This window comes from Roseovarius sp. D0-M9, from assembly GCF_037083805.1.
GTDB lineage: Bacteria > Pseudomonadota > Alphaproteobacteria > Rhodobacterales > Rhodobacteraceae > Roseovarius.
Genome location: NZ_JBAPKZ010000027.1, coordinates 1 through 57428, shown reverse-complemented (window position 1 = coordinate 57428; position 57428 = coordinate 1). Strand labels below are relative to the sequence as shown.

The window sequence follows — 57428 nt, the reverse complement described above, 5'->3', positions numbered from 1 at the left end:
TGAGAATCGCGTTTTTCAAAGGAAGTTCACCAGATTGAGGCGCGCTGTGCGCGCGGTCAGGGTATAGATCGTCTCAAGTCTCAGCTGAGCCTGCTCAAGAGCGCTCGCTGTTTCGAAGAGGTCCACCGCCAGCAAGTCGCTGCGCGCCATTTTCAGCGCGGAGTGTTCCGCAGCATTGCGCGAAATGGAATGACCTATGCGCTCCTCGGCAAAGCCGAGATTGGCGCGCAGACCGACGAGTTGATCCAGCCCCGCTCTCATCGCCGCTCCAGCATCGCGCATCAGTGACACACGCTCTGCGCCGTCCAGAGCAAGAGACTCGTCAGCAGCCAGCGCCGCCATGACAGTATCTTTCAGGATCGCCCTGACCTTGGGATCATCGGCGCGGATCGCCAGGGCGACTTCCTCGCCTTCGCCGAGACGAAAGGCCGTCAAATCCGCAGTGCCGCCCTGGTAGATCACCGTCTCGAAACCGCCGCCAGCCATGTCGAAAAAGGTGTCGAGCGCCGCACGCACGCCAGCGGCATCGACCGCACCTGACACCGCTGATAGCGCAGCTGCCATCGTGTCGGCGGCGCTGGCAAGGGGGGCGGCATTCAGGGAACTACCGGCAAAGACCGGACGCCCGGCAACGTCGACATTTAGCGCGGATATGATGGTGCCCAACGTCTGGTTGGCACTGCGACCCAAGGACGCGAACGCCGGACCCTCACTTGCCTGACTGACCACCATCGCGCGGTCAGAAAGGTCGGTCAGGCGGTTTTGAATCAACTCGAGCGCGCCCTGCATCGTCGCCGCCTGTGTCGCGGCCTCGGCCCCTGCCATCCGGCGCGCCTCGTTGACGGCCAGTCGGTTTTCCATATCGGCAAGCTGACCAAAACTGCCCTGGAGATGCTCGGACACATGCGCCACTTCACCCGATGACATCTCCTGGGTCAGGCGCATGACGTCGGATTGCGCAGATGCGCTCTGGCGGCGCTGGGACAAGGATTGGGCAAGATCGCCCACGGCATGAAACATCATCATCAAATCCTCAGCAAAGTTTTCATCATTTCATCTAGTGTCTGGATCATGCGCGCGTTGGCGGAATAGGCTTGCTCGATCAAAAGAAGCCGCGCCGTTTCATCGTCACTGTTGACACCCTCGGCAGACAGCCTTTCCTCGAGGCCCGATTGCCTGACGGCTGCAAAACTGTTGGCTCGGTCTTCCGCCAGTGCGCTCTGCGCCAATTGGGACACCATGCTGCCAACATGTGTGGAGAGTGACCCTGATGCGCCGCCAAGGTCACCAGATGACATCTGGCCACCCATCGACAAAGCATCCCCAAGAGCGTTCAGAAACGCAGCATCTCCCTCGGGGCCTGGCACAGCCGCGCCGAGACCATCGCGCAGCCTGCGAGGGTCGCCACCACTGGCCGCATCAACCGCGTCGTTCAGCGTGATCCGCCCCGCGATACCGACCTCGTCGGATGGATCGAACCGCATAGCTGCATCGGTGAATAGGCCTGGGTCCGTAGCGGTGAGCGTCGCATCAAGCGACGGTTGCTGAAAGCGTGCAATCATGTCCCGCGCAAGGGCATCAACCTGCTTTTGCGCATCGACGGCCAGAGAATCGCGCACTTCGAACATGGCCGACAGGCGACCACCGGCGATCGGGCTGCGCATGCCGGACGGCTCTACCTGCTCCCCGTTGATCTGAATGCCAGAGAGCAGGCCGCCCTCGATCGTCATGTGGGGCGCGATGACATTCGTCCGTGTAAAGGCGAAGGTTGCGCTCGAGCTATCCACGAGAAGCGCTCCGGCCGGGGTCATCAGAGCAACGGCGCCGTCATCTCGCGGCACCTCGCGCACCGGGATCATGTCGGCGACGCGGTCGATGACGACCTGCCGATGATCGAGCAATCCAGAAGGATCGGCGCCCTCGCGCTGCGCATCCTGTATCAGAATGTTCAGGCGGTGCACTTGCCCCAGATCGGCGTTCAGGCCGCGAACCGCGCTTTCGATCTGCTCTTCCGCGCGTGTGCGCTGGAACTGTATATCGTCCGAAATCGCGTTGAATGCAGCACTGACTTCGGCGGCGCGCAGGCTGACCTGCTGTAGGCGATCCACCGCTTCCGGGCGGCTCGCAGCCGTTACGAATGATGCCTCCAGCGCGGCAATACGCCCCGAAAGCGATCCGGGCATGTCAGGTGTGCCGATGCTGCTTTGCACCTCCTGAAGGAATCCCGCGCGGGTCTGCGTCTGTGCCAACTCACTGTCTGCAAGGCGCCGGTCCGACAGCACCCCCATGTCCACGTGACGTGTGATGCCGGTGACACGGACACCGCCATCGCCCACGTTGCCATTCTGCGAGAGCGCGATCTCGCGGCGACCATATCCATCCGTCTGGACATTGGCCAGGTTGGCCGCAACGACTCCGGCGGCGCGCGAATTTGCGGCAAGGCCGGAGAGTGCGCTCGACAGGGCGGAGGAAATGCTCATGAGGGCGTCTTTCGATTTTGTGGAAGGGGCGCCGGGCACCCTGAGGCACCCGGTTTGTCAGCCTATCAGCGCTTGATGTTGGTGGTTTCCTGTAACATCTCGTCCACGGTCTGGATCACCTTGGCATTCGATGAATAGGCGCGCTGGGTCTGAATCATATCTGTCAACTCGCCCGCAACGTCGGTCGCGCTCTCCTCACGGGCAAAGCCGACAATATCTCCGGTCGGGCCGTCACCGGCGTTCCACAGGAAGAACGACCCGCTATCCGGAGACGGCAGATAGGTCTGCTGGTCGAGCGAGACCATTCCATTGGGGTTGGGCAGATCGACCAGCGGCACCTGGTAGATGATGCGCGTGATACCGGTGTCATAGGACGCATGCACAAAGCCGTTCTCATCCACCTTGGCCGACGTCATGTTACCCACGGGCGAGCCGTCCTTGGAAATGGACAGCGGTGCAAAACTGTCGGAAAGCTGGGTCAGCCCGTCAGGTGCGCCGACCTTGCCGATATTGATCTCCATGGGGCCGCCGGCGACATTCACGATCAGGGAACCGGTGGCAGCGTCATAGGCACCACCAACCGCTCCCGACGCCACATTCAAAAGCGTGCCGCCCGAAGCGCGGGAATCGTCGAAGCTCAGGGTGTATTCACCAATCAATGCTCCGCCTTGAGCGGAGTCCCGCAATGCCATAGTCCATTCATTCGAATCGCCCGTTCCCGGTATCGTCGGCGTGAATTCGACCTGCACGCTTTCCGATTTTCCCAAGTTGTCGAAATATTCGACCGACAAGTTTTCAGGGATGCCGTCAGCACTTGCGTTCGTCGCCGTCGCGGGCAGGTTGAGGCCCAAGTTGATGGAGGTCGTCGGCTCCCCCGTCAGCTGGTTCACGTTGATGCGCACAGGCTCCAGCCCATCTGCCGTGTCACGCGGAAATTCCGGGACAGTGCCATCTGCGTTGGCCGGCCAGCCGAGCAGGACCAAGCCGCTTTGCGTCTTGAGAATACCGTCCGAGTCGGTGCGAAAGGATCCTGTCGACGTAAGCAGCATCTGCTGGCTGCCATTGCCAAGCGCTACTTCGCTGGAGCGGGCCACAGGCAGCATCCCGCGTCCACGAACGGCTAGATCCGTTGCGTTCGACGTCGTCGTCAATGACCCGCCCTGGTCGATCAGCCGCTGCGTCTGGGACCTTACACCGCCAGCAGAATAGCTGCCGCCCGCGCCACTGATGACCATGGACTGAAAATCCGTTTCCACCCGCCTGTACCCGTATGTCGCCGAATTGGCGATATTGTCCGAGATCGCTGCGAGGCGGTTTGCGTTGGCCGCAAGGGCCGCCACACCGGCATTTAGCGAAGAAGATATTGTCATGGATACGCCTTTCTGCTGCATCGACTTTCATCGAAGAACAGACTTACGCGCGCTCCTTTAACATCCGCCTAACAGATAAAATCCAATTCAATCGAACCCTCATCCCTGACGCGGCCATCGCTCAAGCATCAGTGCGCAGAAAGATCACCTCGATCCGATTGTTTCGCACCGCCATGGGATTGCGCACGGCCGGATCACGATCGGCATGGCCTGTCACCCGCGCCATGCGCTCGGGCGCAAGCCCGTGCGATTTCAACAGTTCGCGCATGATCTGCGCCCGCTGAGTGGAGATGTCCCAGACTGGATTATCTTTGAGCACGACAGGGTTGGCCCGGATATGCGCTTCGACCGCTACCGGATTTGTTACCATCGCGCCCACTTCCACCAGCAAGGCAGCCAGTTCGCCCAATATCGGCGTGGCCCCCGCTTCACCCTCGGCAAAGAGAGGCGCACCCGCAACGTCAATCAGCTCGACCACAAGCCCCTCGTCGCTGACACGCGTTATGATGTGCCGCTTGAGCCCTGACGACACCATGCTCTCGCCACTGCTCGCGGTCAGGGCATCTTCGATCTGCTTTTGCAATTCACGCAGCCCAGCGTCCGGGGCGGAATCCGTCCCGGTCTGGCCGCGGGCCATCCGCGATTCGGTTGCCCTCAGGTTCGAAGCGCCAACGCCCTCACTGGACAGAACGTCCTCTGCCCTGATGCTATGGCTCCCAAAATGGCCGTCCCCGCCACCCGACACACGGCTGATCGGCACGGTCGGACTGAAATAATCGGCCAACCCCTTGCGTTGCTTTTCCGTTGTCGCGTTCAACAGCCACATCAAAAGAAAGAACGCCATCATCGCCGTGACAAAGTCCGCATACGCGACCTTCCAGGCACCACCATGATGCCCGCCCCCAGCGATAATTTTCTTTCTCTTGATGATGACTGGCGCCGCATTGCCTTGCGCGCTCATCTCACCACCTCATAACTCACCCAAAATCAGCGATAGCAGCGCGGGTGTTACGGCGCCGTTAACACTTCAATTTGTATCGGTTATTCGGCTCGGCCGACCGCATTCGACGCAGCGCCCCGCACAAACTCAAGGGAGCGAGCGCCTCGCCCTTTGTTGAGGTCACAAGGTGTGTTGTCGCGCTTTGGAGAGAGGGATTGCCGGTGGGCCAAGTGTTAAAAACGATACTTTGGACTTGATCAAGGATCTGCCAATGCCCCAGATAACGCACTATATGCAGTTTGCATCAAATGTGCGGGGCGGCGCCGGCCACAGACTTCAATCGGTCTGACCAGATGCTCAGGCCTGCCGGCGCTCGTAATGCGCGCGGATCTGCTCGGTTTCCTGGCGCGCCTCGCGCAGGCCATCCATCGTCGCGGCCAGTTCGGCCTCGGTCTGGGTCAACTGATTGGTCAGTTCTGCTTCGCGCTGCTGCAAATAGGTGATCGCCTGATCGCGCGTCTCCTCCGCCTCGTGCAGCTCTTGCGCCATGCGGTCAAGCTCGCCCACATCGGAATGGGATACCCGAATAAAACGATGCACCAGCCAGTTGGCAAACCAGCCAAGCGCGAAGGCCACAAAAAGAATGATCGCCGTGGCGATGATGAATTCAGTTCTGTTCATCGCCCGAGCCTTCTTCCTCTTCCGGAGTTACACTCTCTTCCTGCCCCTCTTCTTCGAGGCTTTCAAGCCCCGAGTCTTCAAGATCAGGCGCAGGTTCGGCCTCGATCAGGGTAAATTCGATGCGCCGGTTCGCCTCGCGGCCCTCTTCGGTATCATTGCCCGCGATGGGCTGGCTCTCGCCATAACCAACGGCAGAATAGCTCGACGTCAGCACCCGGCGCGCGCGCAACGCGTCCAGAACGGCATTGGCGCGCGCCTCGCTCAACTCTTCGTTCATCTCTTCGCGGCCCTGGCTGTCGGTATGCCCGCCAATCTCGATCTGGATCTCACCGCATTTGCTCAAGATGTCCGCAATATCGTTCATGACCGAAGCGCCGTTCCCGTCGAGCGTGCCTGATCCGGGCTCAAAATTGATTTTCCGCTCTTCTTGGATCTGTGCGATCTGCGCCATGCATTCTTCGGGCGTCGGCAAACCGGCAACAGGGTCGAGCGCCTCTTGATACTGCACATCAATATCGAATTGCGCCGAAGCGCCCAGCTTCTCGGCCAAAAGTCCCGCAATCTGCGCATTGGCTTCCTTGCGGCCCGTCATGCCCGTGACCGTCACGTTGTCCGGCGTGACGACAACGGCTCCCTGTCCAAGGAAGCCCAGCGCCTCTAGGCCGGTCAGAACGCGCATCGGCCATTCAGCAGGCAGGCCCTCGGCAACCCGTGCCCGTGTATAGACGGCATCCGAGCGGAACCGCGCCTTGGCAAAGCTGTCGACCGTATCGCGCAGGCGCTGGCTACCGACCTTGCCGCGCAATTGCACAAGACCCTCGGGCGACAGAGTGGCCACAAAGTCGGGAATGACGGGGGCGCCTTCGGCTTCGGGTTGTGGCAGCACTGCGTGCAGCGCAAAGACGTCGGGCAAATCACTGTTCAACCCGCCAACGACATCGTCGAACTTTGCCTCGGCAGTGCCCTGCGCCGCGACCAGCGTGATATCGGCGTCGGCGAATGTCACGCTTCCCCCGCCGAGCTCACCGATTGCCTTGATGGCCAGCGCTCCGGCCTTGCCCCATTCGGGTGTCGGCACGCCAAGGCCGATGACGCACTCTGCATCGTCCTCAAGGCCAGCCGCGCGGGCCGCCTCCAGGAGGCGCTTCTGGGCCTGGGGCGTATCGGCCGAGCATGCATCGAACCGCGCCACGTCATCCTCGATCAGGAACCTGAGCGTAAAGGGCGTGATGACAGGCCGCGGCGCCGAGACATTGACGGCGACGCGCACGTTCGAGGGCACGCGCCGTTGCAGACTTTGTTCGAGCAAGACTTTTTTCTCGGGACTGTCGGCCATCGTCGTGATCGCAACCCGCCCCGCATCGACCGAAATCTTGGCGCGCGGCAATTGGCCCAGCGCGCGCACCGCATAGCTGATGGCCTCGTTCCAGCTGTCGGCCACAGGGTAATCGGCGGCTTCAAGGAGGTCCGTGACTTCGGCGTCGCCGGCCATTTCTTCCATTTCCGCGACGAAAGCGTCGCGGTCCATCTGCGCGGGAATCAGACCGATCAGCGAAATACCGTGATCATTGCGCAGGATCTCCATGGAAAAGCGCGGAGGCGCCATCTCGGCGGTGTCCTCGATCAGCATCTGGTCGATGACGCGCGCTGCGTCCACGATGCGGCCCGCCACGGTCAGCGCGGCAAAGCGCTTGGCCTCGCTGGGTGCGACCCCGGCCAGAAAGACCTGCAAACCGTCGGCATCGACCTCGGTCCAGGTCATGCCTTCCTTGTCCAGTTCGCTGCGCACGCTGTTGCGGGCGTTGTCCTCGATAACCCGCACCGAGAATCCCGCAGCCACAAGGCAAAGCACCCCGGCCAACAGAAATGTTCCGGCAATCGCGAAAATGGCTGACAGTCGCATGAACGGCCCGATCCTTGTGAACCTTTGGAACGTATTTACGGCCCCGCCCCCGGTTGTTCAATCACACGAGCAGCGCGACGGCGAAAAACGGCAGGGGCAGCAGGCCCGCATCGCGGTTGGATCGAAAGAGCCTCAGCAGTCCTTGCATGTCCTGCGTATCCAGCCGCGTCATCTGCCAGACCAGATGCAGGCCCAGCGCCCATGGCCCCAAAAGCGCGACCAGTAGCGCGATGGGGTCGCCGCCGCGCGCCGCAAGGATCACCGCCGCCGTCATCAGCACGACCGTGGCCACCAGAAACCACCGCAGCCAGAGGGGCGAGCGATCCCCAAAAAGGCGCGCGGTGGATTTCACCCCGATCAGCGCGTCATCCTCGGCATCCTGATGGGCATAGATCGTATCGTAAAAAAGCGTCCAGGCAATCCCCGCCAGATAGAGGATGAGGGCAGGCCACTCCAGCTGCCCGGTGTGCGCCGTCCATGCCAGAAGCGCGCCCCAATTGAACGCAATCCCCAGGAAAACCTGCGGCCACCATGTGAACCGCTTGGCAAACGGATAGACCGCCACCGGCGCCAGCGCGAGAATGCCGAGGCCGATCGCCATGATCGGGAACGTCAGCAAAATCAGGAACGCCACCAGCGCTTGGGCCACCAGCCACGCCAGCGCCCCCCTGACGCTGACCTGCCCCGAGGGAATGGGCCGCGACGCGGTGCGCGCCACGCTGCCGTCGATGTGCCGGTCGGTGATGTCGTTCCAGGTGCAGCCGGCACCGCGCATCAAAAAAGCGCCAATGCCGCAGCCAAGGAAAATCCACAGATCAAACCAACGCGCCTGCCCATCATGCAGCATCGCCAGAAGCAGACCCCACCAGCACGGCAGCAGCAACAGCCACGTTCCGATGGGACGATCCGCACGGCTCAGCCTCAGGTAGGGGCGCGCCTTGCGGGGCGCATAGCGATCCACCCAATTTCCACGCACAGAATCCGCGACGGAATCCTCTGCTGTGCCCTCTGGTCTAGGGTCGGCTTGGGTCATATGGTGCGCCTCATGAATACGGCCAAAATCAGATTACATGTAGAGCAGCCATTGGGGCCGGGGCAAACGGTTCGTCTGGATCGGGATCAGGCGCACTACCTTTTCGGCGTGATGCGGCAGGGCGTCGGTGCGCCCGTCGCGCTCTTTAATGGCGCGGATGGCGAATGGCTGGCCGAGGTGTCCGAGGCGGGCAAAAGGGCCGGGTTGCTGACTTGCGTGTCGCAAACCCGTCCCTTGCAGATGCCGCCCGACCTCTGGCTTCTCTTTGCGCCGATCAAGAAGGCGCGCACCGATTTCATCGTCGAAAAGGCGACTGAGATGGGCGCCGCGCGCATCTGTCCCGTGCAGACCGACTTCACCAATTCCGAGCGGATCCGGCAGGACCGCCTGCAAGCTCACGCAGTCGAGGCCGCCGAGCAATGCGGCGGCACCTACGTGCCGCCCGTAGATGACCTGGCCAAGCTGGGCAGCCTGCTGGACCACTGGGATCCCGCGCGCCGCATCCTCTTTTGCGACGAAGCACTTGCGACGGGCGGTGCGCTGTCGATGCCGGGCGGCGGCGGTCCCTGGGCCATCCTCATCGGCCCCGAGGGCGGTTTCTCAGGCCCCGAGCGGGCGCGCCTCAAGGGGCTGCCCCATGCCCATGCCGCACGCCTTGGCCCGCGCATCCTGCGCGCCGATACCGCCGCCGTCGCGGCGCTGACACTGTGGCAGATCACCTTGGGGGATTGGGCATGAGCCGCTTTCTGCGGCCCGAGGCGACGCAGACGCTCGCCCGCTGGCAGGGCGTTCTCGTCAGCCTCGGCATCATCGCCCTTGGGGCACTGATCCTTCTGACCAGCTATGGCCTTACCTTCTGGCTGGGCTGCGTCATCGCCGGTCTTGGCACCATATCGCTGGTTGCCGCCGCGCAGCGGATGCGCTTTGCCGGCGGCACGGGCGGGCCGGGTGTCGTGCAGATCGACGAGGGCGCGATCGGGTATTTCGGCCCGCTGGGCGGCGGTGTCATCGCGCGGTCGGAAATGACCGCGCTCGCGCTCGACCGCAACGGCAAACCTGCGCATTGGGTACTCAGCCAGCCCGAGCAGGACGACGTGATGATTCCGCTGACGGCGGCAGGGGCAGATGCGCTCTTTGATGTCTTTGCCGCGCTGCCGGGCATCAGGACCGAGCGTATGCTGGCCGAAATGCGCCGCAAGGATGCGGGGCGCAGCATCCTCTGGCAGCGGCCGGGCACCGCATCGCCCCATCTGCGCCTGACGTGAACTTGCGCGGGGCGGGTTGACACCCCCCGCGCCCCGCGCCACCTACTGAGGCCTGAAAATCAGCGGAGGCTCTGCCCATGTCCATTCCCCAGTCAGGCGGCGGCCCGATAGAACATCACGGCCAATTGGCCGAATATCTCGAGGCCGGTAACAAGCCCAAGGCGGACTGGCGCATCGGCACCGAGCACGAGAAATTTGGCTATTGCAAGGACACCCATAAGCCCATTCCCTACCATGGCACCTGCAGTGTCTCGGCCGTGCTCGAAGGGCTGCGCGATGTGCATGGCTGGTCTCCCGTGACCGAGGATGGCAACCTGATCGGCCTCGAAAAGGACGGCGCGAACGTCTCGCTTGAGCCCGGCGGCCAGCTTGAGCTGTCCGGCGCCCCGCTCGAGACGATCCACGGCACCTGCGACGAGGTCAACAGCCACCTGCGCGAGGTCAAGGATGTGGCCGACCGCGTAGGCGTCGGCTTCATCGGGCTTGGTGCGGCGCCCGAATGGAGGCATGAGGACATGCCCCTCATGCCCAAGGGCCGCTACAAGCTGATGGACAGCTACATGCAAAAGGTCGGCACGATGGGCCGGGTCATGATGCGCCGCACCTGCACGGTGCAGGTCAATCTGGACTTTGCCTCAGAGGCCGACATGGTCAAGAAGTTCCGCGTGGCGCTGGCGTTGCAGCCTGTGGCGACCGCGCTTTTCGCCAACTCGCCCTTCCTCGAAGGCAAGCCGAACGGCCACAAGTCATGGCGCAGCCGCGTCTGGCGCGATCTGGATGCGGACCGCACCGGCATGCTGCCCTTCGTCTTCGAGGACGGTATGGGGTTCGAGCGGTATGTCGACTACGCCCTCGATGTGCCCATGTATTTCGTCTATCGCGACGGCAAATACATCGACGCGCTGGGTCAATCCTTTCGCGATTTCATGCGCGGCGCGCTTCCGGCGTTGCCGGGGGAAAAGGCGACCCTCTCGGATTGGGCCGATCACCTGACGACGATCTTTCCCGAGGCCCGGATCAAGAAATTCATGGAAATGCGCGGCGCCGATGGTGGCCCGTGGCGCCGCCTTTGCGCACTGCCTGCGTTCTGGACCGGCATCATGTATGACAGCGCCAGCCTCGATGCCGCATGGGATCTGGTCAAGGGTTGGACACCCGAGCAGCGCGAGGCGCTGCGCGTTGCAGCCAGCGTCGATGCGCTTCAGGCAAAGGTCGATGGCATCGACATGCACGATCTGGCGCGGCGCACCCTCGATATCTCCGAGGCCGGGCTCAAGGCCCGCGCGCGTGCGGGTGCCGACGGTCTGATTCCTGACGAGACGCATTTCCTGAACGCCCTGCGTGAGAGCATCCAGTCAGGCCAGACGCCCGCGGACGAGCTGTTGGCGCGCTATGAAGGCGAATGGAACGGCGATCTGAGCCGGATCTACGACGAGTATTCCTACTGAGCGATCAGATGGTGATGAATTCGCCCTGATGATAGCCCAAGGCCGGGCCATCGCCGATCGCACTCTCCAGAACCTCGCCGATGAGGATGACGTGATCGCCCGCCCGAACCAGATCGTGCCGGGCGCAGATAAGCGTAGCCAATGCACCGGGCAGCAGCGGAAGGCCATGGGTGCCTGCGTGCCATTTGGCCTTGTCGAATTTCTCTTCACTGCGGGATGCAAAGAGCATCGCGGCATCCTTTTGCGCCGCGCCCAGAATATTGACCGCGAAATGCGGCGCAGCGTAAAAAGCCGGACCGCTATGGGCGTTGTCCCCGATGCACACCAGCACCAGAGGCGGGTCCAGCGATACCGAGCTGAAGGAATTGGCGGTAAAGCCGCGCGGCGTGCCATCGCCCTCGCGCGTTGTCAGAACGGTGACCCCGGTGGCAAAGCGGCCAAAGGCGTCACGCAGGGCGCGATTATCTGTAACGGTCATGAACGCTCCGGCGTTTGGGTCTCGGCGAGGAGATAGGGCGCGCGCCTCGATTGGCACGCGCCCTTTCTATAGGCAGCCGTCAGGTGATGCACCCCCCCGCGAAAGGGGGCCGTTGCCTTGGATCAATCGCTGCCGCGCACCGCGATCTGTGCATCCGGCGCCGGTGCGAACTGGCGCTGCACAAAGTAGAGCACCACGGCCAGCCCGATCCCGACAAGGTCAGTGACTAGCCCGCCCGCGATCATGCACAGCGCGGCCACGATCAGGCCAATCCGCATGAACCACGCAACACGCTGGCCCGCGAACCAGCCCTGCACGCCCGAGGACAGCAGGAACACGCCAAAGATGGCCGTCACGCCCGCGCGGATGACTTCGACCCACGTCCCATCCATCAGGATCGCGCCGTTGTAGAAGAACATGAAGGGCACGATGAAGGCCGAAATCCCGATCTTGAAGGAGGCCACCGATGTCTCCATCGGGTTTGCGCCCGATATGCCCGCCGCCGCATAACTGGCCAGCGCCACAGGGGGCGTGATGGCCGATACCACCGCAAAGTAGAAGACAAAGAAATGCGCCGTCAGCTGCGGAATGCCCAGCTGCACCAGCCCCGGCGCCACGACCGAGGCCGCCACCGCATAGGCCGCCGTCGTCGGCATCCCCATGCCCAGCAGGATCGAGATGCACATCGCAAAGAAGAGCGCGAGCAACTGACTGGTGTCAGCAAGACCCAAAAGCACCGACGAGAAGCGCGCGCCGACGCCCGTCAGGCTGATGACGCCCACGATGATGCCCGCGCAAGCGCAAACCGCGATGATCTGGATCGACATGATCCCGGCCAACTCAAAAGCCTTGAGGATGCTGCGAATGCCCATCCGGTAGGGCGTCAGCCACGACACCACGGCCGCCGCCGCAGTCGCCAGCGTGCCCGCCCGGATCACCGAATAGCCCATGAAGAGCGCGACGATCAGGATGATGATCGGCAGGAACAGGAACACCCGGCGGATCATGTCGCGGAATTTGGGCAGCTCGTCCTCTCTCATCCCGCGCATGCCCAGCTTGGCCGCCTCGAAATCGACCATGAAGAAGATCGACACGAAATAGAGGATCGCCGGGATGATCGCCGCCACGGCGATGTCCGTGTAGGGAATGCCCGTGATCTCGGCCATGATGAATGCGCCCGCCCCCATGATGGGGGGCATGATCTGACCGCCCGTGGATGCGGCGGCCTCGACCGCGCCGGCAGTCTTCTTGTGATAGCCGACCTTCTTCATCAGCGGGATCGTGAGCGAGCCTGTCGCCACCACGTTGCCCGCAGAGGTGCCGTTGATCATGCCCATCAGGCCAGAGGCGAAAATCGCCACCTTGGCCGGGCCACCCCGTGTGCGCCCGGCTGCGGCAAAGGCGAAATTGACGAAATAGTCGCCCACCTTTGATGCCTGAAGGAAAGCGGCAAAGATGATGAAGAGGATGATGTAGGTGGACGAAACCGCCGTCGTCGGCCCGAGGATGCCTGCATCTGTGTAGACCTGGCTGAAAAAGCGCGTCCATTGGATGTTCGGCGCATTGAGAAAGCCGGGCAGCATGTCACCGACAAAGACATAGACGAGGAAAATACCCGCGATCACGATGAGTGCGAGCCCCGCAACGCGCCGCGTCATTTCCATGATGAGGGCGGTGCCTGCCACAGCGGCCAGCGATATCCCGATGGGCGCGAAGGGCGTGCCCGTCGAATTGCGCATGAGCGTGCCATACATGGTGATGAGGTAAAGCGCGACGGAAACAGCGCAGACCGACAAGAGCAGATCGGCAACGGCAACCTGTCCGCGCTCGCGCCCGCGTATCCATCCAATAACGATCCCGGCGGCGGAGGCGACGATCAGGGGCAGGCCGTAGTGATAGATTTCCAAGGCCCTGATCTCAGCGTCCATACCGTTCCACATCACGCCACTGGCGATCTGGTTGGCGATGTCAAACGCGATCCAGACCGAATAAAGCGCCGGGAGCATGGCGAGCGCAGCGATGATATCAAGCGGATGACGGGCCTTGCCGCCCTGTCCATCCGCCAGAAAACCGCGCGCTGAATAGAGGGTAAATCCAAGGATCAGAGCGCCCGCGACGTGAACGATGCGAAAATTCCATGTCTCCATCGGGAAGGTCGGCAGGAAGGGGATTTCGACGCCCGTCCAATCTTCGATCGACCAACCGTTCAGCGCGGCCACGTGAAAGATCGCGTAAAGCGCGGACAGTGCGGCAACGATCAGGTAGCCCTGCCCAGCAAAGATGCGCCTGTTGCTTTCGATCGGCTCTTCATCGACGCCTTCGACGACGATCGGCTCCTGCGGGTCAATCGGCGCCTGCGGAGTGATGTCGTCCGCATCGCTCTTGGTTTGATCTGACATGGAAAACCCCCTCCCCGGAGTGTCGCGGCCAAGTGCCGGCGCGCGATGATAACATGCCGCCCCCTATATCCGGAGGGCGGCATGCAGAATGATCTGTCTGGCTCAGTTGCCGTAGATCATGTCATCAGGAATATCGGCGTCGGCATTTTCCTTGAACCATTCTGCCGCGCCGGGGTGCCACTTGAGGACTTTGTTCTTGTCCCAGTTCTCGGGAATGGTCGAGGCTGCGGCCTTGTGGATACCGACCATACGGTCGTTATCGGACATCACGACATCGACCGCCGCCTTGACGAAGGAGGCCGGCAGGTCGCAATTCGCGATGGTGAAGTTCCACATCGAGACCGAGCGCGCGTCCTCTTCGAGGGTGCTGTAGGTGCTGGCCGCGATCGAGAATTCCGAGACGGGGAACGCCTCGAGCAGTTGGGCCTGCTCTTCTTCGGTGAACTCGATAATGTTCACATCCGTCTGCACTTCCAACTGGCTGACGGCGGGCACGGGCACGCCTGCGGCAAAGGCCACAACGTCCAGCAGACCATCCTGAAGCTGGCCGCCCAAGTCGCTCCAACCACCGTTGCGGCGCTCATATTCGACGCCCAGCGTATCCATCATGCGCGGAAAATACGTGTCCGAGGTCGAGCCTGCGGGGCCAAAGCCGATGCGCGCACCTTCGGGGATGTCGCTGATGCTCTCGATGCCCGACGACGACAGCGCCGTCACCGAGAAAGGCGTCTGATACATCGGGAACATCGCGCAGGCCTCGGTCATCTCGAGGCCGGGGGCGATCGGGTTCGTGCCTTCCAGCGATTCCGCTGCGGGGCCCATCGTGGTCATGCCGAACGCGGCCTCGCCGGTGTGAACCAGCGCCATGTTCTGCATCGGACCGCCGGTGACTTCGCCGCCGCCGGTAAGGCCCAGTTCTTCGGCCACGAGGTTGGCCCAGCCCGACCCATAGGCGAAATACGTGCCGCCCTGGCTGGCGGTGCCGACGGTAAAGCTGCTCGGCCAGTCGGATTTGTCGACGTCCTGCGCAAAGGCGGCGCCAGCGGCGATAATCGTGGTGGATGCAAGAAGTGCAGTGAGTTTCATGTCTCTCTCCCTAGGGTCCATGAGAAATGCGCGGCACCCTCCCGGAGCCGCGATCGTATCGGAGGTAAACGAAGCATCGCCTGCAATGACAAGCGAAATGCTTGGCCAAATCGCCACAGGGCCGCCTTGAGGCGCTACTATGGGTCGAAAAGGGTACATCGGGCCGGATTGCTGTGTCGAAAACCGCACATCAGCGCGACTTCAGGCGAAACTGCCCCGATCTAGCCCATGCTTTTGCATCTTTTCATACAGCGCCTTGCGGCTGATCCCCAGCGCCTCGTAAGTCGGCTTGAGCGCGCCGCCATTGGCGCTGAGCGCGGCGGCGATCAGCGCACGCTCGTGCGCGGCAATCTGCGCAGGCAGCGGCCCGGCGGGCGCGGCACTCTCGGGTGGGGGCGCCTCGGCCGGCAGGCCAAGAACGAGGCGGTCGGCGGCATTGCGCAGCTCGCGCACATTGCCCGACCAATCGCGCCCTGCCGCCTCGGCCAGCGTGGCGGGGTCCACATCCGGCGCGGGTCGCTTGTAGCGCGCAGCCGCCTCCTGCACGAGATGCACCAGCAGCAGGGGAATATCAGAACGCCGCTCCGACAGGGGCGGCGCACGCAGCGTCACCACGTTGAGCCGGTAATAAAGATCGCTGCGAAAGCGCCCTTCTTCGACCGCCCGGTCCAGACGGTCCTTGGACGCGGCGATGAAACGCACATCCAGATCCACCGGATCGTTCGAGCCGAGGGGCGTGATCTGCCGGCTCTGGATCGCGTGCAGGAACTTGGCCTGCACGCCGGTATCGAGGCTGTCGATCTCATCGAGGAAAACCGTGCCGCCCCGCCCATGCTCCAGCTTGCCGTATCGGGTCCGATGCGCGCCAGCAAAGGCGCCAGCAACATGGCCGAACAGCTCGATCTCGACCAGATCACGCGGCAGTGCGGCGCAATTGATGTGAACAAAGGGCTTGCCCTGCCGCGCCGAGGCACGGTGAAGCGCGCGCGCGATCACCTCCTTGCCGGTGCCGGTCTCACCATTGATCAAGACATCTGCCTCGGTGGCCGCGACGGCGCGCACCTCTTCGCGCAGGCGCACCATCACGTCCGAGCGCCCGATCAGCCGCGCCTCGATCACATCGCGCCCGCCCACCTGATTGCGCAGCGCGCGGTTCTCCAGCGTCAGGCGCCGCTTGTCCAGCGCACGGCGCACGACCTGCACCAGATGCGCAGGATCATAGGGCTTTTCCAGAAAATCATACGCCCCGTCCCGCATCGCCTGCACCGCAAGCTCCACATCGCCATTGCCTGTCACGATGATGACCGGCAAGGCTGGATCAATCTCGAGCGCTCGGCGCATCAGGGTCATCCCGTCCATGCCGGGCATACGGATATCGGTGATCAGAACGCCGGGAAAATCGCGCGCCAGCCGCGCCAGCGCAACCTCGGCATCGCCTTCTGCCGCGGCGCTCAGCCCGGCCAGCTTGAGCGTTTGCGCGGCGGCGCAGCGCAATTCCTCCTCATCATCGACCAAGAGCACTTCGCAGCTCATTCCGCCGCCTCCCGGCCCGCAATCTGATCGGGCGCCTCGGCAGCGACCAGATCAATGCCAAAGATCGCGCCCCCCTCCGGATGATCTTCTCCCCAGAGCGTGCCACCGAAATCGCGCACGATGTTGTAGGAAATGCTCAGGCCCAGACCCAGGCCCTGCCCCATCGGCTTGGTTGTGAAAAAAGGATCGAACATTTGCTCGGCTGCCTCCGGCGGCAGGCCAGATCCGGTGTCGCGGATAGTCACCCGCCAGCCGCCTTCATGGCGCGTCGCCGCAATGGTCAGCCGCCCGCGTCCATCCATCGCATCAACAGCGTTCGAAATCAGATTGACGAGCACCTGTTGCAGCCGCACGTGCCCGCCGATGACCCAAGGTGCGCCGCCCACCGGGATATAATCCAGCGTCACATCACTGCCCTTCAGCTTGGGCGCACTGACCGCGAGCGCATCGTCGATGACAAGGCCAAGCGGCACAGGCCCAATCGCCTCGCCGGGGCGACGCGCAAAATTGCGCAAATGGCGCGAGATGGCCGCCATGCGGTCGGCCATGCGGCTGATCCGCCCGATATTGTCGCGCACCTCGCCCGTCTCGCCCCGCTCCAGAAAGGTCTGCGCGTTTTCGGCATAGGCTTTGACGGCCTGCAAAGGCTGGTTGAACTCGTGGCTCAGCGCCGCCGACATCTGGCCCAGCGCCGACAGCTTGCCAGCCTGCACCAGACCGGCCTGCGTGCGCCTCAGTTTCTCCTCGGTGCGGCGGCGCTCTTCGATTTCGTGGCGCAGCGCCTTGGTGCGCTGCTCGACGCGCTGTTCGAGCATCCTGTGGACTTGCACCCGCTGCGCCGCCCTGTGGCGCAGATAGGCCGCGATGCACAGCGCCAGCACCGCCAATAGCGCAATCGCGGCAAAGACCATGCCCGCCTGAACGCGCGCCGGCGCGGCGCGGCGCAAGGCCGTGACGGTCCAGCCCGCACTGGCCAGCGCAGCACTCGACGAGGCGATATACTCGGTGCCGTCGATCTCGGCAAAGTCCACACCATCGGCGCTGCGTCGCGCGATCTCCAAAAGCGCGAGGCGATCCGCCGGATACTGCTGATTGTCGCGGATGACCGACAACGCGCGCGGGGTCAGCGGCACGCTGGCACGCAGGCGCCAATCGGGTCGACTGGCCATGAAGACGATCCCAGCAGGATCGGTCACAAAGATGTTGGACGACGCGGCCTGCCAGCCCTCCTCAAACGCTTCGACCGTGAACTTGACGGCGACGACACCCAGGATGCGCGAGCCGTCCCGCACAGGGGCGGCAAAGAAATACCCGCGCTCACCCGATGTGGTCCCCAGAGCGAAATACCGGCCCAGACCGCCAGCCGCAGCTTGCGTGAAGTAGGGCCGAAAGCTGAAGTTGCGCCCGACGAATGAACGCTCTTTGCGGTAGGAACTCGCGGCCAGCGTCAGCCCGTCCATATCCATCAGGTAGACATCCGAGGCGGTGACGGAAATGGCCGTATTGAGCAGGATATCATTGACGCGTTCGCTCAGACGCGCGTCACCGGGCGCTTGCAACAGTTCGGCCAACTCGGGCCGGGCTGCGATCAGGTTGGGCAACGGCGCATAGCGATCCAGCGCAGCGCTCAGGCCATCGCTGACCAGTTGCAAGGTCACGCCGTTTTGCGCAGCGGCATCGGCCAGAAAATACCGCTCGACCCGAGGCCAGACCAACGTGGCCAGCACCAGCGCCAGAAGGCCCAGTTGCAAGGACAGCCGCGTGCCAGCGGACATGAGGGACAGACGGGCAAACATGGCAGCCAATCTAGCGCGCCGCGCGAAGGTTAGCCAGATGCCGTCGCGCCTGCGCTTGAGCGCTTAGCGTGCCGGGGTGTTCCCCGCGCCCACATCCCAAAAGACGCCCGCCATGACACGCAAGGCATCGCGGCTGAGCGATTTCAGCACATGCTCGTTCGGCGCATGTTGCGAGCAGCCGCGATAGGAGTGGGGCACCCAGACCGTCGGAAGCCCGAGGATGTCGGCAAAGCTGTCATTGGGCAGGGATCCGGCCAAATTCGGCAAAACATGGGGTGGCCGGCCCGCCGTCTGCTCGATCGAGGCGGTGACGAATTGCACCCAAGGATGCTTGGGATCGAGGCGTGTGGCGGCGAAAAAGCCGCGATCATGCGGCACGATCTCGATCGCCTCGAAGCCGTGCGCGTCCAGATGGCGGCGCAGCGCCGGGATGATGTCCTGCGGGTCGGTGCCGACGACATAGCGCAGCTGGCAGGTCGCGCGCGCACTGTCGGAAATGGCATTGACCGGCGCATCGGGCACGCCGCTGGTCATCGCCAGCACGGCAAAGCTGTTCCAGCCATAGACACGCTCGGCTGGCGTCAGGCTTTGCTCGCCCCAATCCTCATCGACGCTCGGCCCCTCGCCGCCCGTGACGGGCAGGCCATCCAGCGCGGCGCGCACGTCATCCGTCAGGCTATCGGGGCGCCACTCGGGGATCTGGATCTGGCCGCGCGCATCGGTGATCGAGGCCAGCGCATGCGCCATGATCATCGCCGGATCGGCCAAGAGGCCGCCCCAGTTGCCCGAATGATGGGCCCCTTCGCGCAGCGTCAGTTTCAAATCGAATGTGATGCCCCCGCGCGAGCCCATGAAGACGGTCGGCACATCGGGTTGCAGCCGTGGCCCATCAGAGGCAATCAGCACATCGGCGGTCAGCCGATCCTTGTGGCTGTGGAATACCTCCGCCAGCCCGCTTGATCCGACCTCCTCACTCATTTCCAGCACGATGCGGGTGTTGAAGCCCAAAGTGCCCCGCGCCTCCAGCACCGCCTCCAGAGCGGCGATGTTGATCAGATGCTGTGCCTTGTTGTCGGCGCTGCCGCGCCCATAAAGGCGGTCGCCCTCCTCGATCAACTCGAAAGGGGCCAGCCCGTCACGCCACATGCCCTCTTGCGCGCGGATGACATCGCCATGGCCGTAGGTCAGCACGGTCGGCAGGCCCTCGCCCTCGTGCCGCTCCCCGATCAGCAGGGGGCCGCCGCGCGGATCAGGGTTCGCGATGATCTCGCAAACAAATCCCATCTTTTCCAGCCGGGGCAGCATCGCCTCTTGCAGATAGCGCATCAGCTCGGGCGCGGCCTCGGGGTTCTGGCTCTCGCTGGGATAGGCAACGAGGGCCGCCAGCTCACTTTGGAAAACACCCTTGTCGAAATAGGCGGCAACGGTATCGATGGCGGTCTCGCGGCTCATGGTTCAGTCCTTTGTCTCAAGTGCGGCATCGCCCCAGGGCGACATGATTTCGGTGCATCCGGTGTTGGTATCGCCTGCGCGCATGACCCCTGCCGGGCAGCCAAAGGCAAAGGGAAAGACGGTGCGCGGCGCGGTCACGACGTCATGCCCCGCGCGCAGCCGGTCCAGCACTTCGGGCGTATGCGCCTCGTCCGCGACCACATGGGGCCCGCCCGACACGTCGATGCGCGGCTGGTGGAACGCGGCCTCGATATCCATGTCGAAATCGGTGACGAAGGACGCCATCTGGCACATCGCCGACACGATCTTGCGCCCTCCAGACGCCCCGAAGGCAAAGCGGCGGTCGCCCTGCTCGCCGATCACCGGGCAGACATTCATCAGGCAGCGCTTGTTCGGGCCCAGTGAATTGGGACGTCCCTGGACCGGATCGAACCACATGATGCCGTTGTTCATCAGAAACCCGGTCGAGGGCGATACGACACGGCTGCCAAAGATCGACAGCAGCGTTTGCGTCTGGCTAACCATGTTGCCGTCCCGGTCCACGACCGAGAAATGCGTGGTGCATCCGGGGGCCTCGGGGCTCTCGCCCGTGTCGCCCATGCTGCCCAGTCGCGCTGCATAGGCGCCGTTCAGGGCCTCTGCATAGGCGGCGAAGGCCTCGGGCATATCCTTCAAATCGCGGTTTTCCAGATCGCCCATCGCATGGGCAAACGTCGGCCCGGCGGTCAGGCCATCGACCAGATGAAAGCGTGCGCCCCGATAGGCCATGCTGAGCGGCTTTTGCATCTCGGCGCTGTAGCTGCGCAGATCGTCATGGCTGAGATATCCGCCCTTGTCCTGCACATCGCGCGCCATGGCTGCGCCCAAGTCGCCCTCATAGAGCGCACGGGCGCCATCCTGCGCAATTATACCAAGGCTGTCGGCCATGCGGCTCTGATCCAGTCGCTTTTCGGCCAGCGCGGTCCAGCCCGAAATGGTTGGCCACTGCCCGTCCTCAAGGAAAAGCGCTGCGGCATCCGCATCGGCGGCCAATGCGCGGGTGGTCGAGGCGATGACGAGGGCCGCATACCAATCCACCAGCATCCCCGCACGCGCATGGGCAATCGCGGGCGCCAGCAGGTCGGCCCATGGCATCCGCCCATAGTGCCCATGCACCTGCCCGAGACCATCGACAACGCCCGGCACGGCAATCGCCTTGGCCCCTTGGACATTGACGTCGCCCGTCACATGCTCCCACGGAAAGAGGTCGCTGGCGACGCCCCGGCCCGAAAGGGGAAAATCCTCGATGCGCAGGCCGGACGGCGAGCGCATGCCATGGTTCACCGCCACGGCCTTTTCCTCGCCCGCGCGCCACAGCATCATCGCGCCGCCGCCCGCAGGCCCGCTCATCCATGGCTCGAGCACGCCCATGACAAAGGATGTGGCGACCGCGGCGTCCACCGCGTCACCACCCGCGCGCAGCACTTCGGCCCCCGCCTCGGCGGCGAGCCGATGCTGGGCTGCAACGACGCCGCCTTTGGTCTCGATGACGGTCTTGGTAGTATGCGCGGTGCGCGAAAGGGACGACGCCATGTGGTGCTCCTCAGCAGTTAGACGGTGAAATCAGGCCGATACATCTTGCTCGCGGGATCATGCAGATGGCACTCGACCAGCCCATCATCGCGCGCGCCCGGCCGCAGCACGGGTTGCGGCGCCGCCACCTTGCACTGATCCTCGGCAAAGGGACAACGGGGATGAAAATGGCATCCCGGCGGCGGTGCAATCGGGTTGGGATAGGCCGCGCCCAGCTGCGTATCGGGCACGCCCAGCGATGGATCGGGCGTCAGCACCGAATTGAGCAGCGCGCGCGCATAGGGATGGCGCGGTGCATCAAAGAGCGCGCCCACCTCGGCCTCCTCGACGATGCGGCCCAGATACATGACCGCCACGCGGGTCGCGAGATGCTCGACCACCGCCAGATCGTGGCTGATGAAGAGATAGGTCAGCCCGAATTCCGCCCGTAGATCATTGAGCAGGTTCAGGATCTGGCTCTGCACCGACACATCCAGCGCCGATGTCGGCTCATCGCAGATCACGATCTCGGGGCGCATGATGAGCGCGCGGGCAATCGCGACGCGCTGGCGCTGGCCGCCCGACATCTGGCTGGGATAGGTGTTCAGCACGCGCGCGGGCAGACCGACGAGGTCCAGCGTCTCGCGCACGGATTTCTCGCGGCTGGCCGCATCCCCGATGCCATGCACGCGCAGTGGCAGCGAGACGATGTCCATGATCGTCTTGCGCGGATTGAGCGACGAATAGGGGTCCTGAAAGATCGGCTGGATGCGCCGCGCAAGGGCAAGGCGGTCCTGACCGCCGATCTCCTCGCCATCGACCAGAACCTTGCCCGATGTCGGCATCTCCAGCCCCAGAAGGATCTTGGCCAGTGTCGACTTGCCACAACCGGATTCGCCGACAAGGCCCAGCACCTCGCCCCGGCCCAGCGTCAGCGAGACATCGTTGACGGCTGTCAGGGGTTTGGCCTTGCCCAGAAGGCCCTGCTTGACGCGATAGGTCTTGGCGACGTTTTGCAGCTCTAGAACAGGGGCGTTCATGCGGTTTCTCCTTCAGCGGCGCGCGCGCCATCGGGGTGGACGCATCGGAATTTATGAAGCGCCTCGCCTCGCTTGGGGATGGCATCGCGGCAGGCATCCACCGCATGGGGGCAGCGGGTGCGAAAGGCGCAGCCCTGCACCTCGCCGACGAGGGAGGGCACGATGCCAGGGATCGTGCCCAGCTGCGCACCGCGCGCCGTCTTGCCGGGCTGCGGGATGCAATGGATCAGGCCGCGCGTGTAGGGATGCAGGGGCGTGACAAAGACGTCGCTGGCAGGGCCGCTCTCGACCAGCTCGCCCGCATACATGACGCCCACCTTGTCCGCGACGCGGGCCACGACACCCAGATCATGGGTGATCAGGATCATGGCGACATTCATCTCCTTGGTCAGATCCACCAGAAGGCGCAGGATCTGGGCCTGGATCGTCACGTCCAGCGCGGTCGTCGGCTCATCCGCGATGATGAGTTCGGGCTCGCACATCAGCGCCATCGCAATGACGACGCGCTGGCGCAGACCGCCAGATAGCTGGTGGGGGTATTGGCCCAATCGACTGGCGGCGGCGGTGATGCCGACTTTTTCCAGCAGCTCGATCGCACGTTTGCGCGCGACATCGCGGCTGACGTTGCGGTGCAGTTGCAGCGCCTCGATCAACTGGTCGCCGATGGTATAGGCAGGGTTGAGCGATGTCATCGGCTCTTGAAAGATCATCGCGATCCGGTCGCCGCGCAGGGCGCGCATCTGGCTCCTTGACGCAGTTGTCAGCTCGGTCCCGTCAAAGTCCATGCGCTCGGCACTGCGGCGGATGTTCTTCTCAAGCAGGCCCATGATCGCAAGCGAGGTCAGGGACTTGCCCGACCCGGATTCCCCGACGATGCAGAGCGTCTCGCCCCGGTGCAGATCGAAATCAAGTCCGCGGACGGCATGGAGCACACCATTGGACATCGGGATGTCCAGCGTCAGGCCCCGCACCGAAAGCAGCGGTTTGGCATTGGCGTCACTCATGGCTTCAGCTCCGGTTTTCGGGGGCGGTGACGTCGCGCAGTCCGTCGCCCATAAGATTGATCGCCAGCACCAGCACGAAGAGGACGACGCCGGGGATCAGCACCAGCCACGGCTCGAACAGCATCATGTTCTTGCCCTCAGAAACCATCAGGCCCCAGCTGGGCGTTGGCGGTTGCACCCCGAGGCCGAGAAACGACAGCGCCGCTTCCAGCAAGATCGCATGCGCCATTTCCAGCGTGACGATCACGATCAGGTTGTTGGCGATATTGGGCATGATCTCGGACAGGATCACGCGCGGGGTCGAGGCGCCGATGGCCTGCGCCGCGTGCACATACTCGCGCCGGCGCACCTGCAATGTCGAGGCGCGCATGACGACGGCAAAGCGATCCCAGAGCAAGAGGCCCAGCACGCCGATCACCACCTGAAGCGAGCCGCCAAGGATGGCAACCACCGCCAGCGCGACCAGAACGACAGGCATGGCAAGGCGCACGTTGATCAGGAAAGTGACGACTGCATCCACCTTGCCGCCGAAATAGCCGGCGGCAACGCCCATCGCAGTGCCGATCACGCCCGAAATCAGCGCAGCAATCGCGCCGATCAGCAGCGACACCCGCGCACCATAGATGAGGCGCGACAGGTAATCGCGGCCCAGATGGTCAGTGCCCAGCGGATGCTCCCACGTGCCGCCCATGAACACAGGTTCGATCATGCGCTTGGTCAGAGTTTGGGCATAGGGATCATGCGGTGCCAGCACGGGCGCCAGAATCGCAACGACCACCAATGCAAGGACAACACCGACACCAAAGAGCAGACCGGTATGGCCCCTCACCCGCTTGCGCAGGATCTGGCGGGGCGTCGGCCCCTGAATTTCCTCCAGCAGAGGATCGACTGTCTTGTGAGCCGCCATGTTACGAACTCCTCATGCGCGGATCGAGCCATGCGTTCAGCACGTCGGCCAGAAAGGTGAAGATGATGTAGAACATCGAGAAGATGAGGATCAGCGCCTGCACCGTGGGCAGATCGTTGCGCGCGATGCTCTCCCAGGCGAGGTATCCGGCGCCGTGCAGGGCAAAGACCGACTCGACCACGATCGAGCCACCCAGCATGAAGCCCATCTGAACGGCCGCAAGGCTGACCACCGGGATAATCGCATTACGCAGCGCATGTTTGAACAATACGCGCCCCTCGCCAGCGCCCTTGGCCCGCGCGGTGCGGATGTAGTCCGAATTCAGCACCTCAAGCATCCCGGCGCGCGTCAGGCGCATGATGGCAGGCATCGCGTAATATCCCAGCACGATGGTCGGCATGATGAAATGCCGCCAAGAGTCCGCGCCCGAAGGCGGCAGCCACCCCAGCGTGATCCCGAAAAGCACGATCAGGATCAGACCGAACCAGAAGCTGGGCATCGCCTGACCGGCCACCGACAAAAACAGCGCGACACGGTCGATGATCGAATTGGGCCGGATCGCGGCAGCCACGCCCAGTGGCACGGCGGTCAGCAGCGCAAAGGTGATGCCGCAGACACCCAGCGTCATGGTGACCGACAGGCGGTCACCGATCAGCGTCGATACCGGCAATTTGAAGTAATAGCTCTCGCCGAAATCGCCCTGCAACGCCTGCCACAGCCATTCGCCGTATTGCACCAGCATGGGCCGGTCGAAGCCGTAAAGGCGGCGCAGCGATTCGATATCCTCGCCGCTGGCCGTTTCCCCCGCGAGGGCCGCCGCCGGATCCCCCGACAGGAACAGCAAGGAGAAACTGATGAAGCTGACCGTGAAGGCCACAAGGAGGGCGAGGCCCAGCCTTTTGAGTATGAATGGCAGCATGTGCCGCTATCTCCCTGCCGGATTTGCAATTGGCTTGGCGCGCAAAAGAAAGGCCCGGAGGATCCGCAGATCCTCCGGGCCCAAAAGCGTGCTTTAGTTCCAGGTCATATCGGTAAAGCGCAGCACCTCGTCCGCCGTCGGGGTGTAGTCCACCTCTTCGGTCATGACGTAGTTGGTGTTGTAGCTGAACATCGGCGCCCAATAGGCCTCATCCGCGATGCGCTGCAGCGCCTTGCGATAGAACTCCTTGCGCTCTTCAGGGTCCGTCGAGCTGTCAGCAACGTCCAGCCATTCCTTGGTCTGGTCGTCCTGCGCGTCGTCGAGGCTGCCGTGCTTGAAGAACTGGCTGACCATCGCAGAGGCGTCATTGACCGAAAAGCTGCCCCAAGTCAGGAAGGCCAGCGGCACTTCGCCCTTCATGTTCAGCTCCCGCAGGGCCGAATATTGCAGCAGCTTGAACTCGGTGTCGATGCCGACGGCGTTCAGATAGCTGGTGATCGCCTCGGCATACTCGCGGTCGCGATAGGCATAGAATTCGGTGCTGAAACCATCCTCATAGCCTGCCTCGGCCAGCAGCTCGCGTGCCTTTTCGGGATCATACTCATAGCTGGTCACATCCTGCGCGCAGCCGAACTGGCTGGGGAAGCACGCGGTCGAGACGACCTTGGACTTGCCCTTGAGCAGGTTGTCGACAAGCGCCTGACGGTCGATGGCGTGGTTAACCGCTTGGCGCACCTTCAGATCCGTAAAGGGGTTCGGGTCCATGCCGGACCGGCCCGCCGCATCCATCGACAGATAGCCGACACGCATCGTCGACTCGTTCAGCACGGTAAAGCGATCATCCATCTCGGCCATTTTTTCGGCCTGATCCGCCGGCACCTGCCAGATCAGATCCAGCGAGCCTGAAAAGAGCTCGGCCAGCTGGGTGTTGACGTCCGGAATGGTGCGGATGTCGATTTTTTCGATCGAGGGCTGGCCCTTGGGGCTGTCATGGTAGTTCTCGTTCTTTTCCAGAACGAAATGCTGGCCCGGAACCACTTCGACGGCCTTGTAGGGGCCGGTGCCCACGGGCTTCAGGCCCATGCCCGACGGCCCGACTTCGGCATAATATTCGGCCGGATACATCGACACAGGGCCGGACAGGAATTCGATCGCCGCCGGGAACACATCCTTGGTGGTGATGCGCACGGTATAATCGTCGATCTTCTCGGCGGCCTCCATCCAGTTCACGTTGCGCTGTGTCTTGACGCCATTCTCTTCCTTGGCGACGAAATTGACGGTAGCGACGACATCATCTGCCGTGAAGTCGGAGCCGTCATGGAAAGTGACGCCCTCGCGCAGCTTCAATTCCAGCGTCTTGTCGTCGATCCACTCCCAGCTGGTGGCCAGATTGCCCTCATACTCGTTGGTGATGGGATCGCGGTAGATCAGACCATCCCAGATTGCGCGCTGCAGCACGACACCCTCGCGCGACGAGTTGAAGAAGCTGTCGACATTCTCCAGCTCCTTGGTGAAGGCGACACTCAACGTGCCGCTGGCCTTGTCGGCCATTGCGGCGCCGCTGGCCCCGACGCTCAGCGCCATTGCAAGCGCGGTGGATTTCAAAAACGTGGCTCTCATATAGTGTTCTCCCTGCCGCAGAGGCGCTGCGGTGCCGTATTTTGGATTGCGCTCCAAGATATATCATATAATGATATGCTAGATCACAATGTAGTTAACTACAAACCTGCCCCAAGCGATAAATCAAGAGCGAATTTCCGGCATTTTAGTTAAACCGTTACAATCGATAGGGATTTGATGAGTAAACCAAAGCAGAACACTCTGTTCGTCGGCTCATTGGCCAAGGGCCTGCGCCTGCTTCAAGCCTTTGATGAGACGCATACAGAGCTGTCGCTGGCCGGGTTGGCAGAGATCACGGGCCTCGACAAGAGCGCCGTGCAACGGCTGGCCAACACCCTGCATGTCGAGGGTATGCTGGAAAAGGATCCGGTGACGCGGCGCTATCGGCCCTCGCACGCATGGCTGCGGCTGGCCTATGCCTATTACTGGTCCGACCCCCTCATCGCCCGCGCCATGCCCAAGCTGATCGACCTCGCCCAGCGGCTGGGCGAGACGGTCAATTTAGGGCAATTGTCCGATGAATACATCATTTACGCCGTGCGCCTGCCCTGCACTCGCACGCATTTCGCTGCCTCGGTGCCCGGCCGCCGGGTTCCGGCGCTGAGCACGTCAGCGGGGCAAGCGATCTTGGCAACGCATTCCCCCGCCGACTGCGCAGCGGCGATCCGCGATTGGCACCTGCACGCCCACACCCCCCAGACGACAGTGGACCGCGCGGCCATCGCCGAGCAGATCGAGACGGCACGCGCAGAGGGTTATGCCATCACCCATAACCAGATGATTCTCAATGAAATCGGCATCGCCTGCGCTGTGCGTGGCCCCGATGGGCGCGCTTGGGCGGCTGTGCACTGCTCGGTCTCGTCGCACCACTGGGACGACGCGCGCATCCGGCAGGACATCCTGCCCTGGCTGCAAGATACGGCGAACGCCATCTCGCCCCAGATGCGCGTCTGACTGGCCCGGTGCCCTAGACGACGCCCGCGCGCAGCAGATCATGCAGGTGCAACACGCCCACCGGGCGGTTGCCGGCATCCGCAACGATCAAAACCGTCAGCGCGCGCGCATTCAGCAGCGCCAGCGCCTCGGGGGCCGAGCAGTCGGGCGGAACGCTTGCTGGCTTTTTCGTGGCCACGTCAAGCGCACGGCGCTCCATCAACCCGTCCATGTTGCGGCGCAAGTCACCATCGGTGATGACGCCGCTGATGATGCCGTCGCGCACCAATATGCACACGCCGAACCCCTTGGAGGTCATCGCCAGCAGCACATCGGCCATCGGCGCATCATCGTCCAGCACCGGCAGGGCATCGCCCGAATGCATCAGGTCGGCAACGCTGCGCATCTGTGCGCCCAGCTTGCCGCCCGGATGGTAGACGCCGAAATCCTTGGGGGCAAATCCGCGCCGCTCCATCAGCGCCACGGCCAGCGCGTCACCCAGCGCCAGCGTCAGCGTCGTCGAGGTGGTCGGCGCCAGTCCGATCGGGCACGCCTCGGGGCACGCGGGAAGGGTCAGGCGATGATCCGCCGCTTTCATCAGCGTGCTGCCGGATTTGGACGAAATCCCGATCATCGGAATGCTGAAGCGCTGTGTGTGGTAAACGATGTCGCGCAGCTCTGCCGTCTCGCCGGAATTGGAGATCAAGAGGCACACGTCATCCGGGCCGATCATGCCCAGATCACCGTGGCTGGCTTCGGTCGCATGAACGAAATAGGCGGGCGTTCCCGTCGAGGCCAGCGTCGCTGCGATCTTGCGCCCGATATGGCCCGACTTGCCAATGCCCGACACGATCACACGGCCCTTGCAGGCCATCACCGTCTCGACCGCGCCCGCGAAATCTTCGGGCAGGTTTTCGGACATATGGCGCAGCGCGTCCGCTTCGATTTCCAACACCTTGCGCGCGGCCGCAACGCTGTTGTCGCGGTCCTGGGCCTNTTCGGACATATGGCGCAGCGCGTCCGCTTCGATTTCCAACACCTTGCGCGCGGCCGCAACGCTGTTGTCGCGGTCCTGGGCCTTGGGATGGGGCACGGGCATGGGATGCATTTGAAACCTTCGGGCATAGCGAAATCTACGATGCGCGCACCATAGCCGTTCGGCTGCGGTCAAGCCAGACCCGGCGGGGGGCTTGGGCAGGCGGCTGCCCAAGCCCCCCCCCCCGCCGGTGGCCCCTTCCTTAGCGGTCCTAGAACGCTTTGAGGTGGGTTATGGCGTCTTCTATGGGGTAGTGGTGGTTTCCGACGAAGAGGCCGCGGGTGTCGAGGTAGTCGGCGTTTGGCAGCTCGCCGTGGATGTCGAAGTTGAAGTGCTTCACGATTTCCTTGCGCGCGAAGTTGCCGGCCACGATGGGGCGGCATTCAAATCCTGCCGCTTCGAGGCCGCGCACCACATCGGCGCGGCTGTCTGCCAGCTCGGGGCGCAGGATCAGGCTGAAGCCGAACCAGCTGCTCTGGCCGATCTCGCGCTGGATGCGGAATTTCGGGTGGTCCTGCATGGCGGCCACGAAGGCTTCCGCGTTGCGCCGCCGCCCGGCGACCAGCCCGTCCAGCTTGGCCAGCTGCTCGATCCCCACCGCGCCCGACATCTCCAGCGGGCGCAGGTTGTAGCCGGGCAGGACAAAGCGAAAGCTCTCCTCGAAGGGATCATCGCTTTTCTCGCCGGTGACGTGGTTCTGCTTGGGCAGGTTGCGCGTCCAGCCATGGGCGCGCAAGGACAGCATGACGTGATACAGCTCCTCGTCGTCGGTCACGACGACGCCGCCCTCCATGGTCGAGATGTGATGCGAGAAGAACGTCGAGAATGTCCCCATGACGCCGAAGGTGCCGCAGTGCCTGCCGCCCAGTTTTGCGCCCATGGACTCGCAGTTATCCTCGATCATGACGATGCCGCGCCCCTCGGTGATGCGGGCGATGGCGTCGAAATCATTGGGGTTGCCCAAGAGGTTGACCACCATCAGCGCACGGGTGCGGTCCGTCACCGCATCGGCCAGCGCATCCAGATCGTAATTCAGCGTCTCGGCGTCGACGTCCACGAACTTCAGCTTCAGCCCGTATTGGTGCAGCGGATAGTAGGTCGTCGACCAGCTGACGGCGGGCACGATCACCTCGTCGCCGGGCTTGAGCCGCAGATCGGGGTTGGACGTATAGGCCAGCGCGGCCACCATCAGCAGGTTGGCCGAGGAACCGGAATTGACCATCACCGCGAAATTGGCGCCGAAATGCGCGGCAAAGCGGCGCTCGAACTCGGCCACCTCGGCGCCCATGGTAAAGCGGTCCGAGGCGATGACGCGTTGCAGCGCGTCCTGTTCGGCCTGATCCCAGGAAGAGGTGGCAAGGGGAAAACGCGCGCTCATGAGGACAGCCTTTCGAGGTAGAATTGATAGGTGGCGGCCATTCCGGCCTGCAGATCCGTTTGCGGGGTCCAGCCCCATGCGGTCTGGCGCGACGTATCGCACAGCTTTTGCTTCATGCCGACCGGCTTGCTCAGGTCATGGGTGAACTGGCCGTTCCAGCCGATCACGGCGGCGGCGGCGGCGTAATACGCGTTGATCGAATGATCCGTGCCCACGCCGACATTCATCAGGTCCGGCAGCGCATCGACATCGCCCGCCGCGCGCAGCACGGCCTCGGCCAGATCGCCCGCATACATGAACTCGCGCCGCGCGGTGCCGTCGCCCCAGATCTCGACCGTGTCGCGGCCCGCCGTGCGCGCCTCGTGGATCTTGGCGATGACGGCGGGGAGCATATGCGACGCGGCGGCATCGAAGGTGTCGTGGCGGCCATAGAGATTGCAGGGGATCAGCGTCTTGTACTGCAAGTCGGGCGTCTCTGTGCGGATGTATTGGCACAGGCGCAGCGCCATGATCTTGGCCAGCGCATAGCCCTCGTTCGTCGGCTCGAGCGGGCCGGTCAGCACCATCTCCTCGGCCAGCGGACTCGGCGCGGTGCGCGGATAGATGCAGGTGGAGGCCAGATTGATGAGGCGCGGCACCCCGGCGGCCCGCGCGCCCATGATGACATTGCGCCCGATCGCGGTGTTGACGTCCAGAAAGGCGACGGGATTGGCGATATTGGCCTGAATGCCACCCACCCGGCCTGCCGCATGCACGATGATGTCGGGGGCCTCATGGGCGATATAGGCGGCGGTGGCGGCCGCATCGGTCAGGTCCAGCTCGGCGCTGGTGGGCGCGAGGATGTCCCACTCGGCCGCCCGCGCATGTTCGCGGATGTTGCACCCGACCATGCCGCGCCCGCCGGTCAGCAGCATCCGGCCGCGATGTCCGGTATCGCTCATTCGCTGTGTCCCTGGCTGCTGTCATAGCCGTGCGCCGCCAGCAGCGCATGGCGGCGCGCGCTCTTGAGATCCTCGGCGACCATCTCGGCGCACATCTCGCGCGCGGTGATCTCGGGCACCCAGCCCAGCTTGGCCTTGGCCTTGGACGGATCGCCCAGCAGGGTCTCGACCTCGGCGGGGCGGAAGTACCGCGGATCGATGCGCAGGATGACCTGCCCCGGTTTGACGTGCGGCGCGCTATCGCCCTCGACCTGCCGGACCACGGCGACCTCGTCGATGCCCGTGCCCTGAAAGTCCAGCGTGATGCCCAGATCGGCGGCGGCCCAGGTGATGAAATCGCGCACCGAGTGCTGCACCCCGGTGGCGATGACGAAATCCTCGGGCGTGTCCTGTTGCAGCATCATCCACTGCATGCGCACGTAATCCTTGGCATGGCCCCAGTCCCGCAGGGCGTCGATGTTGCCCATGTAGAGCATGTCATCGAGACCTTGCGCGATATTGGCCAGACCGCGCGTGATCTTGCGCGTCACGAAGGTCTCGCCCCGGCGCGGGCTTTCGTGGTTGAACAGGATACCGTTGCACGCATACATGCCATAGGCTTCGCGGTAGTTGACCGCGATCCAATAGGCATAAAGCTTGGCCACGCCGTAGGGCGAGCGAGGGTGGAACGGCGTCGTCTCGGTCTGCGGTGTTTCCTGAACCAGCCCGTATAGCTCGGAAGTGGAGGCCTGGTAGAAACGGCAGCTCTTCTCCATCCCCAGAAAGCGCATCGCCTCGAGCAGGCGCAGCGTGCCGATGGCATCGACATCCGCCGTATACTCCGGCGCCTCGAAGCTGACGGCGACATGGCTTTGCGCGCCAAGGTTATAGATCTCGTCGGGCTGGATCTCGGACAGAAGGCGCGTGAGGTTGGAGGTATCGGTCAGATCGCCGTAATGCAGGCGAAACCGCGGCTCTTCATGGATGTCCTTGAACAGGTGGTCGATACGCTGGGTGTTGAACGATGATGCACGGCGCTTGAGCCCATGCACCTCATACCCCTTTTCCAGCAAGAGCTCGACCAGATACGAGCCATCCTGCCCCGTGGTACCGGTCACAAAGGCCTTTTTCATCGTCATCTCCGATCAGTCAGCGCGCGCGCGCCCCGCAACGAGGCCGTCGCCGGATACAACACTGCGTGTCGTCACACAAGGTAAGCCCGTTTACTCGCAGGCCAGTCTACTCGCAGGCCAGTCTACTCGGGGCCAGTCTACTCGGGGCCAGTCTACTCGCGGGCATAGATGTCCTCGTAGCGGATGATGTCATCCTCGCCCAGATAGCTGCCGGTCTGCACCTCGATCAGGACCATCGGCAGCTTGCCGGGGTTTTCCATGCGATGCACCGCGCCCAAGGGGATATAGACGGATTGGTTCTCGCTCAGCAGATGCACCTGGTCGCCGACGGTGACGCGCGCGGTGCCCTCGACCACCACCCAATGCTCGGACCGGTGATGATGGCTTTGCAGGCTCAGGCTCGCGCCCGGGTTGACGACGATCCGCTTGACCTGGAACCGTCCGCCGATCGCGAGGCTCTCGTACCAGCCCCAGGGGCGATAATCGCGCGGCAGTTGCACCGCTTGTGATGCGCCCCGCGCCTTGAGCGCGCTGACCGCCTCCTTGACGCGCTGCGCCTCGGATTTATGCGCCACCAGCACCGCGTCGTTCATCGCGATGGCAACGATGTCCTTCAACCCGATCCCGACCAGCTCGACATCGGCGGACTCCGAGCGCAAGAGCGTATCCTCGCAGGAAATCGCCGTGGCGTGATCCGAGCAGACATTGCCCTCGGCATCGGGCCCCGACTCCAGCCAGACAGCATCCCAGCCGCCAAGGTCGGACCAGCCCGCAGTATAGGGCATGACGGCCAGATTCTGCGCCTTCTCCATGATGGCATAATCGATCGAGATATCCTCGGCCGCGGCCCATGGCCCCGCGGCGAGCCGGGTAAAGCCCAGATCACGGCTCGCCGCATCATGCGCGGCCTGCACCGCCTCCAGCATGGCGGGCGCATGGTCGCGGTAGGCGGCAATCACGGCCTCGGCAGAGCACAGGAATATCCCCGCATTCCACAGGAAGTTGCCAGCCGCCAGCATTTGCTGCGCGCGCGCCTCATCCGGCTTCTCGACAAAGCGGGCGAGTGATTGGGGCGCGCCTGCGCCTGCATCGGTGCCAGATGCCAGCTCCAGATAGCCATACCCCGTCTCGGGGCGTGTGGGTGCGATGCCGAAGGTGACCAGATCGCCGTCCCGCGCGCGCGGCGCGGCAGCCTCGACAGCGGCGCGAAACGCGCCTGCATCGGGGATGACATGATCCGAGGGCGCGATCAGCATCAACGCGCCCGCGTCCCCTTCGGCCAGCCACAGCGCAGCAGCCAGCACCGCAGGCGCGGTATTGCGCCCCTCGGGCTCGATCAGGATGCCCTGGGGCGCCTGGCTGATCTGGGCCAATTGCTCGGTCACGATAAAGCGGAAGGGATCACCCGTCACGACCAGCGGCGCGGCAAACCCCTCGCCCGAAAGACGGCGCGCGGAGGCCTGAAAAAGGCTCTCATCGCCCATGAGCCGCGCGAACTGCTTGGGGTAGGACTTGCGCGACAGCGGCCAAAGCCGCGTCCCGGATCCGCCGCATAGAAGAACAGGAGTAATCATTTAATATCCCATGCGGTTTTCTGCCAAATACTCCGAAACAGCAGGTCATTCAGCCAGCAACCTGCCCGCTTTCCAAAAAGGTTTCAACTTGCAATGGATGGATGTGGCCATCGGGGCTTTCGGGCAAGGCGGCCCCCGAAGGCACGTCAGAGACTGTAGCTGGGCAACAGCTGAAACGCATCGCGCAGCGCATCGCTCCAGCCGGTCGCAATCTGCTGGTAGATGGCATCATCCGCATTCACCCGCTTGGTGCGGTCGCACGCGAAGGAATCGTTCTCATAAACCAGCAGGTCAAAGGGCAGGCCCACCGAGAGGTTCGATTTTACCGTCGAATCGAACGAGACCAGCAGCAGCTTGATCGCTTCGGCGAAATCCATTTTGCCATCATAGGCGCGCACGAGGATCGGCTTGCCATATTTCGTCTCACCAATCTGAAAGAAAGGCGTGTCATCGGTGATCTCGATGAAATTCCCCTCGGGATAGATCATGAAGACCGTGGGCTTGCCGCCCTTGATCTGACCGCCGACGATGATCGATGCGCCAAACTGGTCGTCCGACGTCTGACCCGACGGGGACGAATTGGTGATGACTTCTTTCAACGTCGCACCAACCAGTCGCGCGACCTGAAACATCGTGGGCTGGCGCAGGATGCCGGGATTGCGCTCCTCCTCCGAGACGGAGCGCTCTTCAAGCAGGCTGATCAATGCCTGCGTCGTGGCCAGATTGCCCGCGGTCAGGATGGTTATCATGCGCTCGCCCGGAACGCTCCACGAGAACATCTTCTTGCTGACGGCGAAATTGTCGACACCCGCACTGGTGCGGGTATCGGACATGAAGAGCAGTCCGCGATCCAGTCGCATGCCGATGCAGTAGGTCATTTTCTTTGTCCAAATGGGTTCGCTGAAATCTCTTTACTGCTGAACTTGTAAAGACACCATCAACGACTCGTCAGCAGACCCCATGCGCAACCCCTCGATCGGCGACGCATCGCGCGCGTCGCGCCCGATGGCAATCCTGACATAGCGCTCGTCCGGCGACACCCCGTTCGAGATGTCAAAGCCGACCCACCCCAAATCGTCCACATAGGCCTCGGCCCAGGCGTGGGTGGCGTCCTGATCGACGCGGTCGTTCATCATCAGATAGCCGCTGACATAGCGCGCCGGGATGCCCGACTGCCGCACCGCCGCGACGAACACCTGCGCGTGATCCTGGCAAACGCCATGACTGCCCCGAAGCGCCTCCTCGGCGGGGGTGTTCACATTCGTCCTGCCGAATTCATATGGCAACGCCTCCAGAATGGTGGCCGACAGCTCATGCAAACTGCCCAGCCGCGTTTCGGGATCGTTCGAGATGCGCGGAAGTGCCATGATCGCCTCGCCGGGCATGGTCAGAAGGGTGGGCTGCACGAAGTGCCACAGCGGCGCACGCCCAAAGACCGGCCCCAGAACGCCCGTGCCGTTCAGGGTCTGGACATTGCCTCTGGCAAGGATGCTCAGCTTCTGCGCTCCGCGCTCGATGCCGACCAGATCGACGTGATTGCCGTAGTGATCGACATAGCTGGTCTCGATCCGGCCACCCATCACCTCGACCGACCAGTCGCGTACCTCTTGCATGGATGACGGCAGGGGCCGCAGGCGCACCTTTTGCAGCGCGTAATCCACCGGGGCGCTGTAGTCGTATTCGGTCGTGTGGCTAATGCGAAGTTCCATCTATTTTATGAACCTGTAGTCTTGCTCGATCTGTCCGGCGATCCCCGCCGTTTCGGTCAAGAGGCCAGTGACGAACGTATGCAGCCCTTCCTCGAAAATCGTGTCGATATCGCGATTTTGCAGCCGCGCGTTCAGCGCGTCGGCCATGTCATGCGAGGTTTCGCGCCGCCCGTATTCCTCGGACAGGTTCGACAGCGACTCGACAATCTGGCTGGCGCAATAGGACAATGATCTGGGCATGCGCCGGTCAAGGATCAGAAACTCCGCGATCGCGGGCGCTGTAAAATCATCCTCGACAGCCCAGCGGAACGAGCGGTGCGCCGAAACCGAGCGCAGGATCGTTTCCCACTGAACATTGTCGAGGCGACTGCCGACGAAGGAGGGCGACGGCAAGAGCGAGTAATACTTGACGTCGATGATGCGCGCGGTGTTGTCCATCCGCTCGATATAGGTGCCGATGCGGCAGAAATCATAGGTATCATTGCGCAGCATCGTGCCATAGAGCGCGCCGCGCACCAGCCCCGATTGCTGCCGGATCGTGGCCAGAACGGCGGGCAATTCGGTCTCGGGGATCGGATCCTGTAGCAACTCGGTAAAGAGCATCCATGTCTCGTTTACGGCTGACCAGACCTCGGTCGTCAGCGCGGTGCGCACCAGCCGCGCGTTATCGCGCGCCGCGCGGATCACCGACAGGACCGAGCTGGGGTTGCTTGTCTCGCGCAGCAGGAAGTTGACGACCTGCGTGCTGTCATAGCCCGAATGCGCGGCCTCATAGGCGCTTTGCGCCGCCGAAGTCTCGATGACCGAGCGCCACTCGGCATCCGCATTCGTGGACCGCGTCAAAGCGATGCGAAATCCCGCCTCAATCAGGCGCGCGGTGTTCTCCGCCCGCTCGAGCGAGCGAAACATCCAGTAAAGGCCGCCTGCAGTTTTTCCCAGCATGTCAGTCTTCCAACACCCAGGTATCTTTGGTGCCGCCACCCTGACTGGAGTTCACCACTAGCGAGCCCTCTTGCAGCGCCACGCGCGTCAGCCCGCCGGGCGTGATGTTCATGCCCTTTGGCGACACCAGCGCGAAGGGCCGCAGATCGACATGACGCGGCGCAAGACCGCTCTCGCTGAAGATCGGCACGGTCGAGAGGGCAAGCGTGGGCTGCGCGATGTAATTGGCCGGCCGCGCGCGCAGCTTGGCCGCGAAATCCGACAGCTCCTGCTTGCTGGCGGCGGGGCCGACCAGCATGCCATACCCGCCCGAGCCGTGAACCTCCTTGACCACCAGATCCGCGAGATTGTCGAGCACGTATTGCAGGGCCTCCTGCTCCGAGCAGCGGTGCGTTTCGACATTCTTGAGTATCGCAGGCTCACCCGTATAGAACTTCACGATTTCGGGCACATAGCTATAGACGGCCTTGTCATCGGCCACGCCGGTGCCGGGGGCGTTGGCGATGGTAATGTTGCCCGCGCGATAGACATCCATAATGCCCGGCACGCCCAGCATCGAGGCGGGATTGAACGTCAGCGGATCGAGATATTCGTCATCCACCCGCCGGTAGAGCACGTCGATCGTCTTGTATCCGCGTGTCGTGCGCATCGCGATGCGGCCATCGACCACGCGCAAGTCATGCCCCTCGACCAGTTCGACCCCCATCTGATCGGCGAGAAAGCTGTGCTCGTAATAGGCCGAATTGTGGATGCCCGGCGTCAGAACGGCGACGCAGGGCCGCCCGTTGCACCCGTGGGGCGCGCAGGCCTCAAGCGAGCGGCGCAGGTTCTTGGGATAATCGCTGACCGGCTGAACCTTGATCGAACTGAAAAGCTCAGGAAACATTTGCAGCATCGTCTCGCGGTTCTCCAGCATGTAGCTGACCCCCGAGGGCGTGCGCGCATTGTCCTCAAGGACAAAGAAATCATCCTCTCCGGTGCGCACGATATCGGTGCCCACGATGTGGGTGTAGACGCCGCCCGGCGGGGTAAAGCCCATCATCTGCGGCAAGAACGCCTCGTTTCGCGCGATCAGGTCGACCGGCACCACGCCGGCACGCAAAATCTCCTGCCGATTGTAGATGTCATTCAGAAAGGCGTTGATCGCATAGACGCGCTGCTCGATCCCCTTCGACAGTTTGGTCCACTCGCGCCCGGACAGGATGCGCGGCACCAGATCAAAAGGGATCAGCCGCTCTTCGGCATCGCTCTGGCCATAGACGTTGAAGGTGATGCCCGTCCGGCGAAAGAATGCCTCGGCCTCGCGCGATTTCTTGGCCAGCCGCTCGTTGTTTTGTCCGGCAAACCATTTGTCATAAGCCGTGTAGGGTGCGCGGGTGGCGCCCGCACAATGCATTTCGCTGAAGTATGATCGGTCGCCATTCATGTATTTATCTTAGCCACTTACCTGTGCATGGCAACGTTCATGGCCAGTTGAACGGCGAAGACGCCGCGTCTGCCTAAATTTTACGCAACGGCTTGTTTCTTCCGCTCTGTTCCAGCACCGGCGCCGCCCACCGGTTCAGGCCACCTGCGACATCTGGCCGCGGGATGGCAATTTTGGCTCTTATTAGTATACGGCCCCCGTCACACCCGAACTTGAGGCCTAAATTGTCGGTTTCACTTGAGACTATGGGAAAATTTGACCACAGATAGGTCCGGCCCGAAAAAGCCAGCAACTCAGGAGCGCCCGTGTCCCTTTTTCTCGTTGTCGCCTTGCCGTTTCTCGGGGCCTTGCTGCCCGGATTGATGAACTCCGCCGGGCGTCAAGCCTGTGCAGGGGTTACATTCACGGTGTCGCTGGCCGCGCTGATCGGGCTTTTGACCAATGCGCCCACCGTTTTCGCCGGCGAGGTGGTGATGACAGGGTTCGACTGGCTGCCCGCCATCGGTCTGAACATGACGCTGATGCTGGATCCGCTCGGGTTCTTTTTTGCTTGCCTCATCCTCGGGATCGGCCTGCTGATCATCGCCTACGCGCGGTTTTATCTGTCGCGCGATGACAATATGGGCGAGTTCTTTACCTACCTGCTGCTCTTTCAGGGCGCGATGGTCGGCATTGTGCTCAGCGACAACATCCTGCTTTTGCTGATCTTCTGGGAGCTTACGTCGCTGTCGTCATTCCTCTTGATCGGCTATTGGAAGCATCTGCCCGAAGGGCGCCAAGGCGCCCGCATGGCACTGACCGTGACCGGCATGGGAGGCCTTGCGCTGATCGGGGGCATGCTGATCCTCGGCCAGATCGCGGGCAGCTACGATCTGAGCGTCATTCTGGAGCGGCGCGACCTGATTCAGGCCTCGCCCCTCTATGTGCCCGCGCTGATCCTGATCCTGCTGGGCTGCTTTACCAAATCGGCGCAGTTTCCATTCCATTTCTGGCTGCCGCACGCGATGGCGGCGCCGACCCCGGTCAGCGCCTATCTGCACTCGGCCACAATGGTGAAGGCGGGCATTTTCCTGATGGCGCGCCTCTGGCCGGTGCTGTCGGGCACGCCCGAATGGGTCGTGATCGTGACCACGGCGGGCCTCGTCACCATGGTCATTGGCGCCGTGATCGCCCTCTTCAAGCATGATCTGAAGGCGCTTCTGGCCTTCTCGACGGTCAGCCATCTCGGCCTCATAACCATGCTGCTGGGTACCGGGACGGCCTTTGGCGCGATGGCGGCGGTCTTTCACATCCTCAATCATGCGTCCTTCAAGGCCGCGCTTTTCATGTCTGCGGGCATCATCGACCACGAGGCGCATACCCGCGACATTCGCCGCCTTGGCGGATTGCGGCACCTCATGCCGATCACCTTCATAATCGCCACGCTGGCCGCCTTGTCGATGGCAGGCATTCCCCTGCTGAACGGTTTTCTCAGCAAGGAAATGATGCTGGAGGAGGCCTATCGCACCACGCTTTTTGGCATCCCGTGGCTTGTGCCTGCGCTGGCCGTCGTCGGCTCGCTCTTTTCCGCGGCCTATTGCTTCCGCCTGATCGGTCACACCTTTCTCGGCCCAAAGCGCGACGATTACCCGGCCAAGCCGCATGATCCGGGTGCGGGCATGTGGTTGCCGCCAGCCCTCTTGATGATCCCCGTGGTCGTGATCGGTGTCGCGCCATTTGTTGCCGAGCCCTTCGTCAAGCTGGTCACCTCCGCCGTTCTGGGCGGCGCCGCCGAGGTGCCCACCGCCTACTTCAAGATCTGGCACGGCTTGGTGCCCGCGCTCTACATGTCGATTGCGGCCGTTATCGGCGGTCTGATCCTGCTCGCGCTCTTTGCTCCACTACTGCGCGGGTGGGATGCGGCGCCCCGCCCCGAGGCCAAGGCGATCTTTGACCGGCTGATCGGCTGGGCCGTCGCCGCCGCGCGCGGGCTCATCGCGCCGCTGCATGATGGGGCATTCTCGCGCTATGCCGCGATCATGGCGACCACCGTCATCACGCTCAGCTTTCATGCCTGGATGACCGGCACGATTGGTGCGGCCGATTACGCGATGGCCCCCTTGGATACGATCGCGGTTGCCGGATGGCTGATGCTGATCGCCGCGGCGCTGGGGCTTGTCTTTTTGCATCGCAACCGCCTGCTCGCGCTTATCCTGCTGGGCATCGTGGGCCTTATGGTGTCGATCGGCTTCGTGCACTTCAGCGCGCCAGACCTTGCTATGACGCAGTTCACCGTCGAGGTCGTCACGATCATCCTGCTGCTGCTGGCGCTGAATTTCCTGCCCAACCGCACGCCGGCGGAATCGACCATCCTGCAACGCATGCGCGATGCGGGCATTGCAATCGCCGGCGGCCTCGCCACCATGGCGCTCTCCTGGCACTACCTTCTGCGCGATCCGGTGGCGGCACCGATCTCGGAATTCCACATAGCCAATTCCTACAAGGGCGGCGGCGGCACGAATATGGTCAACGTGATCCTTGTCGATTTCCGGGGGTTTGACACATTCGGCGAGATTATCGTTCTGGGTATCGCGGCCTTGCTGATCTATGCGCTGACCGAAGCCCTTCTGGCGGGTCCCACACGGGCTAAACTGTTGAACCGCAAGCCCGATCAGCCGCGTGCGGGCGACGTTCACCCGCTCATGATGGTCGTGCTGACGCGCGTCACCATGCCTGTGGTGCTGATGGTCGGCTTCTACATCTTCTTGCGCGGCCATAACGATCCGGGTGGTGGATTTATCGCCGGCCTCATCGTTTCGATCGCTGTCGTCATTCAGTATATGGCCAGCGGTTTTGGCTGGGCCACGACACGGCTGCGCTATTCCTATCACGGGGTGATCGGCTCGGGCGTCCTGATCGCGGGCCTCACCGGGATCGGAAGCTGGTTCTTTGGCAAACCATTCCTGACATCGGATTTCACCTATGTGCGGATCCCGCCCTTTCAGGAATTCGAACTCGCCACCGCCGCGCTTTTCGATCTGGGTGTGTTCCTCGCCGTGGTCGGTGCCGTGATGCTATCGCTCGAAAGCTTCTCGCGCCTTGCGCGCCGGGCGCACGACAAAGACAGCGAACATGCCATGGATATCGACCCCTCGTGCGATTCCGAAACCAACGCAAAGGAGGTGTAGGATGGAACTGCTCGTCGCCTCCGCCATCGGCATTCTCACGGCTTCCGGTCTCTATCTTGTCATGCGCCTGCGCACCTTTCCCGTGATCATGGGCGTGTCCCTTTTGACCTATGCGGTTAACGTGTTTCTCTTTGCCTCCGGTCGGCTCGCGGTCGGCGCGCCGCCCATTCTGACAGATGCCACACGCTATACGGATCCGCTGCCGCAGGCCCTTGTGCTGACGGCCATCGTGATTTCCTTCGGGATGACGGCTGTGGCAGTGGTCATTGCGCTGGGATCGTTCTTCGAAGCTGACGATGATCAAGTGAACGATCCGGACCTTGCGGATGAGCCTGAGCATGACGGGCCTGCTCAAAACCAGCCTGAGCAAAATCGGGAGGGCGCCGTATGACCCACTGGATCGTCCTGCCTATCGTGCTGCCCGCATTGCTGGCGCCCTTCATTGTCCTGACGGCACGATATCATATTGCTATTCAACGCGTTCTGTCCGTTGCCGGGTTGGCCGCATTGGTCGCCCTGGCTGCTGGACAGGCCTGGGTCGCCTCGGATGGCACCATCACGATCTACCAACTGGGCGATTGGGCCGCACCTTTCGGTATCGTGCTGGTCGCGGACCGGCTATCGACCCTTATGGTCCTGCTGACGACGGTCCTTGGTCTGTTCGTCCTGCTCTACGCCATCGGGTCCAGATGGGACGAGAGGGGGCGGCACTTCCACGCCCTCTTCCAGTTCCAGATGATGGGTATCATCGGCGCGTTGCTGACAGGCGATCTGTTTAACCTCTTCGTGTTCTTCGAGGTGCTTCTGATCGCGTCCTACGGGCTGATGATCCATTCGGGCGGGGCGGTGCGCCTGCGCGCGGGCGTGCAATACGTCCTCTTCAACCTGCTTGGATCGACCCTGTTTCTCTTTGCGCTTGGCGCGATCTATGCCGAGACGGGCACGCTGAACATGGCCGATCTTGCCGGACGCGTGCAGTTGATCGACGCCGCAGACAGCGTGGGCATCCGCGTGGCTGCCGTGCTTTTGATTCTGGTGTTCGCCATCAAGGCGGCGGTGGTGCCGCTGCATTTCTGGCTCCCGTCCAGCTATGCCGAAGCGCCCGGTCCGGTCGCCGCCCTCTTCGCCATCATGACCAAGGTGGGCGCCTACGCGATCATCCGCGTCTATACTCTGATCTTTCCACCCGAGCTGGAGGTGACAGCGGGCCTTCAGGGGCTTTGGCTGCTGCCTGCGGCGCTGATTTCTGTCGCCATCGGGATGATCGGCATCCTTGCCGCGCGGCATCTGGACAGGCTCGTGACCTATTCGGTAATCGGCTCGATGGGCATGGCGATGACCTCGATCGCGCTCTTTACCCCTGCGGGCATCGCCGCCGCGCTTTACTATATCATCCATTCGACGCTGGCCGCCGCCGCTTTGTTCCTTGTGACCGACATGGTGCGGAGCGGGCGTGCCAATCTGGCACTGACTGCGGCGCCCCCGGTGCCGGGCGCGCCCCTGATCTCGGCGATGTTCTTTGTTGCCGCAATCGCAATCGTCGGCCTGCCGCCCCTATCGGGTTTCATCGGCAAGCTCATGGTCCTCGACGCCGCCCTCGCCTCGCCCCTCGTGGTCTGGATCTGGGCGGTTGTCCTTGGCACCAGCCTCATCGGCATCATCGGGTTTTCCCGCGCGGGCAGCACCGTCTTCTGGAAGGCCAAGGCAACGTCCCACCCTGAAGACACGCAAGAAACAGAAGCACCGCCGCCCCCTTCCCCGCCCAGCGCGCTGGCCTACACCTCCGTTGGGGGGCTCTTGGCGCTCTTGATTACGCTCACCATCTTTGCAGGGCAGGCGCACGACTATACAATAGCCATCGCCGCACAGCTATTCGATGCGGGCGATTACATCACCGAAGTGATGGAGACTCCCGGCAAGCTGAGTGACGGGGCGGAGGGATACTGAAATGAAACGTGCGTTCCATTGGCTCTTTCCCCACCCCGTTCTGACGATCCTGCTCATCCTGGTCTGGCTGCTGCTGCAAGGGACGCTGTCGCCGGGCATGGCCGTCTTCGGCTTGATTCTGGGCGTTCTGATCCCTTGGATCACCTCTCCTTGGTGGCCCGACACGCCGCACGGGTTTCGGCCCGGACGCATGGTACTCTATGTGCTCATTGTGCTTTACGATATCATGGTGGCGAATGTGGAAGTCGCATGGATTGTCCTGACCAAACCAAACTCCAAACTGCGCCCCGCCTGGGTCGTCGTGCCGCTGGACTTGATCGAGCCCGAAGCGATCACGATCCTTGCCGGGACGGTCACACTGACGCCCGGCACAGTCTCGTCAGACCTTTCGGATCAGGGCCACAGCCTCCTGGTGCATGTGCTGCACACTGACGATCCGGACGCGGTACGCGACGAGATCAAGCACCGCTACGAGCGGCGATTGAAGGAGATTTTCACATGAGCCTCGCGTCCGACATCATGAACATCGCGCTCTGGATCGCCTTTGGGGCCGTTGCTCTCGCACAGATCATGGCCATGATCCGTCTGGTGATCGGGCCGGGCGTGGTCGATCGCATTCTTGCCCTCGATACGATGGCCATAAACGCCATCGGCCTCGTTGTGCTTTTGGGCATCGCGCAGGGAACGGCGATTTATTTCGAGGTGACGCTGATCATTGCCATGCTGGGATTTGTCAGCACAGTGGCTTACGCACGTTTTGTCCTCAGAGGGGATATCATCGAATGACCATGGAAATCATTGCCACTTATGTCGCTGCCGGCAGCCTGATCGTGGGCGCGATCTTTTCACTGGTCGGCTCGATCGGGCTGCTTAAGTTCAACGACACGATGACGCGGCTGCACGCACCGACCAAGGTGGGCACCGTCGGCGTCGGCGCGCTCTTGCTGGCTGCGATGATCCATTCCTTCACGATGGGCCAAGGCGCCTTGCACGAGGCGCTGATTATGGGGTTTCTTTTTGTCACAGCCCCGATTTCAGCGAATTTCATGGCCAAGGCCAGCCTGCACCGCCGCGATTGCGACACCCCGCCGCCGCCTGCCGAGGATGAAAAATGGGCGACATTGGACGTGCCCGAGTCCGACCGCGAACATGCACCGCACACGCAAAGCTGAGCGGTCTCAGTTCCCGCTCTTTGCAATGGCCTGACAGGCGAAGGGCCCAGACTGTGTTTTCCAAGCTCAGTATTTCCAGGCCAGCCCTTTTTGGCCAAGGCCAGACGGCGCGCCCGACGGCTGGTCTCTTCGCGGTGCGAGATGCGACCCGTTCACGGTCGCAACCAGCGCTGAGAGAATTCCGCGTGGGCCCTTGCCACCAATGTTCCCGGTCTAACCACCGCCCATGTCGCTTGCAAAGGCGATATGGCAACCGCGTCCGCGGTGCTTGGCCTCGTAAAGCGCGGCATCCGCCTGCTCCATCATCAAATCCGTGTTCTGCCGGCTATAATGGCACGACAGGATCGACCCGGCGCTTGCAGAGATCCGGTACGTCTGATTGCCGAATGTGATGGGCTTTTGCAGACGCCCGATCACCCGCGTTGCAATGTCATGCACCTTGGCGGGGTCCGTCAGACGTTTCAGCGCCAGCACGAATTCATCACCTCCGACCCGTGCCACGGTGTCATCGCTACGGGTTTCCTCGACCATGATCCGCGCAACTTCGCGCAGGACGTGATCCCCGGCAGGGTGCCCGCCGGTGTCATTCACTTCCTTGAAGAAATCCAGATCGATATGGATCAATGCAAAATCCTGCTCTATCTCGGTCAATCGCTCAAGCACGTAGTCCAGCGCGCGCCGGTTGCGCAATCCCGTCAGCGTGTCGGTGTAGGCTTGCTCTTCGGCGGCGATCATAGCGTCCTGAAGGCGCAGGTTGAGCATGCGCGACGCCTCCATCGCGGCATTCTTGGCCTCAACGAGGTAGAGCATCTCAACCGCAAGGTCCGTCGCTGCGAAATCACTGCCTGTGAGGCTATAGTCGCGCACCGCTGCGACGACCGAAATGCCGAATGACAGGTTGATCAGCGCACCGCCATCAGGGCCTGGACCACCGGGGAGAGGGACAAGGACACCTTTCAGGTCGGTGCGCTTTCCGCCGCGCAGACGCAGGTGCATCTTGGTTCCTGCCGCTGCCATCAGCGATTGCATCGAGCCGTCGCCGCGCGGCCGCTTGATTTCGAACAGCTCGCAGAATCGGACGCCGATCAAGGACTGGCCCTCAAAAAGCTTGAAGAGGGTCGGCCCCGCGTGGACAACATGGCCGGTGGCATCCACCACCGCATGCATGGGGCACAGCACGTCCATCATCGCCGAGTGCGAAGCCGCCTCCGCGGGCATCTCAGCCAAGGGTGCACCCATGTCCGGCAAAATGCCCTCGTTCTCGAATGCCGTCATGCCGTCCTCGCACTCAGGTCGAAACTGCGGCCACTGGCATGATCCGACGAGAGCAACCGAACCTCGACGATTTCGCAGCCATCGCGCATTCCATTATGCTCAAGAAGAACCAGCGCGCCATAATCATCTGCCAGTGCGCGCAGCAGCCCCACCAGCACATAGCCAAACCCGGGTGCGGCGCTACGGCACTCGATTGCGTAAAAATCATGCCCGTGCTCGCGCAGCTCCAATTCCGGCAGGTCCAGGTCCGACACGGCAAGCTTTGCACGCGCGGGCAGATCATCGAGTGAGTGCAGAAATTCAGTGAATGTCGGCCCACCAAAGCGCAGCAGGCGCCGCACCGCCTCGACCTTGGGATGCGAGACCAGATAGGTGCCCACATCCTCCAGAATATCGGGCAACGGCCGATCCAACTGGATGGCGAGCGCACCCAGAACCCGGTGCGTCATATCCTCCTCATAGCTGAGCATCGATTCGAATTCGGTGAATTCAAGCCCGGCGTTCCGCGTGACTGTGCCCCAAACCTCACGTCCGTAGGTGTCGCGCACAAATCGCTCGATGGCCCGATTTATTAGCCCGTGCATCATGGTCTCCAGTGCATCTTCCGCCGAAGATGCACCAGCGACCTTAACAAATGATGATCGCCGACAGGATCAGGGCGACAGCCGCATCCCGTCCACTTCCAGCACGTTGCGCGCGGCAGGGACGATGGCAAACCGTCCCTCAAGGATATCCGAGATGATCTGCGGCTCTGCCGTGGCAAACGCCCCGGATGCCAGATCGCGGGGAAATCCGCCCGGCTGAAGCGCTTCCTCGTGCATCTCGTAGGCCGCGATGTAGATGCGCGGGCCCGAGGTCATGAAAAAGCCGATCACATGCTCGGCGTCGCTTTCAGGCTCGAACGAGCCGATCACCATGACGCAGCCGGGATGCCCGCCGGGGGCACGCCGTTTGCACGCCGCCTCGATGGTCCTGCGCTCATCCTGGGGCAACGCGTCCAGCGCACCGGGCGGCAGGCTGCGCCCCTCGGGCCGCAAGGGCACCTCACCGTCAAGCGCCGTGATGCCGCCCGCCGCATCATAGGCCCATCTGCTATCGCTGCGCCGCGCCTGGTCGATCAGGGCCAAAAGCTCTGGATTGCCCTCCGCATCCGCCTCCAGCCGGGCCAACCCGCGCCGCCCAGCCTTGCCCCATTCGTGCGCCAGCTCCCACAAGGGGAGCGCATCCAGAGGGGCGCCCGCCTTGGCCCGCGCCAGTTGGCTGGCGGTCGACATGCGCTCGGCGTTCAAAAGGGGTGTCAGCCAGGCCGCGGCAACGATCAGCGTCACCACCGCCATGCCGCGATTGATCTGCCGCTGCTCGGACCGCCACGCATGACGTCGCACGACGGCCACGGCATAGGTCAGCGCATAAAGCGAGGCCACAACTGCCGCGACAAGTGCGGCCACCCTGTGAGGCGTCAGCCCGTATTGATCAATGCGCAGCCAGACCGCCCAAAGCGCCAGCAGCGCCGGCACCACCAGCATCACGCTCAGCGCCTGCGCTGCGCCGCGCATCAAAGGGCCCTGCACCGACATGGAATCGTCGCGATGGACCGCCGTTGTGATCAGCGTCAAACCAACCGCGGTAACGCCCAGAAGGATTGCAGCCGCGGATAACTGGCCAAAGAGGTTGCCCAGCCCCCTGAATGGCAGCGCGAGGACGAATACCGCCAAGACCACCAGAACGGCGGGCAGCATCACGCGCAGCAGCTGGATGACAAGAAAGGGCGCGACATAATCGCGCAGCTCGTAGACGATGGCAAGGCTCAGCCCCAGTGCCAGACCGCTGATGATGTATGGCATTGGGCCCAGCTCGAGCAGGTTCTCGATGATATCAATTCCCACCAACCCCAGCAGCTGATCGGACAGCATCAGCACCGTCCAGACCACTCCAACAAAGAGCAGGGCCGAGGCGATGCGCACCACCAGCTCCCACGCCGCATCAAAAAGCAGGCCGTAGTGACGCCAGCCTCCATGATGCTGCAAGCGCGCCACGGCGAACGGCACTGAAATGACCAGAAGGTATGTGAAGGCCGCAGCCCCATACCCACCCTCCAGAAAGGCATCGGGCGATGCATGCCGATAGCTGGCCCAGAGCAGCAGGAGGGCCGTAGGCAGTGCCATGCCCAGCGCAGCCGCCCCTGCCAGCACGAGCCGGACAGGGCCCATGAGGCTCAGCAGAACGCCCAGAAACCCGAGGCCGAATGCCATCAGAAACAGGACAATGCGCGCATTCTCGATCGCGTCCGGCACGATCTCGGCCAGCACATAGGTGCACAGCCCCGCCGCGCCCCCGATTAGGGCATAAAGAATGCGTGTCACGGCAGTCTGGCTTGCGGGGATCATACCAAGGCGCTCCGGCTGTTTGGCGCAGCCTAACGGCTTTGCCCGGCAAGCTGAACGGGCGATTTCACCTATGAGCGTGGATTGACCGGGCAGCCGACGCCCACCGGCGAGCGGGGAGCCGCCATCACGCCTTGCAACCGCTCAACACGGGCGTTAGGCTCTTCCACATCCGTTGGGGCGCTCCGCGATGCCGGGGCTGAGAGGCGATGATGCCGACCCATCGAACCTGATCCGGTCAGTACCGGCGGAGGGAACGGAGCCTTGCGATGCGCCTTACAATGCGCACGTCTGAATATCCGTAACATCTCTGCCGGCTTGGCCAAAATTCGCACCGCGTCCGTGCGGGCTCTGGCGGGGACTGACGGACCCCTTGGCGCTCGCAGGGATCGCATCGACATCGGAGCCGACATGAAGCCCTTCGCCCTTGCTGCCGCCCTCGCCGCCGCGATTCCCGCCTCAATTTCAGCCACCTCGCCCGCGCTTGCGCAGGACGAGATGACACTGGTTCTTGACTGGTTCGTGAACCCCAATCACGGGCCAATCATCATCGCGCAAGAACGCGGATATTTCGCCGACGCAGGGCTCGCGGTCGAGGTGATTGCCCCTGCCGATGCCTCCTCCCCGCCCAAGATGGTGGCAGCAGGTCAGGCAGATGTAGGCATTTCCTATCAGCCGCAACTGCACCTCCAGGTGGCCGAGGGCCTGCCCCTGATCCGCGTCGGCACGCTGATTGCCAGCCCGCTCAACTGCATTCTGGTGCTGGAGGATGGCCCGATCAGCGAGATCGCAGACCTGAAGGGCGCCAAGATCGGCTATTCCGTCGCAGGGGTCGAAGAGGCGCTGATGAAGGCCGTCCTTGCCACCGAAGACATCGCGCTGAGCGATGTCGAGATGATCAACGTCAACTGGTCGCTGGGTCCGTCGGTGATGTCCGGGCAGGTCGATGCCGTCATCGGCGCCTACCGCAACTTCGAGCTGAACCAGATGGAGATCGAGGGCGCCCCCGGCAAATGCTTTTTCGTCGAGGAAGAGGGCGTGCCGCCCTATGACGAGCTGATCTACGTCGCAAACCCCGAGACGATGGATCTGGACGTGATCGCACGGTTCCTGCGCGCGACCGAGATCGCGACACAGTATATCGTCAATCACCCCGAAGAGAGCTGGGAGATCTTCAAATCCACATCGACCGAGCTGGATGACGAGCTGAACGCCCGCGCATGGACCGATACATTGCCGCGCTTTGCCCTGCGCCCCGCCGCCGTCGATGTCACGCGCTATACCGAGTTCGAGCGGTTCCTCAACGAGGCGGGACTGATCGAGGGCACGCGCCCGGTCTCGGAACTGGCCATCGACCCCGGCACGCGCTGATGTACGGGGCCACTTTCACCGCATGGCGCGCCGAGGCCGCAGCGCCTTGGCATGCCTTCACGCATCATCCTTTTGTGGAGGGGCTGGGCGATGGGAGCCTGCCGCGCGACGCTTATCTGCGCTATCTCGTGCAGGATTACCTGTTTTTGATCCACTTCTCGCGCGCATGGGCCCTTGCGGTGACCAAGGCCGGCACAGTGGACGAGATGCGCTTTGCCGCGCGCACGCTACATGCGCTGCTGAACGAGGAAATCGCGCTGCATGTGGCCACCTGCGCCGCAGAGGGGCTGGACGAGGCCGCACTCTTTGAGGCCGAGGAACTGCCGCAGAATATCGCCTACACGCGCTACGTGCTGGATGCCGGTCACTCGGGCGATTTCCTTGACCTGATGGCCGCCCTCGCGCCCTGCGTGCTGGGATATGGCGAGATTGGCCGGCGCCTTGCCGCCCGCACGGGCGAGACGGGCGCGGGTGAGGCGCCATATGCCGAATGGATCGGCACCTACGCTGGCGCCGACTATCAGCGGGTCTGCCACGAGGTCGGCGCATTGATCGACAGCGCGGTCGCGCATCGCTTGGGCAGCGCGGCGCAAGACAGCCCGCGCTGGCAGCACCTGTCGCACCGCTTCGAGACGGCCACGCGGTTGGAAATCGGCTTTTGGGACATGGCCTTTTCGCAATGAGCGTGCCGGGCATCATCCTTGAGGGCCGCGTATCCGTCGCAGGCGTGCCCGTCGTCCCGCAGATCACACTCGAGGTCGCTCCGGGCGGCTGGACCTGCCTCTTGGGCCCCTCGGGCATCGGCAAATCGACGATTCTGCGCCTCATCGCGGGCATCGCGGAAGAGGCCGAGCTTACGGGCACCCTCCGCACCAGCGACGGCGTCCCGCTCAAGGGCCGCGTCGCGCTGATGTCGCAGAGCGATCTGCTGCTGCCGTGGCTCAGCGTGACCGAAAACGTCATGCTGGGCGCGCGCCTGCGCGGCGATGCCCCTCAGCCCTCCCGCGCGGCGGCACTGATCGACAAGGTTGGCCTCAACCAGCATGCGGGCAAACGCCCCGCGCAGCTCTCGGGCGGGCAACGCCAGCGCGCCGCCCTTGCCCGCACCCTGATGGAGGATCGGCCGGTCATCCTGCTGGACGAGCCATTCTCGGCGCTGGATGCACGCACCCGCGCGCAGATGCAGGATCTGACAGCCGAGGTGCTGAGCGATCATACCGTCCTCATGGTCACCCACGATCCGGCCGAGGCCGCGCGCCTTGGCACCACGATCCTTGTTCTCAGCGAGGATGCCCTGCGCAGCTGGCCCGCGCCCCCCGGCGCGCCGCCCCGGCCCGTGAACGACCCCAAGACGCTGGAGGCGCAAGGCGCGCTCTTGGCAGAACTGCGCAGCACGACATGAAACGCGCCGCCAACATCGCCGCCTCCGCGCTGGCAGCTATCGCCCTCTGGCAGGCGCTGGTCTTGGCAACAGGCGTGCCCCGGTTTATCCTGCCAGGGCCGCTTCTGGTGGCGGAAACGCTCTGGGACAGCCGTGCGCTGATCGCATATCACACCTCGATCACCGGCATCGAAGTGCTGGCTGGCCTCGCGCTCGGCGCGCTTCTCGGCGGGCTGACGGCCATTGGCCTCGCCGCCTCGCCCATCGCGCGCAGGCTGGTGCGGCCCATGCTGATCTTTTCCCAGGCGGTGCCGGTCTTCGCGCTCGCGCCGATCCTCACGCTCTGGTTCGGCTATGGCATCGGCTCCAAGGTGGTCATGACGCTTCTCGTCATCTATTTCCCGGTCACGTCGGCATTCTTCGACGCCCTGATGCGCACACCGCAAGCCTGGATCGACATGGCCCGCCTCATGGGCGCCAGCCCTGCCCGGATCATGCGCCACATCCGCATCCCCGCGGCCCTGCCCGGCTTTGCCTCGGGCCTGCGCCTCGCCGCAGTCTATGCCCCGATCGGCGCCATTATCGGGGAATGGGTCGGGGCCTCCAAAGGGCTTGGATACCTTATGCTGTTGGCCAATGGCCGCGCCAAGACCGACCTGATGTTCGCAGCCCTCATCGTTTTGGCGGTCTGCACCGTCCTGCTGCACGCTGCCGTCGACCGCGCCTGCCGCGCAACGCTCGATAAAAACGCGTGACAGCACATTTGGCCAATGCCGGGCTCGGATAATCATACCGAGAATAACATTGGGGGCGGCATCCCTGTCTTCATCTTGGCAAAAATACTTAAATCCCGCCGGCCACGCGCCACTCCGAAGGACCCTGTCGGCCCTGCTTGCAAGGGCTGAAGGCTCCATCACAATATCGCCGACAAGACGCTACCTTGCCGTTATGTGTTCCTGGCGCACCAACTGCCGTGCCTTGCGCCGCGCGTGCAGCAGGTAGACCGCAATGGCAAGGATCACGATCGCCCCGCCCAGCAGCATCCGGGGCGTCAGCGCCTCGCCAAGTGCCAGCCAGACCCAGGCCGGGCCGAGCACCGTTTCCAAAAGCAGCAGCAAGCTGACGTTCGAGGCCGCCGTGTAGCGCGAGGCGATGGAGAGCGACAGGAACGAGACCGGCAGGATGATGCACCCGGTGATGGCGATGGCCCAGACATTGCCATCGGTCATCTGCGCGGGGCCAGTCACCATCACACCCGCCGCCCCCGCGAAAAGCGCGCCCACACCGATCAGCAGCGGGATGGGCAGTGCAGGACGCGCGCGCAGAACGACAAAGTTCATCGCCAGCATCATCGCGACGCCGAGGCCCGCAAAAGCCCCGATAAGCACGGCGCCCGCCGTGCCTTCCATATCCTCGCCCCCTAGGACAGCGATGCCGATGCCAATCGCGACGACGATGATCGTGATCCATGTCGCCCGCGCCGTCCGCTCCCCCAGGAGCGCCCAGGCTAAGAGGGCTGCCCAGATCGGCGTCGTCGCAACGCCGAAGAGAACGATCGCTACCGGCGCGGTGGCGATGCCGAGCACAAAGAGCAATGCGTTGAAAAACTGACAAACGACGATGGTCATGCCTGCCCCGCTGACCAGCAGGGCCAGATCAGCACGGTGTGTCCGGCTGGTCAGCACCCACAGACCCGTCAGCGACAAGCCCATGAAGAAGCCGCGCCAGCCCATCATCTGAGATCCGGACATTTCCGCCAGGCGCAAAAACATCGCATCTGGCGACAGCACCAGCGCGCCAAAGGCAGCCAACGCAAGCCCGAAGAAGGGATGGCGCCTCACCTGTCGAGCCAAGCCGGGATATGCCCGATATCTGGCAAGACCTTATCCGACAGGGGCGACAGCTCGGCCGCATCGGCGATGCCGGTCAGAACACCCAGCGTCCACATGCCAGCCGCACGCCCGGCCCTCAGATCATGGGTGCTGTCACCCACCATGACGCAGCGCGCGGGATCGAGGCCGTGCTGCCGGGCAAAGGCCAGCAAAGGGCCCGGTGTCGGCTTGAACCCATGCCCCGTGTCGTAGCCCGCGACAAAATCGAAATGCTCGAGCACCCCCGCACTGGTCAGATGCGCGCGGGCACCGTGATCGCTATCGTTCGTGACCAGCCCGATCTTGAGCCCGCGCCCGGCCAGACCGGACAGGAAGGGCACCAGAGGGGTTGCAGGCTGCAATGGCGCCGCGGCCGAGGTGCGGCGCATGTGATCCTCGATTTCGTCCGAGCTGGCGCCCGGAAGCGCAGCAGCCAATGTCTTGGCGCCCTCGCGGTTCGACGCGCCGATCATCGGACTGGTGGGCAGGAACCGGCACGCGCGCAGGTCGAAGTCGATCGCGCGGGCCAGCACCGCGGCGTCGCCGCCATATACCCCGGCCAGATGCATCAGCAGATCATTCGTCCAATCGGCCCATGTCGTATGAAAGTCGAACAGCGTGCCATCCTTGTCGAAGACGATGCCGTCGATGGCTGCGCCAGCGCTCATGTCCAATGCTCCATCTGGCCGCCAGGCAGCATGACGCGCGCCTGCATGGGCGCCTCAGTGTCGAGGCCTTCGGCCTGGCAAAATTCAACGACCCACTCATCGTTCATCATTAAGAAATCCAGGACCGCCGCAAGGAACACAGGATCCGAGGCGCCCGTGCGCAGATCGTCCTCGCCCGCGCCGGTTGCACCCATGAAAACAGGCATCAACTCGTCATTTCCGATCAGCCACCCAAGGCATTTCAGAGCGATCGTCTCAGCGGATTGCCGCGTATGCGCCATAGTGATTAAATTCCCGGAAAGGTTTTCTTAACTTCTGGCATGGATACTCGGGGGAGAGAATAGGGCAAGTCAGAAAGGCCGACGCCCATGTCAGGGAAAATTTTGATCGTGGACGCCGTGGCGACCAACCGGATCGTGCTGAAGGTCAAGCTATCGGCAGCGCATTTCGACGTGCATCAGGCGTCATCCGGCGGGGCGGCCGTCACGCTGGCGCGTGACCTGCATCCCGATCTTGTCATCCTCGGGGCCGCGCCTTGCGACATGACCTGCGCCGATCTCATTGCGGCCCTGCGCGCCCGGCCCGATCTGGCCGTGGTGCCGATCGTTGCCCTTCTGTCCGAAGACACGAGCGCGGCACGCGTCGAAGCCCTGGGCGCAGGTGCCGACGACATTATCACGCAGCCCATAGACGAGCGGATCATGCTGGCGCGGCTGCGTTCGCTCTTGCGTCAGCATCTGGCGCTTCAGGATATGCGCCTGAACGCAGGCACGGATCGCGCTGCCGGTTTCGGGGAGGCGCAAGCCATCCCCTTGCGCCCGGGCCGCATCACCATCCTTGGGGTCCAGATGGCCGAGGCGATGGCGCTGCGCACGCGGCTGCGCAGCGCCTGCGGCCACCAGATCACCGCGCTGCTTGCGGGTGGTCCGATCACTACGGCCCCCGGCGCGCCCGGCGCGGATGTCTTCGTGCTGATGCTTCCGGCCATGGCCGAAGAGCGTGCGCTGGAGCTGATGGCCGAACTGCGCGCCTCACCCGAGGCGCGTCATGGCCGCATCATGTGCCTGCTGCCCTGCGAGGGGCGCAATCTGGCGGCCAGCCTGCTCGACATGGGCGCAAGCGATGTCATCGTCGGCCCTGCGGAGCTGAGCGAGCTGACCCTGCGCCTTGGTCGCCAGATCCAGCGCAAGCAATCCGTGGATCACCTGCGCACACGCCTGCATGACGGATTGCGCGCGGCGATGATCGACCCGCTGACCGGGCTCTACAATCGCCGCTTTGCGATGCCGTTTCTCAAAGGGCTGGCGATGGGGCAGAACGATACCACCGGCGGATTTGCGGTTATGCTCGCGGATCTTGACCACTTCAAGCAGATCAATGACCAGTTGGGGCACGCGGCGGGCGACCGCGTGCTGTGCCATGTTGCCGACCTTTTGGGCAACGGCGTGCGCGAGGTTGATCTGGTTGCCCGGATCGGCGGCGAGGAATTCCTGATCGTCATGCCGGGCGCCGACGGCGCCGAGGCACGGCGCGCGGCTGACGAGCTCTGCCGACGGATCGGCGAGGCGGGCATCGCGCTGCGCGGCAGGCCCGAGCCTACCCATGTTACCGTCAGCATCGGCGTCGCCATGGGTCAGGCCCAGCCGACCGAGCGGCGCGCATCCGAGCATGTGGAGACGCTTCTGGACGAGGCGGATCGCGCGCTCTACCGGGCCAAGGCACGCGGGCGCAACACGGTGACACTCAGCGCGCGGCCGGCCGCCTGACGCGCGGCAGCCAGCTACACTGGCCTGGCCCGGCGCTGCGGCGCGGCAAATCCGCGCTGTGGGTTGCCGCACCGCCTCTACCCTCTTTCATTTTCACAACCGCTGGACCAATGTGTGCACCTGAATCACGTGCCGGGGCATCATGACCGAAAATACGACCGCCATGGAAGAGCGCGCCCTTTGGCCGGCCCTGCGCAAGGGATTTCGGTGCAAATGTCCCAATTGCGGGTCTGGCCCACTGCTCAAGAGCTATCTCAAGGTGCGTGACACCTGCCCCGTCTGCCGCGAGGATCTGTCACAGCACAGGGCCGATGATGGCCCGGCCTACCTGACCATCCTGATTGTCGGACACATCATGGCACCCGCGCTGCATATCGCCTTCGTCCAGTTCCGCCCCGAGCCCATGGTGCTCTTCACCGTCTTTGCCGTGGGCTGCATCGGTCTGTCGCTATATCTGCTCCCACGGCTCAAGGGTGCGGTGGTCGCCTTCCAATGGGCGCGGCACATGCACGGCTTTGGCACAGGCGCATGACAATGGGCCGGGGCGTGTCATGACGGATCAGCCCGCACCAATCCGGGACGCGGCCACGGTCATCGTTCTGCGCCGTGACGGGCCAGCACCCAGCGTGCTGATGGGCCAGCGCGGCGCGACGGCGGCTTTCATGCCGTCAAAATTCGTCTTTCCGGGCGGCGCGGTCGATGCCGGGGATGCGGGCATACCGCTGGCCGCGCCCCTGCCTGATCTGTGCGCCGGACGGCTCTGCGAGGAGTGCGCGCCGGGCCTCGCACCCGCCCTCGCCGCTGCCGCCATTCGCGAGCTGTGGGAGGAGTCGGGCCTGATCGTCGGGCGCCCCGGCGCATGGCCCCGGCCCGCCCCCGCGGACTGGACCAATTTTGCGGCGCGGGGGCATATCCCTGATGCAAGCGCGCTTCAGTTCGTGTTTCGCGCGATCACCCCGCCGGGACGTCCGCGCCGCTTTGACGCGCGTTTTTTCCTGATTGATTCCGCACATGTCGCGGGCGATCTTGACGACTTCAGCGCCGCCACGGACGAGCTGAGCCATTTGCAGTGGGTGCCATTGCCCGAGGCGCGCAGCTTTGATCTGCCTTTCATCACCGAGGTTGTTCTGGCCGAGGTGGCCGCCCGTGCGCAGGATCCAAAACCGCCCGCATCCGTCCCGTTTTTTCGCAACGACGACGAGGAAAGCCTCTTTTTGCGCCTCAGCGGAAGAAGCCCACTGCAAGCACGGATGCCGTAACGAGGGCCACGCCCACACCCTCGCGCCGGGTGATCCGCTCGCCAAAGAACACCCGCGCCGCGATTAGCGAAAAGATCACCTCGACCTGACCAACCGCAAAGACATAGGCCGCGTTCTGGAGCGTGAAGGCGGTGAACCAGCACAGGCTCCCCCCGAGGCCGGCGAGGCCGATCCAGACGGCAGTGCGCCGCGCGGCAATGACGCGCCCGATCTCGCCCGCCTCGCGCCAGCGCAGCCATAGGGCCATCGCAAGCGCCTGCGATGTGGTGACCGCCGCAAGCGTGACGAGCGCGCGCGTGAGTGCATCGCTTGAGCCGACTTCCAGCGTCGCGCCTCGGTAGCCCACTGCCGAGACGGCGAAGAGCGCGCCCGCAACCAGCCCCAGCGCCGCCGCGCGGTTGAAGATACGCCAGCGATCCGTTCCCGCCCCGCCCGACAGGACGACGACGCCAACAAGTCCGATCAGAATCGCGCCCATGCCCCACGGGCTGACCCGGTCGCCCAAAAGGACAAAGCCGATCAGCGCGGTCTGGACCGTCTCGGTCTTCTTGAATGTGATCCCGACCGCAAAGTTGCGCGCAGCAAAAAGCGCAACCATGCACCATGTGGCGAGGATCTGCGCCAATCCACCCGTCAGCGCATAGACCCAGAATAGTGGCCCGAGGCGCGGCAGCGCAGCGCCCATCCACCCCAGATATACCGCCGCCATCACAAGAACGAACGGCATCGAATAGGCAAAGCGCGCGAAGGTCGCGCCGCCCACCGACAGCGCGCCCATGCTCAGATGCTTTTGCAGCACGAAGCGCAGCGTCTGAAACGCGGCGGCGAATATGGCGAGGAGAACCCATGCAGACATGCCTCCTCATGCCCTCATTTCATGGGCGCGGCCAGAGCGGATGCGCAACGCTGTCCTTGGCCCGCACGAAATGCGCGCGGAAGATCTGGCCATAGCTGCGATAGACGTAGCCGTCATTGCGTTTGAGGTAATGCGCGCGGTTCCGGGCATAGAGCCGCGGCAGGGCATACCACGGCGCTTTCGGGTGCATGTGATGGACCACATGATAATTGTTGTTGAGAAACAGCAGCGCCAGCAGGCCGCGATCCGGTAGTGCCCCGGGAAGTGGTGTAGGAACTGGCGTCCACCTGCTTCTTCATAGCCGGTGTTGCTCGTTCACTGAGCGGCGATCATCGCCGTCTCACCGTCATCGTTG

General features: G+C 63.3%; 52 protein-coding genes, 1 pseudogene and 1 riboswitch. Of the genes and pseudogenes, 17 read left to right on the top strand and 36 right to left on the bottom strand.

Annotated features, from left to right (window positions below):
• Window positions 1–15: 15 nt before the first annotated feature.
• From V8352_RS16165 to ubiA, 7 genes are all read right to left on the bottom strand, one after another.
• Window positions 16–1023, bottom strand: coding sequence for a flagellin (locus V8352_RS16165; protein ID WP_336425335.1), 1008 nt, complete (start codon window positions 1021–1023; stop codon window positions 16–18).
• Between the two features lie 2 nt (window positions 1024–1025).
• Window positions 1026–2480, bottom strand: a complete 1455-nt coding sequence (gene flgK / locus V8352_RS16160; protein ID WP_336425334.1) for a flagellar hook-associated protein FlgK — start codon at window positions 2478–2480, stop codon at window positions 1026–1028.
• 65 nt (window positions 2481–2545) lie between these two features.
• Window positions 2546–3850, bottom strand: coding sequence for a flagellar hook protein FlgE (locus V8352_RS16155; protein ID WP_336425333.1), 1305 nt, complete (start codon window positions 3848–3850; stop codon window positions 2546–2548).
• A 121-nt stretch (window positions 3851–3971) separates the two neighbouring features.
• Entirely contained in the window at window positions 3972–4811 is an 840-nt protein-coding gene (locus V8352_RS16150) for a flagellar motor protein MotB (protein ID WP_336425332.1), read from the bottom strand.
• 336 nt (window positions 4812–5147) lie between these two features.
• Entirely contained in the window at window positions 5148–5471 is a 324-nt protein-coding gene (locus tag V8352_RS16145; protein WP_336425331.1) for a hypothetical protein, read from the bottom strand.
• Entirely contained in the window at window positions 5458–7374 is a 1917-nt protein-coding gene (locus V8352_RS16140) for an OmpA family protein (RefSeq protein ID WP_336425330.1), read from the bottom strand. The genes V8352_RS16145 and V8352_RS16140 overlap by 14 nt, the downstream gene beginning before the upstream one ends.
• Before the next feature lie 61 nt (window positions 7375–7435).
• Complete coding sequence (ubiA, locus tag V8352_RS16135; protein ID WP_336425329.1) at window positions 7436–8407, bottom strand: 4-hydroxybenzoate octaprenyltransferase; 972 nt, start codon at window positions 8405–8407, stop codon at window positions 7436–7438.
• Window positions 8408–8419: 12 nt separating this feature from the next.
• Between ubiA and V8352_RS16130 the strand changes: the two genes are divergently transcribed.
• The 3 genes from V8352_RS16130 to V8352_RS16120 all read left to right on the top strand — a co-directional run bounded on the left by V8352_RS16130 (window position 8420) and on the right by V8352_RS16120 (window position 11120).
• Entirely contained in the window at window positions 8420–9145 is a 726-nt protein-coding gene (locus V8352_RS16130) for a 16S rRNA (uracil(1498)-N(3))-methyltransferase (protein ID WP_336425328.1), read from the top strand.
• On the top strand, window positions 9142–9672 hold the full coding sequence (locus V8352_RS16125) for a hypothetical protein (RefSeq protein WP_336425327.1): 531 nt from the start codon (window positions 9142–9144) through the stop codon (window positions 9670–9672). The genes V8352_RS16130 and V8352_RS16125 overlap by 4 nt, the downstream gene beginning before the upstream one ends.
• Before the next feature lie 77 nt (window positions 9673–9749).
• Window positions 9750–11120 (top strand): glutamate--cysteine ligase, encoded by a 1371-nt coding sequence (locus V8352_RS16120; RefSeq protein WP_336425326.1) that lies wholly within the window; start codon window positions 9750–9752, stop codon window positions 11118–11120.
• Between the two features lie 4 nt (window positions 11121–11124).
• Here V8352_RS16120 and V8352_RS16115 read toward each other — a convergent pair whose 3' ends face one another.
• The 12 genes from V8352_RS16115 to V8352_RS16060 all read right to left on the bottom strand — a co-directional run bounded on the left by V8352_RS16115 (window position 11125) and on the right by V8352_RS16060 (window position 26869).
• Entirely contained in the window at window positions 11125–11598 is a 474-nt protein-coding gene (locus tag V8352_RS16115; protein WP_336425325.1) for a flavin reductase family protein, read from the bottom strand.
• A 122-nt stretch (window positions 11599–11720) separates the two neighbouring features.
• A complete protein-coding gene (locus tag V8352_RS16110) occupies window positions 11721–13997 on the bottom strand; it encodes a TRAP transporter permease (protein WP_336425324.1) in 2277 nt (758 codons plus the stop codon).
• A gap of 102 nt (window positions 13998–14099) precedes the next feature.
• The gene (locus V8352_RS16105) at window positions 14100–15083 is read right to left on the bottom strand and encodes a TAXI family TRAP transporter solute-binding subunit (RefSeq protein ID WP_336425323.1); all 984 of its coding nucleotides are present in this window, start codon (window positions 15081–15083) and stop codon (window positions 14100–14102) included.
• 201 nt (window positions 15084–15284) lie between these two features.
• Complete coding sequence (locus V8352_RS16100) at window positions 15285–16616, bottom strand: sigma-54-dependent transcriptional regulator (protein ID WP_336425322.1); 1332 nt, start codon at window positions 16614–16616, stop codon at window positions 15285–15287.
• Window positions 16613–18391: an ATP-binding protein gene (locus V8352_RS16095; protein ID WP_336425321.1), complete on the bottom strand. Its 1779-nt coding sequence runs from the start codon at window positions 18389–18391 to the stop codon at window positions 16613–16615. The genes V8352_RS16100 and V8352_RS16095 overlap by 4 nt, the downstream gene beginning before the upstream one ends.
• A gap of 84 nt (window positions 18392–18475) precedes the next feature.
• Window positions 18476–19864 (bottom strand): M20 family metallopeptidase, encoded by a 1389-nt coding sequence (locus tag V8352_RS16090; RefSeq protein WP_336425320.1) that lies wholly within the window; start codon window positions 19862–19864, stop codon window positions 18476–18478.
• Between the two features lie 3 nt (window positions 19865–19867).
• Window positions 19868–21436 carry a gamma-glutamyltransferase family protein gene (locus V8352_RS16085; RefSeq protein WP_336425319.1) on the bottom strand — a complete coding sequence of 523 codons (1569 nt, stop codon included), beginning with the start codon at window positions 21434–21436 and terminating at the stop codon, window positions 19868–19870.
• A 17-nt stretch (window positions 21437–21453) separates the two neighbouring features.
• Window positions 21454–22455, bottom strand: coding sequence for an ABC transporter ATP-binding protein (locus V8352_RS16080; protein WP_336425318.1), 1002 nt, complete (start codon window positions 22453–22455; stop codon window positions 21454–21456).
• Entirely contained in the window at window positions 22452–23459 is a 1008-nt protein-coding gene (locus V8352_RS16075) for an ABC transporter ATP-binding protein (RefSeq protein ID WP_336425317.1), read from the bottom strand. The genes V8352_RS16080 and V8352_RS16075 overlap by 4 nt, the downstream gene beginning before the upstream one ends.
• Before the next feature lie 4 nt (window positions 23460–23463).
• Window positions 23464–24366, bottom strand: coding sequence for an ABC transporter permease (locus tag V8352_RS16070; RefSeq protein WP_336425316.1), 903 nt, complete (start codon window positions 24364–24366; stop codon window positions 23464–23466).
• Between the two features lies 1 nt (window position 24367).
• On the bottom strand, window positions 24368–25285 hold the full coding sequence (locus V8352_RS16065; RefSeq protein WP_336425315.1) for an ABC transporter permease: 918 nt from the start codon (window positions 25283–25285) through the stop codon (window positions 24368–24370).
• A 93-nt stretch (window positions 25286–25378) separates the two neighbouring features.
• Complete coding sequence (locus V8352_RS16060) at window positions 25379–26869, bottom strand: ABC transporter substrate-binding protein (RefSeq protein ID WP_336425339.1); 1491 nt, start codon at window positions 26867–26869, stop codon at window positions 25379–25381.
• 213 nt (window positions 26870–27082) lie between these two features.
• Here V8352_RS16060 and V8352_RS16055 point away from each other — a divergent pair, with 213 nt between their 5' ends.
• Complete coding sequence (locus V8352_RS16055; RefSeq protein WP_336425314.1) at window positions 27083–27859, top strand: IclR family transcriptional regulator; 777 nt, start codon at window positions 27083–27085, stop codon at window positions 27857–27859.
• 13 nt (window positions 27860–27872) lie between these two features.
• Here the strand turns inward: V8352_RS16055 and V8352_RS16050 are convergent, their stop codons facing one another.
• The 9 genes from V8352_RS16050 to V8352_RS16010 all read right to left on the bottom strand — a co-directional run bounded on the left by V8352_RS16050 (window position 27873) and on the right by V8352_RS16010 (window position 37926).
• A complete protein-coding gene (locus V8352_RS16050; RefSeq protein ID WP_442971053.1) occupies window positions 27873–28712 on the bottom strand; it encodes a KpsF/GutQ family sugar-phosphate isomerase in 840 nt (279 codons plus the stop codon).
• Between the two features lie 373 nt (window positions 28713–29085).
• The gene (locus V8352_RS16045) at window positions 29086–30252 is read right to left on the bottom strand and encodes a DegT/DnrJ/EryC1/StrS family aminotransferase (RefSeq protein WP_336425313.1); all 1167 of its coding nucleotides are present in this window, start codon (window positions 30250–30252) and stop codon (window positions 29086–29088) included.
• Window positions 30249–31193 carry an NAD-dependent epimerase/dehydratase family protein gene (locus V8352_RS16040; RefSeq protein ID WP_336425312.1) on the bottom strand — a complete coding sequence of 315 codons (945 nt, stop codon included), beginning with the start codon at window positions 31191–31193 and terminating at the stop codon, window positions 30249–30251. Before V8352_RS16040 ends, V8352_RS16045 begins: the two co-directional genes overlap by 4 nt.
• Window positions 31190–32305: a GDP-mannose 4,6-dehydratase gene (gene gmd / locus V8352_RS16035; protein WP_336425311.1), complete on the bottom strand. Its 1116-nt coding sequence runs from the start codon at window positions 32303–32305 to the stop codon at window positions 31190–31192. Before gmd ends, V8352_RS16040 begins: the two co-directional genes overlap by 4 nt.
• Before the next feature lie 152 nt (window positions 32306–32457).
• Entirely contained in the window at window positions 32458–33879 is a 1422-nt protein-coding gene (locus tag V8352_RS16030; protein WP_336425310.1) for a mannose-1-phosphate guanylyltransferase/mannose-6-phosphate isomerase, read from the bottom strand.
• 146 nt (window positions 33880–34025) lie between these two features.
• Window positions 34026–34757: a peptidase gene (locus V8352_RS16025; RefSeq protein ID WP_336425309.1), complete on the bottom strand. Its 732-nt coding sequence runs from the start codon at window positions 34755–34757 to the stop codon at window positions 34026–34028.
• Window positions 34758–34790: 33 nt separating this feature from the next.
• Window positions 34791–35588, bottom strand: a complete 798-nt coding sequence (locus V8352_RS16020) for a transglutaminase family protein (protein ID WP_336425308.1) — start codon at window positions 35586–35588, stop codon at window positions 34791–34793.
• Window positions 35589–36530: an alpha-E domain-containing protein gene (locus tag V8352_RS16015; protein WP_336425307.1), complete on the bottom strand. Its 942-nt coding sequence runs from the start codon at window positions 36528–36530 to the stop codon at window positions 35589–35591.
• Between the two features lies 1 nt (window position 36531).
• On the bottom strand, window positions 36532–37926 hold the full coding sequence (locus tag V8352_RS16010; protein ID WP_442971050.1) for a circularly permuted type 2 ATP-grasp protein: 1395 nt from the start codon (window positions 37924–37926) through the stop codon (window positions 36532–36534).
• Between the two features lie 335 nt (window positions 37927–38261).
• On the opposite strand from V8352_RS16010, the gene V8352_RS16005 reads away from it, so the two are divergent.
• The 6 genes from V8352_RS16005 to mnhG are packed head-to-tail and all read left to right on the top strand — an operon-like array spanning window position 38262 to window position 44242.
• Window positions 38262–41123, top strand: a complete 2862-nt coding sequence (locus tag V8352_RS16005; RefSeq protein WP_336425305.1) for a monovalent cation/H+ antiporter subunit A — start codon at window positions 38262–38264, stop codon at window positions 41121–41123.
• A gap of 1 nt (window position 41124) precedes the next feature.
• Window positions 41125–41514, top strand: coding sequence for a Na+/H+ antiporter subunit C (locus tag V8352_RS16000; protein ID WP_336425304.1), 390 nt, complete (start codon window positions 41125–41127; stop codon window positions 41512–41514).
• Window positions 41511–43070, top strand: coding sequence for a monovalent cation/H+ antiporter subunit D (locus V8352_RS15995; RefSeq protein WP_336425303.1), 1560 nt, complete (start codon window positions 41511–41513; stop codon window positions 43068–43070). Before V8352_RS16000 ends, V8352_RS15995 begins: the two co-directional genes overlap by 4 nt.
• A 1-nt stretch (window position 43071) precedes the next feature.
• Window positions 43072–43572 carry a Na+/H+ antiporter subunit E gene (locus tag V8352_RS15990; RefSeq protein WP_336425302.1) on the top strand — a complete coding sequence of 167 codons (501 nt, stop codon included), beginning with the start codon at window positions 43072–43074 and terminating at the stop codon, window positions 43570–43572.
• Window positions 43569–43856 carry a K+/H+ antiporter subunit F gene (locus V8352_RS15985; RefSeq protein WP_336425301.1) on the top strand — a complete coding sequence of 96 codons (288 nt, stop codon included), beginning with the start codon at window positions 43569–43571 and terminating at the stop codon, window positions 43854–43856. Before V8352_RS15990 ends, V8352_RS15985 begins: the two co-directional genes overlap by 4 nt.
• The gene (gene mnhG, locus V8352_RS15980) at window positions 43853–44242 is read left to right on the top strand and encodes a monovalent cation/H(+) antiporter subunit G (RefSeq protein ID WP_336425300.1); all 390 of its coding nucleotides are present in this window, start codon (window positions 43853–43855) and stop codon (window positions 44240–44242) included. The genes V8352_RS15985 and mnhG overlap by 4 nt, the downstream gene beginning before the upstream one ends.
• A gap of 213 nt (window positions 44243–44455) precedes the next feature.
• On the opposite strand, the gene V8352_RS15975 is transcribed toward mnhG, so the two are convergent.
• The 3 genes from V8352_RS15975 to V8352_RS15965 all read right to left on the bottom strand — a co-directional run bounded on the left by V8352_RS15975 (window position 44456) and on the right by V8352_RS15965 (window position 47904).
• Window positions 44456–45517, bottom strand: a complete 1062-nt coding sequence (locus V8352_RS15975; RefSeq protein ID WP_336425299.1) for a GGDEF domain-containing protein — start codon at window positions 45515–45517, stop codon at window positions 44456–44458.
• Window positions 45514–46101, bottom strand: coding sequence for a heme NO-binding domain-containing protein (locus V8352_RS15970; protein ID WP_336425298.1), 588 nt, complete (start codon window positions 46099–46101; stop codon window positions 45514–45516). The genes V8352_RS15975 and V8352_RS15970 overlap by 4 nt, the downstream gene beginning before the upstream one ends.
• A 69-nt stretch (window positions 46102–46170) precedes the next feature.
• Window positions 46171–47904, bottom strand: a complete 1734-nt coding sequence (locus tag V8352_RS15965; protein ID WP_336425297.1) for a DUF4153 domain-containing protein — start codon at window positions 47902–47904, stop codon at window positions 46171–46173.
• 163 nt (window positions 47905–48067) lie between these two features.
• Window positions 48068–48174, top strand: a riboswitch (TPP riboswitch).
• Between the two features lie 138 nt (window positions 48175–48312).
• Here V8352_RS15965 and V8352_RS15960 point away from each other — a divergent pair.
• The 4 genes from V8352_RS15960 to V8352_RS15945 are packed head-to-tail and all read left to right on the top strand — an operon-like array spanning window position 48313 to window position 51408.
• A complete protein-coding gene (locus tag V8352_RS15960; RefSeq protein ID WP_442971052.1) occupies window positions 48313–49272 on the top strand; it encodes an ABC transporter substrate-binding protein in 960 nt (319 codons plus the stop codon).
• Window positions 49269–49955 carry a TenA family protein gene (locus tag V8352_RS15955; RefSeq protein WP_336425336.1) on the top strand — a complete coding sequence of 229 codons (687 nt, stop codon included), beginning with the start codon at window positions 49269–49271 and terminating at the stop codon, window positions 49953–49955. Before V8352_RS15960 ends, V8352_RS15955 begins: the two co-directional genes overlap by 4 nt.
• The gene (locus V8352_RS15950) at window positions 49952–50674 is read left to right on the top strand and encodes an ABC transporter ATP-binding protein (protein WP_336425296.1); all 723 of its coding nucleotides are present in this window, start codon (window positions 49952–49954) and stop codon (window positions 50672–50674) included. The genes V8352_RS15955 and V8352_RS15950 overlap by 4 nt, the downstream gene beginning before the upstream one ends.
• Entirely contained in the window at window positions 50671–51408 is a 738-nt protein-coding gene (locus tag V8352_RS15945) for an ABC transporter permease (RefSeq protein ID WP_336425295.1), read from the top strand. The genes V8352_RS15950 and V8352_RS15945 overlap by 4 nt, the downstream gene beginning before the upstream one ends.
• A 180-nt stretch (window positions 51409–51588) precedes the next feature.
• Here V8352_RS15945 and V8352_RS15940 read toward each other — a convergent pair whose 3' ends face one another.
• From V8352_RS15940 to V8352_RS15930, 3 genes are read right to left on the bottom strand one after another with little or no spacing between them, the layout of a single operon-like run.
• Window positions 51589–52494 (bottom strand): DMT family transporter, encoded by a 906-nt coding sequence (locus V8352_RS15940; RefSeq protein WP_336425294.1) that lies wholly within the window; start codon window positions 52492–52494, stop codon window positions 51589–51591.
• The gene (locus V8352_RS15935) at window positions 52491–53192 is read right to left on the bottom strand and encodes an HAD family hydrolase (RefSeq protein ID WP_336425293.1); all 702 of its coding nucleotides are present in this window, start codon (window positions 53190–53192) and stop codon (window positions 52491–52493) included. Before V8352_RS15935 ends, V8352_RS15940 begins: the two co-directional genes overlap by 4 nt.
• Window positions 53189–53473, bottom strand: coding sequence for a DUF3572 domain-containing protein (locus tag V8352_RS15930; protein WP_336425292.1), 285 nt, complete (start codon window positions 53471–53473; stop codon window positions 53189–53191). The genes V8352_RS15935 and V8352_RS15930 overlap by 4 nt, the downstream gene beginning before the upstream one ends.
• 87 nt (window positions 53474–53560) lie before the next feature.
• Between V8352_RS15930 and V8352_RS15925 the strand changes: the two genes are divergently transcribed.
• The 3 genes from V8352_RS15925 to V8352_RS15915 all read left to right on the top strand — a co-directional run bounded on the left by V8352_RS15925 (window position 53561) and on the right by V8352_RS15915 (window position 56217).
• Window positions 53561–54958 (top strand): diguanylate cyclase, encoded by a 1398-nt coding sequence (locus V8352_RS15925; RefSeq protein WP_336425291.1) that lies wholly within the window; start codon window positions 53561–53563, stop codon window positions 54956–54958.
• Between the two features lie 142 nt (window positions 54959–55100).
• The gene (locus V8352_RS15920) at window positions 55101–55490 is read left to right on the top strand and encodes a DUF983 domain-containing protein (RefSeq protein ID WP_336425290.1); all 390 of its coding nucleotides are present in this window, start codon (window positions 55101–55103) and stop codon (window positions 55488–55490) included.
• Window positions 55491–55509: 19 nt separating this feature from the next.
• Window positions 55510–56217: an NUDIX hydrolase gene (locus tag V8352_RS15915; RefSeq protein WP_336425289.1), complete on the top strand. Its 708-nt coding sequence runs from the start codon at window positions 55510–55512 to the stop codon at window positions 56215–56217.
• Here V8352_RS15915 and V8352_RS15910 read toward each other — a convergent pair.
• Both V8352_RS15910 and V8352_RS15905 read right to left on the bottom strand, forming a co-directional pair.
• Complete coding sequence (locus tag V8352_RS15910) at window positions 56180–57073, bottom strand: DMT family transporter (protein WP_336425288.1); 894 nt, start codon at window positions 57071–57073, stop codon at window positions 56180–56182. The genes V8352_RS15915 and V8352_RS15910 overlap by 38 nt on opposite strands.
• A 19-nt stretch (window positions 57074–57092) precedes the next feature.
• Window positions 57093–57326: pseudogene (locus V8352_RS15905) on the bottom strand (fatty acid desaturase); the annotation flags it as partial.
• Between the last annotated feature and the right edge of the window lie 102 nt (window positions 57327–57428).

Coding starts and splice junctions, on each gene's coding strand:
- V8352_RS16165 (WP_336425335.1), bottom strand. CDS start 1,023: ATGATGTTTCATGCCGTGGGCGATCTTGCCCAATCCTTGTCCCAGCGC.
- flgK (WP_336425334.1), bottom strand. CDS start 2,480: ATGAGCATTTCCTCCGCCCTGTCGAGCGCACTCTCCGGCCTTGCCGCA.
- V8352_RS16155 (WP_336425333.1), bottom strand. CDS start 3,850: ATGACAATATCTTCTTCGCTAAATGCCGGTGTGGCGGCCCTTGCGGCC.
- V8352_RS16150 (WP_336425332.1), bottom strand. CDS start 4,811: ATGAGCGCGCAAGGCAATGCGGCGCCAGTCATCATCAAGAGAAAGAAA.
- V8352_RS16145 (WP_336425331.1), bottom strand. CDS start 5,471: ATGAACAGAACTGAATTCATCATCGCCACGGCGATCATTCTTTTTGTG.
- V8352_RS16140 (WP_336425330.1), bottom strand. CDS start 7,374: ATGCGACTGTCAGCCATTTTCGCGATTGCCGGAACATTTCTGTTGGCC.
- ubiA (WP_336425329.1), bottom strand. CDS start 8,407: ATGACCCAAGCCGACCCTAGACCAGAGGGCACAGCAGAGGATTCCGTC.
- V8352_RS16130 (WP_336425328.1), top strand. CDS start 8,420: ATGAATACGGCCAAAATCAGATTACATGTAGAGCAGCCATTGGGGCCG.
- V8352_RS16125 (WP_336425327.1), top strand. CDS start 9,142: ATGAGCCGCTTTCTGCGGCCCGAGGCGACGCAGACGCTCGCCCGCTGG.
- V8352_RS16120 (WP_336425326.1), top strand. CDS start 9,750: ATGTCCATTCCCCAGTCAGGCGGCGGCCCGATAGAACATCACGGCCAA.
- V8352_RS16115 (WP_336425325.1), bottom strand. CDS start 11,598: ATGACCGTTACAGATAATCGCGCCCTGCGTGACGCCTTTGGCCGCTTT.
- V8352_RS16110 (WP_336425324.1), bottom strand. CDS start 13,997: ATGTCAGATCAAACCAAGAGCGATGCGGACGACATCACTCCGCAGGCG.
- V8352_RS16105 (WP_336425323.1), bottom strand. CDS start 15,083: ATGAAACTCACTGCACTTCTTGCATCCACCACGATTATCGCCGCTGGC.
- V8352_RS16100 (WP_336425322.1), bottom strand. CDS start 16,616: ATGAGCTGCGAAGTGCTCTTGGTCGATGATGAGGAGGAATTGCGCTGC.
- V8352_RS16095 (WP_336425321.1), bottom strand. CDS start 18,391: ATGTCCGCTGGCACGCGGCTGTCCTTGCAACTGGGCCTTCTGGCGCTG.
- V8352_RS16090 (WP_336425320.1), bottom strand. CDS start 19,864: ATGAGCCGCGAGACCGCCATCGATACCGTTGCCGCCTATTTCGACAAG.
- V8352_RS16085 (WP_336425319.1), bottom strand. CDS start 21,436: ATGGCGTCGTCCCTTTCGCGCACCGCGCATACTACCAAGACCGTCATC.
- V8352_RS16080 (WP_336425318.1), bottom strand. CDS start 22,455: ATGAACGCCCCTGTTCTAGAGCTGCAAAACGTCGCCAAGACCTATCGC.
- V8352_RS16075 (WP_336425317.1), bottom strand. CDS start 23,459: ATGAGTGACGCCAATGCCAAACCGCTGCTTTCGGTGCGGGGCCTGACG.
- V8352_RS16070 (WP_336425316.1), bottom strand. CDS start 24,366: ATGGCGGCTCACAAGACAGTCGATCCTCTGCTGGAGGAAATTCAGGGG.
- V8352_RS16065 (WP_336425315.1), bottom strand. CDS start 25,285: ATGCTGCCATTCATACTCAAAAGGCTGGGCCTCGCCCTCCTTGTGGCC.
- V8352_RS16060 (WP_336425339.1), bottom strand. CDS start 26,869: ATGGCGCTGAGCGTCGGGGCCAGCGGCGCCGCAATGGCCGACAAGGCC.
- V8352_RS16055 (WP_336425314.1), top strand. CDS start 27,083: ATGAGTAAACCAAAGCAGAACACTCTGTTCGTCGGCTCATTGGCCAAG.
- V8352_RS16050 (WP_442971053.1), bottom strand. CDS start 28,712: ATGGCCTGCAAGGGCCGTGTGATCGTGTCGGGCATTGGCAAGTCGGGC.
- V8352_RS16045 (WP_336425313.1), bottom strand. CDS start 30,252: ATGAGCGCGCGTTTTCCCCTTGCCACCTCTTCCTGGGATCAGGCCGAA.
- V8352_RS16040 (WP_336425312.1), bottom strand. CDS start 31,193: ATGAGCGATACCGGACATCGCGGCCGGATGCTGCTGACCGGCGGGCGC.
- gmd (WP_336425311.1), bottom strand. CDS start 32,305: ATGAAAAAGGCCTTTGTGACCGGTACCACGGGGCAGGATGGCTCGTAT.
- V8352_RS16030 (WP_336425310.1), bottom strand. CDS start 33,879: ATGATTACTCCTGTTCTTCTATGCGGCGGATCCGGGACGCGGCTTTGG.
- V8352_RS16025 (WP_336425309.1), bottom strand. CDS start 34,757: ATGACCTACTGCATCGGCATGCGACTGGATCGCGGACTGCTCTTCATG.
- V8352_RS16020 (WP_336425308.1), bottom strand. CDS start 35,588: ATGGAACTTCGCATTAGCCACACGACCGAATACGACTACAGCGCCCCG.
- V8352_RS16015 (WP_336425307.1), bottom strand. CDS start 36,530: ATGCTGGGAAAAACTGCAGGCGGCCTTTACTGGATGTTTCGCTCGCTC.
- V8352_RS16010 (WP_442971050.1), bottom strand. CDS start 37,926: ATGCATTGTGCGGGCGCCACCCGCGCACCCTACACGGCTTATGACAAA.
- V8352_RS16000 (WP_336425304.1), top strand. CDS start 41,125: ATGGAACTGCTCGTCGCCTCCGCCATCGGCATTCTCACGGCTTCCGGT.
- V8352_RS15995 (WP_336425303.1), top strand. CDS start 41,511: ATGACCCACTGGATCGTCCTGCCTATCGTGCTGCCCGCATTGCTGGCG.
- V8352_RS15990 (WP_336425302.1), top strand. CDS start 43,072: ATGAAACGTGCGTTCCATTGGCTCTTTCCCCACCCCGTTCTGACGATC.
- V8352_RS15985 (WP_336425301.1), top strand. CDS start 43,569: ATGAGCCTCGCGTCCGACATCATGAACATCGCGCTCTGGATCGCCTTT.
- mnhG (WP_336425300.1), top strand. CDS start 43,853: ATGACCATGGAAATCATTGCCACTTATGTCGCTGCCGGCAGCCTGATC.
- V8352_RS15975 (WP_336425299.1), bottom strand. CDS start 45,517: ATGACGGCATTCGAGAACGAGGGCATTTTGCCGGACATGGGTGCACCC.
- V8352_RS15970 (WP_336425298.1), bottom strand. CDS start 46,101: ATGCACGGGCTAATAAATCGGGCCATCGAGCGATTTGTGCGCGACACC.
- V8352_RS15965 (WP_336425297.1), bottom strand. CDS start 47,904: ATGATCCCCGCAAGCCAGACTGCCGTGACACGCATTCTTTATGCCCTA.
- V8352_RS15960 (WP_442971052.1), top strand. CDS start 48,313: ATGAAGCCCTTCGCCCTTGCTGCCGCCCTCGCCGCCGCGATTCCCGCC.
- V8352_RS15950 (WP_336425296.1), top strand. CDS start 49,952: ATGAGCGTGCCGGGCATCATCCTTGAGGGCCGCGTATCCGTCGCAGGC.
- V8352_RS15945 (WP_336425295.1), top strand. CDS start 50,671: ATGAAACGCGCCGCCAACATCGCCGCCTCCGCGCTGGCAGCTATCGCC.
- V8352_RS15935 (WP_336425293.1), bottom strand. CDS start 53,192: ATGAGCGCTGGCGCAGCCATCGACGGCATCGTCTTCGACAAGGATGGC.
- V8352_RS15930 (WP_336425292.1), bottom strand. CDS start 53,473: ATGGCGCATACGCGGCAATCCGCTGAGACGATCGCTCTGAAATGCCTT.
- V8352_RS15925 (WP_336425291.1), top strand. CDS start 53,561: ATGTCAGGGAAAATTTTGATCGTGGACGCCGTGGCGACCAACCGGATC.
- V8352_RS15920 (WP_336425290.1), top strand. CDS start 55,101: ATGACCGAAAATACGACCGCCATGGAAGAGCGCGCCCTTTGGCCGGCC.
- V8352_RS15915 (WP_336425289.1), top strand. CDS start 55,510: ATGACGGATCAGCCCGCACCAATCCGGGACGCGGCCACGGTCATCGTT.
- V8352_RS15910 (WP_336425288.1), bottom strand. CDS start 57,073: ATGTCTGCATGGGTTCTCCTCGCCATATTCGCCGCCGCGTTTCAGACG.